At 59.9% G+C, this 57,671-nt stretch carries 43 protein-coding genes and 1 pseudogene (1 of these 44 running past the window's edge); 21 read left to right on the forward strand and 23 right to left on the reverse strand.

The features are described from left to right. The coding region (locus tag WCE35_RS12050) for a beta strand repeat-containing protein (RefSeq protein WP_424593568.1) at positions 1-4,093 on the forward strand (4,093 nt) is incomplete at its 5' end. Positions 4,094-4,169: 76 nt separating this feature from the next. Here the strand turns inward: WCE35_RS12050 and WCE35_RS12055 are convergent. From WCE35_RS12055 to WCE35_RS12070, 4 genes and pseudogenes are all read right to left on the reverse strand, one after another. Beyond that, complete coding sequence (locus WCE35_RS12055) at positions 4,170-5,774, reverse strand: methyltransferase domain-containing protein (protein ID WP_424593569.1); 1,605 nt, start codon at positions 5,772-5,774, stop codon at positions 4,170-4,172. A gap of 271 nt (positions 5,775-6,045) precedes the next feature. After that, positions 6,046-6,171 (reverse strand): annotated as a pseudogene (locus tag WCE35_RS12060) (IS630 family transposase); the annotation flags it as partial. Between the two features lie 103 nt (positions 6,172-6,274). Next, complete coding sequence (locus WCE35_RS12065) at positions 6,275-6,928, reverse strand: PIG-L deacetylase family protein (RefSeq protein WP_424593611.1); 654 nt, start codon at positions 6,926-6,928, stop codon at positions 6,275-6,277. After that, positions 6,925-7,722, reverse strand: a complete 798-nt coding sequence (locus WCE35_RS12070) for a sugar phosphate nucleotidyltransferase (RefSeq protein WP_424593570.1) — start codon at positions 7,720-7,722, stop codon at positions 6,925-6,927. Before WCE35_RS12070 ends, WCE35_RS12065 begins: the two co-directional genes overlap by 4 nt. 212 nt (positions 7,723-7,934) lie before the next feature. Here WCE35_RS12070 and rfbC point away from each other — a divergent pair, with 212 nt between their 5' ends. The 6 genes from rfbC to WCE35_RS12100 all read left to right on the forward strand — a co-directional run bounded on the left by rfbC (position 7,935) and on the right by WCE35_RS12100 (position 15,618). Next, positions 7,935-8,504 carry a dTDP-4-dehydrorhamnose 3,5-epimerase gene (rfbC, locus tag WCE35_RS12075; RefSeq protein WP_424593571.1) on the forward strand — a complete coding sequence of 190 codons (570 nt, stop codon included), beginning with the start codon at positions 7,935-7,937 and terminating at the stop codon, positions 8,502-8,504. A 66-nt stretch (positions 8,505-8,570) separates the two neighbouring features. Next, positions 8,571-9,896 carry an NAD(P)H-dependent oxidoreductase gene (locus tag WCE35_RS12080; protein WP_424593572.1) on the forward strand — a complete coding sequence of 442 codons (1,326 nt, stop codon included), beginning with the start codon at positions 8,571-8,573 and terminating at the stop codon, positions 9,894-9,896. A 397-nt stretch (positions 9,897-10,293) separates the two neighbouring features. Next, the gene (locus WCE35_RS12085; protein ID WP_424593573.1) at positions 10,294-11,397 is read left to right on the forward strand and encodes an NAD-dependent epimerase/dehydratase family protein; all 1,104 of its coding nucleotides are present in this window, start codon (positions 10,294-10,296) and stop codon (positions 11,395-11,397) included. A 20-nt stretch (positions 11,398-11,417) separates the two neighbouring features. Further along, positions 11,418-12,917: a lipopolysaccharide biosynthesis protein gene (locus WCE35_RS12090; protein ID WP_424593574.1), complete on the forward strand. Its 1,500-nt coding sequence runs from the start codon at positions 11,418-11,420 to the stop codon at positions 12,915-12,917. A gap of 311 nt (positions 12,918-13,228) precedes the next feature. Further along, on the forward strand, positions 13,229-14,137 hold the full coding sequence (locus tag WCE35_RS12095; RefSeq protein ID WP_424593575.1) for a CheR family methyltransferase: 909 nt from the start codon (positions 13,229-13,231) through the stop codon (positions 14,135-14,137). Positions 14,138-14,445: 308 nt separating this feature from the next. Then, positions 14,446-15,618 (forward strand): glycosyltransferase family 4 protein, encoded by a 1,173-nt coding sequence (locus WCE35_RS12100; protein WP_424593576.1) that lies wholly within the window; start codon positions 14,446-14,448, stop codon positions 15,616-15,618. A 64-nt stretch (positions 15,619-15,682) separates the two neighbouring features. On the opposite strand, the gene WCE35_RS12105 is transcribed toward WCE35_RS12100, so the two are convergent. Then, complete coding sequence (locus WCE35_RS12105) at positions 15,683-16,474, reverse strand: Hint domain-containing protein (protein ID WP_424593577.1); 792 nt, start codon at positions 16,472-16,474, stop codon at positions 15,683-15,685. A gap of 363 nt (positions 16,475-16,837) precedes the next feature. Here WCE35_RS12105 and WCE35_RS12110 point away from each other — a divergent pair, with 363 nt between their 5' ends. Further along, a complete protein-coding gene (locus WCE35_RS12110; RefSeq protein ID WP_424593578.1) occupies positions 16,838-17,746 on the forward strand; it encodes a DUF6492 family protein in 909 nt (302 codons plus the stop codon). 46 nt (positions 17,747-17,792) lie between these two features. Here the strand turns inward: WCE35_RS12110 and WCE35_RS12115 are convergent, their stop codons facing one another. Together WCE35_RS12115 and WCE35_RS12120 are read right to left on the reverse strand one after the other, a co-directional pair. Further along, positions 17,793-18,956: a glycosyltransferase family protein gene (locus WCE35_RS12115; protein ID WP_424593579.1), complete on the reverse strand. Its 1,164-nt coding sequence runs from the start codon at positions 18,954-18,956 to the stop codon at positions 17,793-17,795. Between the two features lie 162 nt (positions 18,957-19,118). Beyond that, the gene (locus WCE35_RS12120) at positions 19,119-20,159 is read right to left on the reverse strand and encodes a hypothetical protein (RefSeq protein ID WP_424593580.1); all 1,041 of its coding nucleotides are present in this window, start codon (positions 20,157-20,159) and stop codon (positions 19,119-19,121) included. Positions 20,160-20,706: 547 nt separating this feature from the next. Between WCE35_RS12120 and WCE35_RS12125 the strand changes: the two genes are divergently transcribed. Further along, the gene (locus tag WCE35_RS12125; protein ID WP_424593581.1) at positions 20,707-22,155 is read left to right on the forward strand and encodes an SDR family NAD(P)-dependent oxidoreductase; all 1,449 of its coding nucleotides are present in this window, start codon (positions 20,707-20,709) and stop codon (positions 22,153-22,155) included. A 186-nt stretch (positions 22,156-22,341) separates the two neighbouring features. On the opposite strand, the gene WCE35_RS12130 is transcribed toward WCE35_RS12125, so the two are convergent. Next, entirely contained in the window at positions 22,342-23,973 is a 1,632-nt protein-coding gene (locus tag WCE35_RS12130; protein ID WP_424593582.1) for an MBOAT family O-acyltransferase, read from the reverse strand. Between the two features lie 284 nt (positions 23,974-24,257). Further along, positions 24,258-25,538: a polysaccharide pyruvyl transferase family protein gene (locus WCE35_RS12135; RefSeq protein WP_424593583.1), complete on the reverse strand. Its 1,281-nt coding sequence runs from the start codon at positions 25,536-25,538 to the stop codon at positions 24,258-24,260. Positions 25,539-25,690: 152 nt separating this feature from the next. On the opposite strand from WCE35_RS12135, the gene WCE35_RS12140 reads away from it, so the two are divergent. The 5 genes from WCE35_RS12140 to WCE35_RS12160 all read left to right on the forward strand — a co-directional run bounded on the left by WCE35_RS12140 (position 25,691) and on the right by WCE35_RS12160 (position 33,083). Next, positions 25,691-27,808 (forward strand): PQQ-binding-like beta-propeller repeat protein, encoded by a 2,118-nt coding sequence (locus WCE35_RS12140; protein ID WP_424593584.1) that lies wholly within the window; start codon positions 25,691-25,693, stop codon positions 27,806-27,808. 23 nt (positions 27,809-27,831) lie between these two features. After that, entirely contained in the window at positions 27,832-28,824 is a 993-nt protein-coding gene (locus tag WCE35_RS12145) for a hypothetical protein (protein ID WP_424593585.1), read from the forward strand. Positions 28,825-28,865: 41 nt separating this feature from the next. Next, entirely contained in the window at positions 28,866-30,761 is a 1,896-nt protein-coding gene (locus WCE35_RS12150; RefSeq protein ID WP_424593586.1) for an HAD-IIIC family phosphatase, read from the forward strand. Continuing rightward, positions 30,758-31,000 (forward strand): acyl carrier protein, encoded by a 243-nt coding sequence (locus WCE35_RS12155; RefSeq protein WP_424593587.1) that lies wholly within the window; start codon positions 30,758-30,760, stop codon positions 30,998-31,000. The genes WCE35_RS12150 and WCE35_RS12155 overlap by 4 nt, the downstream gene beginning before the upstream one ends. A 142-nt stretch (positions 31,001-31,142) precedes the next feature. Next, a complete protein-coding gene (locus tag WCE35_RS12160) occupies positions 31,143-33,083 on the forward strand; it encodes a right-handed parallel beta-helix repeat-containing protein (RefSeq protein ID WP_424593588.1) in 1,941 nt (646 codons plus the stop codon). Positions 33,084-33,138: 55 nt separating this feature from the next. Here the strand turns inward: WCE35_RS12160 and WCE35_RS12165 are convergent, their stop codons facing one another. The 6 genes from WCE35_RS12165 to WCE35_RS12190 are packed head-to-tail and all read right to left on the reverse strand — an operon-like array spanning position 33,139 to position 39,342. Then, positions 33,139-34,821 carry an HAD-IIIC family phosphatase gene (locus tag WCE35_RS12165; RefSeq protein WP_424593589.1) on the reverse strand — a complete coding sequence of 561 codons (1,683 nt, stop codon included), beginning with the start codon at positions 34,819-34,821 and terminating at the stop codon, positions 33,139-33,141. Further along, entirely contained in the window at positions 34,818-35,042 is a 225-nt protein-coding gene (locus tag WCE35_RS12170) for an acyl carrier protein (protein ID WP_424593590.1), read from the reverse strand. Before WCE35_RS12170 ends, WCE35_RS12165 begins: the two co-directional genes overlap by 4 nt. A gap of 31 nt (positions 35,043-35,073) precedes the next feature. Further along, positions 35,074-35,946 (reverse strand): hypothetical protein, encoded by an 873-nt coding sequence (locus WCE35_RS12175; RefSeq protein WP_424593591.1) that lies wholly within the window; start codon positions 35,944-35,946, stop codon positions 35,074-35,076. 13 nt (positions 35,947-35,959) lie between these two features. Further along, entirely contained in the window at positions 35,960-36,700 is a 741-nt protein-coding gene (locus WCE35_RS12180; protein WP_424593592.1) for a PIG-L deacetylase family protein, read from the reverse strand. Positions 36,701-36,724: 24 nt separating this feature from the next. Continuing rightward, a complete protein-coding gene (locus tag WCE35_RS12185) occupies positions 36,725-38,074 on the reverse strand; it encodes an acyltransferase family protein (RefSeq protein WP_424593593.1) in 1,350 nt (449 codons plus the stop codon). Further along, a complete protein-coding gene (locus WCE35_RS12190; protein ID WP_424593594.1) occupies positions 38,029-39,342 on the reverse strand; it encodes an O-antigen ligase family protein in 1,314 nt (437 codons plus the stop codon). Before WCE35_RS12190 ends, WCE35_RS12185 begins: the two co-directional genes overlap by 46 nt. A gap of 333 nt (positions 39,343-39,675) precedes the next feature. Between WCE35_RS12190 and asnB the strand changes: the two genes are divergently transcribed. The 5 genes from asnB (at position 39,676) to WCE35_RS12215 (ending at position 45,530) form a co-directional block, all read left to right on the forward strand. Beyond that, positions 39,676-41,616 carry an asparagine synthase (glutamine-hydrolyzing) gene (gene asnB, locus WCE35_RS12195; protein ID WP_424593595.1) on the forward strand — a complete coding sequence of 647 codons (1,941 nt, stop codon included), beginning with the start codon at positions 39,676-39,678 and terminating at the stop codon, positions 41,614-41,616. 129 nt (positions 41,617-41,745) lie between these two features. Further along, a complete protein-coding gene (locus WCE35_RS12200) occupies positions 41,746-42,723 on the forward strand; it encodes a glycosyltransferase family 2 protein (protein ID WP_424593596.1) in 978 nt (325 codons plus the stop codon). A gap of 104 nt (positions 42,724-42,827) precedes the next feature. Continuing rightward, on the forward strand, positions 42,828-43,850 hold the full coding sequence (locus WCE35_RS12205) for a Gfo/Idh/MocA family protein (protein ID WP_424593597.1): 1,023 nt from the start codon (positions 42,828-42,830) through the stop codon (positions 43,848-43,850). Positions 43,851-43,859: 9 nt separating this feature from the next. Next, on the forward strand, positions 43,860-44,729 hold the full coding sequence (locus tag WCE35_RS12210) for a hypothetical protein (protein WP_424593598.1): 870 nt from the start codon (positions 43,860-43,862) through the stop codon (positions 44,727-44,729). A 39-nt stretch (positions 44,730-44,768) separates the two neighbouring features. Further along, positions 44,769-45,530, forward strand: a complete 762-nt coding sequence (locus WCE35_RS12215; RefSeq protein WP_424593599.1) for a WecB/TagA/CpsF family glycosyltransferase — start codon at positions 44,769-44,771, stop codon at positions 45,528-45,530. 79 nt (positions 45,531-45,609) lie between these two features. Here WCE35_RS12215 and WCE35_RS12220 read toward each other — a convergent pair whose 3' ends face one another. From WCE35_RS12220 to WCE35_RS12235, 4 genes are all read right to left on the reverse strand, one after another. Beyond that, a complete protein-coding gene (locus WCE35_RS12220; RefSeq protein WP_424593600.1) occupies positions 45,610-47,886 on the reverse strand; it encodes a polysaccharide biosynthesis tyrosine autokinase in 2,277 nt (758 codons plus the stop codon). 803 nt (positions 47,887-48,689) lie between these two features. Continuing rightward, a complete protein-coding gene (locus WCE35_RS12225) occupies positions 48,690-49,907 on the reverse strand; it encodes a polysaccharide biosynthesis/export family protein (RefSeq protein WP_424593601.1) in 1,218 nt (405 codons plus the stop codon). A gap of 542 nt (positions 49,908-50,449) precedes the next feature. Beyond that, positions 50,450-51,100, reverse strand: coding sequence for a hypothetical protein (locus WCE35_RS12230; protein ID WP_424593602.1), 651 nt, complete (start codon positions 51,098-51,100; stop codon positions 50,450-50,452). A gap of 440 nt (positions 51,101-51,540) precedes the next feature. After that, positions 51,541-52,023, reverse strand: a complete 483-nt coding sequence (locus WCE35_RS12235; RefSeq protein ID WP_424593603.1) for a hypothetical protein — start codon at positions 52,021-52,023, stop codon at positions 51,541-51,543. Positions 52,024-52,714: 691 nt separating this feature from the next. Between WCE35_RS12235 and dusA the strand changes: the two genes are divergently transcribed. After that, positions 52,715-53,674 (forward strand): tRNA dihydrouridine(20/20a) synthase DusA, encoded by a 960-nt coding sequence (dusA, locus tag WCE35_RS12240; protein WP_424593612.1) that lies wholly within the window; start codon positions 52,715-52,717, stop codon positions 53,672-53,674. Here dusA and WCE35_RS12245 read toward each other — a convergent pair. Genes WCE35_RS12245 through WCE35_RS12255 form a run of 3 tightly spaced genes read right to left on the reverse strand, consistent with a single transcriptional unit; the run spans position 53,636 to position 56,069 of the window. Then, positions 53,636-54,184, reverse strand: a complete 549-nt coding sequence (locus WCE35_RS12245; RefSeq protein ID WP_424593604.1) for a TIGR02281 family clan AA aspartic protease — start codon at positions 54,182-54,184, stop codon at positions 53,636-53,638. The genes dusA and WCE35_RS12245 overlap by 39 nt on opposite strands. Positions 54,185-54,215: 31 nt before the next feature. Next, complete coding sequence (locus tag WCE35_RS12250) at positions 54,216-54,419, reverse strand: DUF1289 domain-containing protein (protein ID WP_424593605.1); 204 nt, start codon at positions 54,417-54,419, stop codon at positions 54,216-54,218. A gap of 45 nt (positions 54,420-54,464) precedes the next feature. Continuing rightward, positions 54,465-56,069, reverse strand: coding sequence for a sensor histidine kinase (locus tag WCE35_RS12255; protein WP_424593606.1), 1,605 nt, complete (start codon positions 56,067-56,069; stop codon positions 54,465-54,467). Between the two features lie 623 nt (positions 56,070-56,692). On the opposite strand from WCE35_RS12255, the gene WCE35_RS12260 reads away from it, so the two are divergent. Continuing rightward, positions 56,693-57,154, forward strand: coding sequence for an SRPBCC family protein (locus WCE35_RS12260; protein ID WP_424593607.1), 462 nt, complete (start codon positions 56,693-56,695; stop codon positions 57,152-57,154). 170 nt (positions 57,155-57,324) lie between these two features. On the opposite strand, the gene WCE35_RS12265 is transcribed toward WCE35_RS12260, so the two are convergent. Then, positions 57,325-57,671, reverse strand: the 3' portion of a protein-coding gene (locus WCE35_RS12265) for an NAD(P)-dependent oxidoreductase (RefSeq protein WP_424593608.1). It continues 523 nt past the right edge of the window; the window shows 347 of its 870 coding nt (coding positions 524-870); the start codon falls outside the window, past its right edge; it ends in the stop codon at positions 57,325-57,327.

A 57,671-nucleotide genomic window follows, 5' to 3' on the forward strand; every position in this document is an offset into this window, starting at 1 on the left:
CGGCTTCACCAAGTTCGACGGCGGCCTCGGCTTCGACTGGGCCTCGTTCGAGATCGCGACCCAGGGCGTCAGCATCGACATGAACCGCAAGGAGTTCATCGCGGCGCTTGCGCCGGCCGGCGGCGACGGCATCCGCGATCTCTACCAGCTCACGGAAGCGGCAAGCGGCTCGGCATTCGACGACACCATCCTCGGCGATAACAAGGCGCGCGTGGTGATCGCCAAGAACTCGCTCGACAACCCGACGCTGATCAAGGGGCTGGCGGACGCGAGCAACGCTACGACGGTCATCGGCGCCGTAGCCGCGGCACCTGGAGTTCCGGGAGTGCCCGGGACCACCGAGGGCAACTTCTTCTTCCCCGGACAGGATACTGCGACCGTCTTTGGCGGTCCGGGGGCGACCGGCGGCTTCGGCGGCGGCAACATCCTGCTCGGCGGCGCCGGCAACGACATCATCACCGGCGGCAACGGCAACGACATCATCGACGGCGATGCCCGGCTGCATGTCGAGTTGCTGCCGAACGACCAGGGCGTCGTCGGCCTCGGCAGCCAGATCTTGCGCGAAATCCGCTATGACACCACGGCCGACAATGTCGACACCGCAACATTCACCGGGAACCTCGCCGAGTACAGCTTCACGGCTGCCGACGCCCTGGGCTTCATCACGGTTTCACACACTAATCCTCCGGGAGGAGGCGGGGGCGGAGGCGGAGGCGGTGGTGGTGGCGGCGGCGCTGTCCTCGGCGTCGACGGCACCGATCGCATCCGCAACATCGAGCGCGTGCAGTTCGCGGATGGCACCTTCACGATCGACAAGGCCGGCAATCTGTTCGACGGCAACGGCGCCCTCGTGCTGGGTGTCGGTGGTGGCGGTGGCGGTGGCGGAGGCCCTGGCCCCGGCGGCGGCGGCGGTGGCGGCCCGGTCTTCGTCGGCAATCATCTGCCAACGCTGAACGGCGCCCCAATCGTGCACGACGTCACTCTGACGGTCGCAACGCCAGGCGTATTCGTGCCAGGCACGCCGGAGGTCGGCAAAACGATCTCGGTCAGCGCGGCCGGCATTACGGACGTCGACGGCATCGCGCAAAAGAACGGCGCGCCCGACTTCCACTTCCAGTGGCAGTATCTCGACATCGCGCTCGGCGACTGGGTGCCGATCGCCGATCCCCACGACAGCAATCCGCTGCTCGCATCCAACGGTGCGACCAGCGCCAGCTTCACGCCGACCGAATTCTTCCTGGGCCAGCAGCTTCGGGCGATCGTGAGCTACAAGGACGGTCTCGGCTTCACGGAAAGCATCACCTCTGCGCCGACGCCGGGCCTGCTCGACATCACGCGGGACGCGGCGGGCAATCCGGTCGATGCCGCCGGCAATCCGACCAACTCATCACCCTTCGTCGAGCAGGCCAAGGAGCTGGTCGGCTTCGGCAACACGGCCGCGCAGCAGGACCATCCGATCAACGGCATGTTCCTGCCATTGCTCGAGGTCTTCAACGACCGCGAGACGGTTGCCAACAAGCTGACCTACAAGGCGGAGATCGTCGATGCGAGTGGCGTGGCGCATCTGATCACCGGCAACGATGCCGCGGGAAACCCGAATACCTTCATGGGCCTGCACTTCACGGTCGACACGGTCCCCGACCCGGCGGGGCCGGCCGGGGCGGTACTCGTCACCGACGGTCACATCACCGGCACGCCGCCCGCTGGCTTCTCCGGCGCCATCACCGTGCGGATCACGGCGACGGATGCGGGAACGCCTCTGGCTGCGGGCGGCTTCGCCGCCGGTACCAATCTCTCCGCCGTCAACGAATTCAACATCGATGTGCAGCCGGCCGCCAATCGCGCGCCGGTGTTCAATCCGGCGGTCTTCGCAGGCCAGGTGTTCGGCGGCGTTGTCAACAACGGGTTCAACGAGAACACCGCGACGCCCGCCTTGCCCGCCAATAACAACAACACGCCCGCCGGCACGCTGGTCGCCACGCTTTCGGCGATCGATGCGCTGACGCCGACTCAGGTTCTCGGCGGGATCGCGGCATCGCAGCTTGCGTGGTCGATCGCCAACACCGACGCCCTGACCCAGGGCCTGTTCGCGCTCGGCATCGCGACCAGTATATCCGACGCCACCGGCACCACCAGCACGGAGACGCTGAAGTTCCTAACCGCGCCGGACTTCGAGCAGATCAAGCTGCAACTCGCCGCCACGCCCAATCCCAACGTGACGATCAATGCTGCCGGCACCGAGATCACCTTCAACGTCCAGGTGCAGGTGAGCGACGGCGAGCTGACCGCGACCCAGACCGAGGTCGTCAGGATCGAGAACGTCGACGAGTCGCCCACCGGCGCGATTCACATTACCGGCGCCGCGGTGGCCGTGAACGCGGCACTACTGACCGCGCTCGACGCCATCGCGGATTCGGATCTCATCACCGCGGCGAACCTTACCGGCGCCCTCGCGGGCGTGAACCCGCCCGGCACCGCCACACCCTATCAGTGGCAGGGATGGGACGGCACCGCCTGGACCGACATCCCGGGCGAGACTTCGGCGACGTTCAGCATCGCCAACCGCACGGTTCGGGTCACGGCGAGCTACACCGGTCTGTTCGGGGCGCACAACCCCACCACCGACCCGACGCTGTTGATCTCGCCGGAGGTCTACATCATCGGCGACGACACCAACAACTTCTTCTCGGGCCTTATCCCGGCGGGCCTGTTCGCCAACGGGCACAACCGGACCTTCGTGGGTCTGGGCGGCAGCGATACGGTGAGCTACGCCGGCGACACCCTGGGGCTTACGATCAATCTCTTCAACCCAACCAAGAACACCGGCATCGCGCTCGGCGACAGTTACTTGTCGATCGAGAACTTCATTGGCGGTATCGGCAACGACACCTTCGTGGCAGCAGCCGACAACGCCGCCAATACGTTCGACGGCGGCCTCGGCATCAACACCTACGACCTGTCGAGCACGTCGGCGGGCGCCACGGTCAATATGGTGACGGGATTGGCAACGAGCGCGCAGATCGGCGTGGATACGTTGATCAACATCCAGAACATCGTCGGCAGCACGGCCAACGACACATTCATTGCCGCCGGCAACGGTATCGCCAACACGTTTGACGGCGGTCTCGGCGTCAACACCTACGACCTGTCGCTCACATCGGCGGCCGCGACGGTCAATATGGTCACCGGTGTGGCAACGAGCGCCCAGATCGGCACGGATACGTTGATCCACATCCAGAACATCGTCGGCAGCACGGTCAACGACACATTCGTCGCGGCGGCCGACAATGTGGTGAACCAGTTCGATGGCGGCATCGGTACCGATACGATCGACTTCTCGGGCCTGACATCGGCGCTGAACATTCAAGGGTTCAACAGCGTCAACAACAACTTCCAGACCGTGATCGGCTCCGGCGCTACCGCCGCCACGTCGGATCAGATCCGTCACATCGAGAACTTCATCGGCAGCCAGGGCGGCAACATCATCACCGTCAACGACAATGTCGCGCATCTTTTCACGGGCGGGGTCGGCATCGACCAGTTCACGTTCGGTGCAGGCAACGACACCGTGATCGCCACGGTCGACAATGTCCGCGACGTCTACAACGGCGGGAACGGCACCAACACAGCGGACTATTCCGCCTATGCGGCCAACCTGTCGGTCAACCTTGGCGGCGGTGGCGGTGGCTCCGTGGTCGGGGGCACCGGATCGACAGCCGCGAACTCCGATACCATCGTCAACTTCCAGAACTTCCGCGGCGGTATCGGCAACGACTCGATCACCGGCAGCGATGCCAACAACGCGTTGGAGGGCGATCGTGGCGACGACATCGTGACCGGCGGGCGCGGCGCCGATAGCTTCGTGTTCAATGCCAATTTCGGCCACGACCATATTACCGACTTCGTGGCGACCGGCACCGGCCACGATTTGATCGATCTCTCGACCGCACTCGGCGTCACCACCGCTGCTCAGGCGCTAGCGGCTGCTCACGATGTCGGGGGGCATGCGCAGTTTACGTTCGGCGTACATACGATCGACCTCGATGGTGTGCGTTCCAATCAATTGATTGCCGACGACTTCCGCTTCCACTGAAGTCTTCGGCGAACGGCCGGGCAAGACCCAAGGCAACTGCGACCGGACAAGACTCCGGTCGCGGTTGATCGGCTTGTCAGATCGCCGAGTTCTCTCCCTTTGATGTAGACGGCGGCGACAGCACTGCGCCCATGGCGAGGTGCTGAATCGTCTCTTCGACCTGCCCGCGGGCGACCGCGATCAGCGCCTCGTCCCCGGGGCGCTGCGTGTGGTCGGGAAGATTGACGACGCCGGCGGCGATGGCGCGCGCCATCCATTGCGTCAGGGCATCCCGATCGTGGGTGCCGTCTAGCCGTGCCATAAGCGCCGCCGCGGCCCTGGGCAATTCGACTGCGACGTGGCGCAGGCCCGTGACGAAGGGCCGGCCCAGGGCTGCCTCGGCCCGTGCGAAGGCCCAGGCGCGCGGCCGCGCGTCGGTGGCGCGACCGGCGGCAAGCGGGAGCGTCGATACGTTCGCCCGGCCTTCGCTCAGGAGCCGCAACAGCACCTTGGCGACCCGCATGCCGTTCGGCGCGTCGCCGACGAGAGCGTCGACCGGGGTCGTCGTCGGATAAGCCTCCGCCAGTTGCGTGAGCGCGCGTCCGATATGCGGGGTTCGGGTCGCGACCGGGCGGCCCCGCCCGTCGGTGAAGGCGATCGTTCGATCCTTTGTTCGCGCCGCGTCCGGAACAAGCCGGCTGGTGATGTAAAGCCCCTTCAGGCGCTCGGGCCTTGATGCGCCGAGCGATCGCGCAGCCCCGGCCTTGACCAGGAGGGAGCGTCTAAATGGCCGGCCACTGAAGAAGTCAAGCCGCTGCTCGGCGCCGTAGCGGTCCGCGTCGCCGATCCGCTCCAACTCCCGGCGGGCTTCCGGCATGATCAACTCATTGGCGTCCGCGTTGAGATCAGCTTCGCAGAGGAAGCGAAGGCCGTGGCCTTCCGCCGCTCCGACGAAATCGGCGAACCTGGCGGGCGCGTTGTGCTCGGCCAGAAACTCGCCGAGGATATAGGAAGCCGGCATCCGGCTCATGCGCCTGGCTTCGTCGCGGAGCACGTATCCGTAGGCATGCCGGCCGTTCGCCGCCGTCTCGATCTGCCGCAACATGTCCCGGGCCCGTGCGACGCGTTCGTGGGGCGTCCCTTGCGATCCGGCATGATGCAGGAGGATATCGCGCACCGGGCTGCGCAGGTGCCAGCCGGGCGTCACGTTATAGCTGATCGCCGCGATGCCGTTGGCGACGAGACAGGCGCTGGCGATGCGCAGGATGGCGTCCTGCACCCGCGGCGGCACCCAACTGAATACGCCGTGACAGATGACGTAGTCGAAACTGTCCGCCGGCAGCGCAAGGTCCGCCAGATCGGCCCGCTGCAGTTCGATGTTGGCGAGGCCGAGCGCGGCAACGCGTTTCCGGCCATCGGCGATCTGCCGGGCCGAAAGATCGACGCCAAGAAACCGGGCTTCGGGAAAACGCGCCGCAAGCGGGATCAGATTGCCGCCCGAGGCGCAGCCGAGCTCGAGAACCCGGGCCCGATCGGCCGCCGGGCTCGCTATCCCGAACAAGGCGGCGAGCCCGGCCAGATGGGCCGGCTGGGTGTAGGCGACCGGCATCGACAGATAGGGCAGCAGGTCGTAATCGGTGTCGGCGGCCTGGTCCGGCGGGGCGCCGGACAGGCGGGGCGTATCTGGCCCTTCGGTGTGCATTGAACTATTCTCCACCGGGCGGCGAGCAGGCTCCCAGCGGAGCGAGGCCGACAGGTCGGATTCGCCGCGAGCGGCCGAGGATATAAGCGGTTTCCCGCACAGGGTCCAGCCTGGACGGCTGGGTGGTCGCAGTGGATGACCGTCCTTCGAGACGGGTGCTGCGCACCCTCCACAGCACGAGGTCTGCGGGTGCGGTGGCGGGCGATAGACGCGGAGGCCGGTCGAGTTTGGCCGATTCACTCCATGCTGGCCGTGTCGTTCGGTCGTTCCTGATTTGCTCGGCCGGATTGAGTTCGGGCGAGTGTGGCGGAAGATGCAGCAAGCCGATGTTATCGGGGATTTTTAGCTTGCCGCTTGTCGGATGCCAGCCGGCGCCATCGAGCAGCACAACGGCATGGCTGCTTGCTCAAGCTTCGGCTTCAGGGCAGGGGGCGGTTCGCCCTCCGACGGATCCGCCGATCCCGGCGACACAAGGAACTACGGTCGTTGCTCCTTCGCGTTCACACGAGACTGAGCTTTCGTGCAAAGAACGCCTCTGCATAGAGTTCGGGAGCTCGGCACTCCATACCTCGGAGCCGTGCCAAGCCCAGAAAGGTCTCCCTATCGAACCACTGCTTGGAGCGCTGGCTCCCGAAGTGCGAAATCAACAGCTCGATCTTGCGCTGCAGCACATCCGCGGAAATGGGCATGTAAAGGTTGGGTTGCCCAAGGTCTCCATCCCACTTTGGGATTTCGTATTCGAGGACGCAATGATCGCGAAACGTGTTCCAGGTCAGACGACAGACTTGACGATGGTCCTGGTGAGCGTCGTTTCTGCAATGGGTGAGTATAAGATCGGGATCGACACGCTGTTTTAGCGTTTCGAACCAGGACTTAATGGCATCTCCCTGCTCCGGAAAAAACCCATCCCGGAACGACATCACCTCGATTTTCGCGCTGGCTGCGCCCGATAAAAAATCCGCCGCTGACGATTTGGCTTCTCGTTCGCGCTCGCCGGCTCCGCTCAGCACGCACCAGTGGACTTCGAGGCGAATGCCGCGATCCATCATGCACAGAAGTGTGGCGCCCGCGCCGATCTCGATGTCGTCAGAATGGGCTCCCAGACAGAGCACCGACAAACGTTCTCCGGGCGCGGCCAGTTGCAGCGCCCTCATGATGTCCCTTTGGCAAGAGATTGCGTGCTCAAGCGCCATGGCATCTCGCCCCGTTCCACCATATCCTCGAGCACCTGCCTATCTCTCAAAGTATCCATGGCTCTCCAGAACCCCTCATACTTGTAAGCCATGAGGTGGCCCCCGGCGATCAGACGCTCGAACGGTTGAAGGACCAGTTCCTCGCCCTCCTGGATGAAATCGAATATCTCGTTACGGAAAATGAAATAGCCCCCGTTGATCCAAATTTCGGATTCCTGGCTCGAACGCAACCGCCTTAATGAGTCCCGTTCGTCAAACTCCGCGAGGTGAAAGCTGATGGGCGGATGAATCGCGATGAAGCAGCCTAACTTGCCGCTCTTTTTGAAACACTTGATCATTTCCTCCAATGGAGCGTCGGTCAGTCCGTCGCTATAATTGGCGAGAAAGATCTCTTCATCCTCCACGAGATGCTTTACCGCCAGCAGTCGCTGGCCGATATTGCGCCAGGTTCCCGTGTCCACAAGGGAAATGCGCCAGTCCGGCGGCCGTTCACCCAGGATCTCAATCTTCTTGCCAAAATCCGAGACGACGCAGTCATTGCTTGCCGTCATCTTATAATTGAGAAAATAATCTTTGATAACGTTGGCCTTGTAGCCGAGGCAAAGAATAAAATCATGGTGACCGTACTGGCTATAGTATTGCATGACGTGCCATAAGATCGGCTGGTGGCCTATGGGCACCATCGGCTTCGGAACACTCTCCGAGTATTCGCGAATCCGCGTGCCAAGACCGCCGCAAAAAAGCACAACCTTCATTCCGGCACCCCTCAGGTCACCAATTTGTCCGGCCGCGGTGCATAACGCAGTATTCTATCGACGTTTCTCGCGTCGAAGGTATATACTTATTCTAGCGGTAAAATATACAATTGGTCACGAATTAAATTGTCAAACCGAACGGGATGGTTAAATGAAGCACGTCGGCCTGTCCCATCATTTCAAGGTGTTAAGCACACCCATCAGGTGCTGTCGTGATCTTCACTGAGACCAAGCTAAAAGGCGCGTTCGTCATCGATTTGGAGCGCAGAGAGGATAGTAGAGGCTTTTTCGCGCGAGCCTTTTGCCAGAATGAATTTGAGGCGCATGGACTAAAACCTGTCATCGCCCAGGCCAATATTGCGTCGACGCGTAAGAAAGGGACGCTGCGCGGCCTGCATTTCCAATATCCGCCTGCGGCTGAAACCAAATTGGTCCGCTGCACTCGCGGCGCAATTCTGGACATTATCGTGGACCTCCGTCCGGAGAGCGTCACGTATCTGCGGCACGTATCCGTCGAGTTGAATGAGGACAACCAGCGTGCGCTCTACGTTCCTGAACGTTTCGCGCACAGCTATTTGACGCTGCGCGATGACACCGATACCAGCTATCACGTGGGTGAGTTTTACACGCCTGAGGCAGAGGGGGGGCTGCTGTACAATGACCCTCGGCTCGGGCTAAAATGGCCGATGCCCATCACAACCATCTCCGAAAAAGACCAGAACTTCCCCTTACTTGATCAGATCGAAAGCGAACTGAAACGGAAAATGAGCGTGTCCAGCTAGCGGATTGAAGATTCCGGGTGCGTTCTCAGTTCTTCGAAAGAGCCTCAGGCCAAAGGAAAATGACGCATGATCCTGGTCGACACCGCACTTCAGGCGCGGGAAGCAGGGGGCAAGCCCATCCGTGTGGCGATTGTCGGGGCCGGTTTCATGAGCCAGGGCCTGGCAAACCAGATCGCGCGCAGCATTCCCGGGATGCGCTTGGTGGCGATCTCTAACCGCAACATCAAGCGAGCAATCGACGTCTTTCAGTATTGCGGCCATGAGAATGTTGTTGTCGCCGAGACGCAAAGTCGGCTCAACGATGCAATTCGCGCCAACAGACCCGCAGCCACTGAGGATGCTCTCCTGATGGCGCGCTCCGAATTCGTGGATGTGCTGGTGGATACGACCGGCTCGGTCGAGTTCGGCGCTCACCTTGTTCTGGAGGCATTCAAGCACCGAAAAGACGTCATTCTGATGAACGCCGAAATCGATGCAACGATCGGCCCGATTTTACAGGTGTATGCAAGGAAATACGGCGTCATCCTTTCCGCATGCGACGGCGATGAGCCGGGTGTGCAAATGAATTTATATCGTTGGGTCAGGGGGCTCGGCCTGATCCCACGGGTAATCGGCAACGTTAAAGGCTTGCAAGATCCTTATCGAAACCCCACCACCCAGAAGGAGTTTGCCGAGCGATGGGGGCAGAATCCAGCCATGGTCACCAGTTTCGCCGATGGCACCAAGATTAGTTGCGAGCAGGCGATTGTCGCCAATGCAACGGGTTTCAAGGTGAGGTCGCGTGGCATGTCGCGAGGCCTTGAATATCGTGGCGATGTCATGCAAATCGGCAAAATCTACGACATCGATGAACTACGACGGATTGGCGGCATCATCGACTATGTCGTCGGCACCCCGCTGACCAAGGTCTACGTCCTGGCCGAGCATCCCGATCCCAAACAACAGCATTATCTGAATTTGTATAAGATGGGAGAAGGACCGCTCTATTCCTTCTTTATTCCGTACCACCTCGTCCATTTTGAGGTGCCGAACGCGATTGCGCGGGTTGTGTTGTTCCGTGACTCGCTCGCCCCGCCTCTGGCCGGCCCAGTGGTCGAAGTTTGCGCTGTCGCCAAACGTGATTTGAGGGCCGGCGAAATTCTCGATGACTACGGCATGTACATGACGTACGGGGAGGCCGTAAACGCCGACGAAATGAGCAAACGTCAATACCTCCCCGAGGGATTGGTCGAAGGCTGCAAGCTCAGGCGCGACATCAAAAAGGACGCCGTCCTCACCTACAGTGACGTTGATTTGCCGTCCGGCCGCCTGGCCGACCGGCTACGGGCCGAACAGTACAAGCATTTCCGGGGCGAAAGCTGGCTTGAGGATCTGGTCAGCATTGCGGCGTAAACCCGAACCGGGAGGTGCCGGTCAGGCATGGAAAAACTGGGCTCAGGACCCATTAAATTTCTCACAGCTGGTCCGATCGGTTGATTCGATGACGGCGCGAGGAGGTGCCGTCATGAATGAGTTGTTCTTGCGTTCGGATGCGCAGATGCGCCGGATCGCACCATATCCTCGGTGACAAGGGTTATGATGCCGACTGGTTCCCGCAAGGCGCTCGCCGAGCGCTGCGCTACGGCATGTATCCCGTCAAACGCCTGAAATCCGAGCGATGTATCTTGTTGGTAGCCGTGTTAACCTGAATAACGCGTACCGCTCGCGCTTCGCAACCGTCGGGTGTTTAATACTGTGAACCTTCACCTTGGTAAAAATCATACAATGTAGTCTGGTTGAAAGTCAGAACATGAAGATATTAATCACTGGTAACATGGGCTATGTCGGGCCGGAGGTGGCAAAGTATCTGCGGGTTTCCCGACCTGACGCCATCTTGCACGGTCTTGATAATGCATATTTCGCTCATTGCCTGACTGGTGCCGCGGTCGTTCCTGAGCGTTATCTCGACGAGCAGTTCTACGGTGACGTTCGCGAGACCCTCCCCGATCTAAGGGGATACGATGCCATCGTTCAGCTGGCCGCGGTCTCTAACGACCCGATGGGAAATCAATTCCAAGCCGTAACATTGGATATCAACCAGAACACGACGGTCTCCATCGCGAAGGCGGCCGCTGCCGCGGGCGTGAAGAATTTTGTGTTCGCCTCAAGTTGCAGCGTCTACGGAATCGCCGAGGGAGGGCCTCGAAAGGAGACCGATCCGCTCAATCCGATTACCGCGTACGCCAAGTCCAAAATTGGAGCCGAGCGCGAGCTTGCAACCATTGAAACGCAGATGGTCGTGACGTCCCTCCGTTTTGCAACCGCCTGTGGCATGTCGGCCCGCCTGCGGCTTGACCTGGTACTTAACGATTTCGTCGCTTGCGCGCTCAGTCGAGGGCAGATTAGTGTCCTTTCTGATGGCACGCCGTGGCGGCCCTTGATCGACGTTGCCGACATGGCTCGCGCGATCGACTGGGCGATCGATCGGGACGCTGAAAATGGCGGTCGGTGTCTGGCAGTCAATGTCGGTTCCGACGACCGCAATTATCAGGTCAAGACTCTCGCTAACGCGGTCGCCGCCAAGATCCCGGGAACCGAGGTCTCCATCAACACGTCGGCGCCTGCGGACAGCCGCTCGTATCAGGTCGACTTTGGACTCTATCGGTTGCTTGCCCCTGATCATCAGCCCCTGGTGGATCTGGATCAATCAATCCAAAATTTGATTTCCGGCCTGCAGAGAATGAACTTTAGGGATGCGGATTTCCGTTCATCCGACCTGATGCGGCTGAAAGTATTGCAGGGTCACATTGACAGCCATCGACTGAACGCAGCCCTCGAATGGATCTATCGTGACGGGATCCAGGCAAACGCTGCCGCAGGAGATCGGTCTCGTAGAACCAAAGCATCCGCCTGAACGAAGGCAATTGACCGAGCATGGCCGAAGGCGCGGGAGCTTATTTCGAGGACCACAAGGAATCGGGGGACCTGGGGCGGCTGGCTTTGCGCGGCGGCATCGTATCGGTCGCGATGCAATATGGTAACGGCGCTCTCCAGATAGCCGCTGCGGTCGTCCTGGCACGGCTCTTGACGCCGGAGGATTTTGGCCTCGTCGCGATCGTCACCGTTCTGACGAGCTTTGCGCCATTGCTCATCGATTTTGGCCTTGGGGACGCAACAACACAAAGAAGCAAGATAACGCGAAGCCAGGTCAGCAGCCTTTTTTGGCTCAGTAGCGGGATTGGGTTGGCAATTGCGGTGGTTGTGGCTGCCTGCAGCCCGCTGATTGCAACGATATATCGCGACCCCAGGCTGGAGCCTATCGCACTGTATACTGCGATCACCTTCGTGCTGTGGGGAGTGTCAAATCAGCACCTGGCGCTTTTACGACGAACAATGCAATTTGGCAGAATTGCCAAAATACAGACTCTCGGCACTCTGGCAGGAATTGCCTTTGCCATCATTATCGCATTTTGCGGTTATGGTTACTGGGCGCTGGTGCTGCGTCCGATTGCGAACTCGCTTTGCGTTGCTTTCGGAGCGTGGCTCGCATGCCGATGGAGGCCTGGATTTCCCGCCTTTGACAATGAAGTGAAGTCAATGGTCCGTTTTGGGCTGCACGTGGTGGGTTTTTCGGTCACGTATACTGTGGCGAAAGCAGTGGACCGGATTGGGCTGGGCTTGTTCTACAGGCCCGAGCAGGTAGGCTATTATCAAAACGCAATAACGCTGTATGAGAACTCCATCTTCTCGGCACTCGCTCAGCTGCACACGGTCGGAAGCGCGGCCCTCAGCAAACTTCAATCTAATCCGGCTGCCCTTCGGCAAAAATACGAAGCGGCATTGTCTGCGGTAGCGTTCTTCGTCATGCCCATGGCGGCGATCTTGTCGGTGACGGCCGGAGACCTGACGGTCATATTGTTGGGGGAGAAGTGGCTGGCGGCCGGTTCACTGCTGAGTATTATTGCCTTGCGCGGTATTTTCCAGGTCGTTGAAGGCTCACAGGGCTGGCTGCATCTTTCCGTCGGAAGAGCGGACCGCTGGCGAAACTGGGGAATCGTTACGGCCGCTGTCCAGATCGTGGCGGTTCTCGGAGGTCTGCCCTTTGGCGCCAAGGGAGTCGCCATGGCGGTCGTCATGGCAAGCTTGCTCATTGCCGTACCCTCGATAATCTATGCGGGCCGCCCGATAGGCATTGGCACCGCACTCGTGATCCGGGCCGTGGGTCCGCAGCTGATCGGTGCAATCAGCACCGCGGCTGGAGGCTGGTGGCTGCAAACGACGACTCTCACCGATTTTTCCAGCTTCGTCCGTATCTGTTTGTCGGCCGGCTTCTGTATCTGCATTTACCTTGTTATAGTTGTGGGCCTGTTTCGGCTTACCGAGCCGATCAAGGTTGCCGGCTCGGTCGTGCAGGATCTGCTGAGGAAGCGATAGCAGCGGGTTCGAAGCAGGTGCGCGCAACGGTAGATTCGCTCGGCCATTTTTGCGGGAACCAAGCAGTCCTTATGTCGATCACATCAAATGGGTGTCAGGCTTGTCGGATGCGGATGTAGAGCTGGGTGCTTCATGGTTGCAATCGATTGTTGAGAATATCTGCGCTGGCGAGACAGCCGGTGGGCACATAAGCTGATGGTGATTTTTCCGATGGAGCATACCAGCGTGAAGAGATCGGCGATTCCGATTTGGCTCGTCAAGCATGAGAGAACTGTAAGGAGCGTCTTCTCGGTGAGGGTCGAGCGCACTCTATGGCAGGGATAGCAGCGTTCCTGATGCGGAGAAGATCTCCCGTCGGCCTGTATATACGGCTGAACGCGTCGCTATGGAAATGGCTTCCTTCCACGCTGCGAAATGCCGAACTGATGCGCGCGTACGGGACAATTTTGCATAAGCTTGTTTGTCGTCGTGCGGACCGCAGGCAGTTTACCGGTACCTTCTTTTACCGCAATCGTCCACAACTCGAGTTGATGCGTCGTTTGACCGGGCGGAAACCGGAGGGGGCGACGTTGAATATCGCGATTCTGGGCTGCAGCATCGGTGCGGAGATCTATTCCATCTTGTCGACTATTCGCGCGGCTCGGCCGGACCTTAACGTGCGCGTGTGCGCTGTCGACAATTCAGCCGAAGTACTGAACGTCGCCAAGGAGGCGGTTTACACCAGTCAACTTTGTGATCTCGTTGGTTCATCGATATTCGAGCGGATGACGGAAGGGGAATTTGAGGAAATGTTCGAGAGCGACGGCAGGGCGGCGAGGGTCAGATCGCGGATTCGGGAAGGAATCAGCTGGCATCTGGGCGATGCAGGTGATCCGGACCTGATGCGCGTTATCGGACGTCAGGACCTGGTGGTGGCGAGCAACTTCCTCTGCCACATGGAGCCCGCGGAGGCAGAAAATTGCTTGCGGAACATGGCTCGCATCGTGAAGCCGGGAGGGCATCTCTTTGTAACGGGTGTTGATCTCGATGTTCGAGCAAAGGTAGCGCACGACCTGGGCTGGCGGCCGGTTCTCGAGCTGATCGAGGAAATTCACGAAGGGGATCCATCCGTGCGGCGAGACTGGCCCTGCGCGTGGTGGGGCCTGGAGCCTCTCGACAAAAAACGAGCCGATTGGCAGATGCGGTATGCATCTGCTTTCCGGCTGAACGAGGATGATTGACCGAGCATGGCCGAAGGCGCAGGAGTGTATTTCGAGGACCACGAGGAATCGAGGGACCTTGGGCGTCTGGCTTTGCGCGGCGGCGTCACATCGTCGCGATGCCATAACGCTGCTCCCCGGACCGCCGCCGTGGTCATCTTGCTCAAATGTGTGGGGCTGGGTAGCCTCTGGACGCGCCCGCTACGACGCTCCGTGCTGGGCGGCCCGGAGCGGGATTCATGAGTCCACAGCGCCTCACTATCCTCTACGTTTCCCAGATGCCAGCCAGCCCGCCGCGCTTTGGCGCCCAGGCGCGGATGCATGGGCTAATGACCCAACTGGCGCGACGCCACGACCTGACGGCGGTGATGCTGGTTGATGATGAGTTCGACATCGAGGAGTGCCGCCGGGCCATGCAGGCCTACTGCCGCGACGTAGTTCTGATTCCCAACCTTCTTGGTCGGGACGGACTCTCCAAACGGCTGCTGCAACTCCGATCGCTGGCCTCCACCCGAAGCTTCGAGCGGCTGCGTGTCAGGGTGCCGGCGTTGCAGCAGGCCCTGGACCGGGTCCTGCGCTCCACGCCATTTGACATCGTTAATCTCGAGTTCTCGTTCCTTGGTGACCGCAATCTGCGCCAAGCTCCGCCCGGGGACAGACCGCCGGCGCTGGTCGTGGACTCTCACAACATCGACTACGACTTGGCCAGGCAGTACGCCCGCGCTGGCAGCCTCGCCCGTCGTTTGTACGCGGGGGCTAACTGGCGAAAGCTGCGGCGGGAGGAGCTGGGGACCTACCGTGACGCTGACGGAGTGTACCTGTGCAGCGTGGCGGACCAGCAGCGCCTGCTCGACCATGTCCCCGGAGTCCGCACGCTGGTGATCCCCAATGCCGCGGACGTCGAGTACTATCACCCGCGCGCGACCGACCCGCCGCCGGACGGCCGCACCGTGGTCTTCTTCGGGCTTCTTTCCTACTTCCCCAACGTCGACGCCGTGACCCACCTCGTCCAGGAGATCTGGCCGCGCATCGCTGAGCTGCACCCGAATGCACGCTTGAAGATTATCGGCGGCCAGGCACCCCGATCGCTCCTGGCGTTGGCCCAGCCGGGAGTCGAGTTTACCGGCTTTGTGCCGGATCTCCGGCCGCATCTCGCGGAGGCGGCAGCCGTGGTGGTGCCGCTGCGTCTGGGCGGCGGCACCCGCCTCAAGATCGTCGAGGCCATGGCCATGGGGAAGGCCATCGTGTCGACCACGCTGGGAGCCGAGGGGATCGAGGCCGTCCCGGGGCGCGACCTTCTCGTCGGGGACCAGCCGGCGGCCTTCGCGGACGCGGTGAACCGGCTGTTGGCCGAGCCCAACCTGGCGGCGCGCATCGGCCAGTCGGCAAGGCAGCTGGCGGTGCAACGCTATGCCTGGAGCGGGGCAGCCAGGGAACTCGAGAGCTTCTACCGCGAAATCCTGGACGGGTCGTCAAGGCAGATGCCGTCCCAGCCGGGATAGCGCGGAAACATGTCGGTTGCCTGAAGGCCCTCCCGCGCTCAGGCCTGCCCATGAGAAGATGGGTTTACATGACAACCAGTTCGGCTCTCGCCGCAATGCGATCGCGAGCCCTTTGGATGGGGTCGCGAATATCGATGACCGGCGATAGGGCCAATCGAAGCAACCGTTCCAGTTCGCCACGACCGCCCTTGTAAGTAAGAACTGGGGCAAACGACTTCATCGCAAGTCGTTCCTCACGGCCGTACAATCTTTCGTATTCTACGAAATTCGCGAAGTCCTCGCGGTCGCCGCCTATCAGCAATGTCTCCGAAGGCGCGCCCTCCGCAAACACAACTTCATGCGTATCCAACTCGATATGGAAGTATTCGATGACTTTACGGTCATCCATCGTGGCCAGCGCAATTGATCTGCCATTCACGAGCCATTCGACCGGAATGAGAAAGCCATCGATAAAAAGGCTGTGTTTAGGGGAAAGATACAAATCACGACGCGGATGCTGGTCGCTAAGCGCAAAGCGGGCGACACGAATCGGAGCTACACTCCAGTGCCAGGAAGGGCTATCCTTCCTGAACCTTTGATGTCCAATCCATCTGACGGGCAGCGGCCCGTTGAGGGTCTCAACGAGAGCACCGATTGTCACGTCTTCAACCGGAATGTCTCCGCTTGGAGTCAGAATGCGCGTCCCGCGAAGGAAGCAATGATAGTGATGACGTTCTCCGCCGTCGTCGCGGCCATCGGCCTTTGCTCGCTTGGATATCGAAGCAAGGATCGGCAGGCTGAGGGCCCCGCTGGCAGCAACTCTTCCTGCCAGACCAGCCGAAATTTCCAGAAAGCGTCTGCGGGAAGAATGCGTCACAATAATACCTCGACAATACCCGTTAGAAGCGAAATTATACCAAATGCTCCCGGCGATGGAAGATGTATTTTAAAATGAAACCCCGTGTCAGATTAGCGCAATGCTGGTTTAAATTTATTAAATGTGTATTTAATTGTTGCGGTGCATCATTCCGTCGTTCTTCGGTCGTGCCGAAAGACGCGCGCGCCGAAATCTATCTGGTGTTTTGGTTTTCGTCGGTGGTGGCTGCCGCGGGACCGGGCGCTCTGGCCGTGCGACGGTGCTGCAGCACGCTTTTTTGCCGCTTCAGCGTAGTCGACGGCATTCAAATCCGATGAGAAACTTCGGACGGACTGCTAGACTGGAATCCTTAGGAGGTGTGCCATGACGCGCATGGCTGTGATCACGAAAACGTTCGCACCTGACTTCGAGCTTTGCGCGGCGTTGAACCGGTCGGTGCTCGAGAACTCCCCGGAAACGATCCAGCATCACATCATTGCGCCGCGGTCGGACCTCAAGCTGTTCGGTCGGCTCGCCGGTCCACGTACGCATATTCGCTGCGAGGCTGACTTCCTGCCTCGCACGTTCGTACGCGTGCCATTCTGCAACATCATGGTCAACCTTGGCCGGCCGTTCCCGCCGGTGCGCGGCTGGATCCAGCAACAGGTGTTCAAACTGGCCGCGATCGCAGCGTCGGAGGACGACGCGGTCCTGGTCGTCGATTCCGACGTCGAGTTTGTTCGACCGTTCACGGCCGAGATGTTCGTCCGGGATGGCACTGTGCGGTTCTTCCGCAAGCCGGATCAGATCGACAAGCAGCTGTCACGCCATATGACCTGGCATCGGGTCGCCCGCGCACTTCTGGGATTGCCGCCTGCAGAGCCACCGTACCCGGACTACATCTCGTCGCCCCTGGCCTGGGACCCGGCGATCGTCAGGCGGATGTTGGCGCGGGTCGCGGCCACGACGGGGCGCCCGTGGCACACCGCGATTGCCGGGCAACTCGATTTCTCCGAATGCGTGCTCCATGGCGTGTTCGTTGATGAGGTGATCGGTGCGCCGGCCAACTCGTTCGTTTCGGACGACCCGCTTTGCCGGGCTTATTGGGAGCACACCCCGCTGAACGTGGATAGCGCGGCGCATTTCATCCGCGGTGTCCGGCCGACCGACATCGCGGTGGTGATTCAGTCGAAGTCCCGGACCCCACCGGCAGTTCGCGAGGCGATCTTCAGCGCCCTCCGGGCCCCGCACAATACGGGCCCGCGGTTACAAGAGCGGGCGGAAGGTCACTGAACCGCTCCGCGTTCACGCGACCCGGAGGCGCTGAGAGCTGGCCGGCTCAAGCCGTGGTAATATGCCCGTTGTCGACTTCTGCTCTTCGATCAAACCGTGAAGCGATCTGGTCGAGCTGTTGCGCGCGAGCGCGCATTCCGTCGGTGGGCGCCAGGCCGAGCACATCGAACACCACCTGAATTCGATGCAGCCAGTCGTGCCTGAGCGCGGCCTCCCGAGCATTGTTGCGCCGAACCGCTCGCAACCGCTCACGGTCGCCGTCCAGGTCCGCGAGAATACGGCCGATATCGGGAGAATCGAATGGCACGTGAATTACCGCGTCCGGCCAATCGAACTGCCGTTTGAATTCTTCGACGCGCGGTGCCTCGCCGATCATCACGGTACCGGCCGCGGCACCCTCGTAGAATCGCGCCGAGATCTCCTCACGACCCTCCGTGAACTCGGGTCTGTTGACATAGCTGCGATGGGCGATGAAATAGCGGCTGTGTTTGAGTATTGTCGCCAGCATGCGGCGATGTTCCTGCGGGCTGTCGACGCGAAACGTGCGGTGCTTCAGGTCGGTGCCACTCGCTGCCACGGTGTCGTAGTAGTAGAAACTCAGCTGCCGCTCTGCCTCCTTCAGCAGCGCCTGATGCGTTACCAGCGAGCGCCGGCCGATGTTGCAGACATCGATCGGGCGCGGCTGATCAGGCGATGCGGGCGTAAAGCGCGGCACGTCAACCGCGAGCGGCAGGTAGGTGCACGGTCGACCGGTGATGCGCGCCACCTCTTGGACGCTGTAACGGGACCCAAGAAAGACGTGGTCAAAGGCAGATAGGAGTTCGAGTAGATATTCCGGCAACATATCCGACCAGACTTCGGTGATATAGCAGGCCGCCTTGCGGCAGCGCTGGCGCCAGTTGGGGATCGTGGCAAGCGAATACAATTCGTAGATGTGACTGAACACCGGAAAAAACAGCTCGAAGTCGTTCTCCAAGACCACCTTGCTGCGTGGGTAAGGGGCAAGTCGGCGCGCAACGCCGGGCGAGCCGGATGCCAGGCGCGCGAGCTTGTAGGCGCGCCGGGAGAACTCCAGACCCGACAGATCGGTCGCGTCGATCCGCTGGGCATCGGTAACAGCTGCGAAAGTGTCCTCGAATTCGTAGGCGATGCAAAACGCGACGAGGTCAGCTATCCGGCGCTGCGATAATAGCAATACCTTGGCTTGCACGACTCTGCGCCTCCGATCAGTTCGACGCTCGCGGATACATCGACGCAATCAGACGAACATCAAGGCACGTTTCCACCACTGTGACAAGGCGCGGGCCGTACAGTTAACGAGCTCAATCGAGTGAAGTTTAGGAATGGCGCGCGCCTCGCTCCTGGCCCAAGCTCAAACGATATGGAAATCGGACGCGTGCAGGTTGGCGAGCTGCATATTGTGCAGCGTCACCACATCCAGCGCATCATATGTGATCACGACGTCTGAACCGACCTGCTGGGCATCACTAAGCACGGCTGCGGCGCTGGCGAACATTGACTGGCTGAATTGAAGCAGGTCCGCTCCCGGCGTGAAATTGTTGACCGTGTTCGATCCAAAGCCGGTCTTGAAGACGAATGTGTCGGCGGCGGCGCCGCCATTGAGAATATCGCTCGGTCCGCCGATGAGCGTCGTTGGACTGCTCCCAGCGGTGAGCGTCTGACCGCCCGAGCTTCCGTTCAGCACCAGACCGTTGTACCCGTCACCATTGAGATCCTGCTGGAAACCGGTCTCGAGCGATTGCAGCGCGGCGCTCGTTCCCGACACGGGGTCAAGAGCAACCGAGACGCCATTGCCGCTACTGTCGGTGTTCCACGCCTGATACAGATCGGCGCCTGTCTGCTTCCAGACCACCTGATATCCGCTCGCGGTCTGCTCCGCGGCAATCGGCGCCCATTGGCCAAATTGACCGGCTGCAACAGGCGCGCCGCCAAGGCGCAGCTCAACCGCCGACCCGCCATTCGGATGAAGAAAATAGAAGTTCCCGTCCTCAACCAGGCTGGTCGATCCAAATGCCTCGATCACCGTCCCGGAAGGCGGTGGAGCAGCCCCGATCGAACCGTCGCCGTTGAGGTCCTGATGGAAGCTGGTCTCGAGCGATTGCAGCGCGGCGCTCGTTCCCGACACGGGGTCAAGAGCACTTGAGACACCATTGCCGCCACTGTCGGTGTTCCACGCCTGATACAGATCGGCGCCTGTCTGCTTCCAGACCACCTGATATCCGCTCGCCGTCTGCTCCGCGGCAATCGGCGTCCATTGCCCAAATTGACCGGCTGCAACAGGCACGCCGCCAAGGCTCAGCTCAACCGCCGACCCGCCATTCGGATGAAGAAAATAGAAGTTCCCATCCTCGACCAGACTGGTCGATCCAAATGCCTCGATCGTGGTGCTCATTCAATCCTCAATCTCAAAAAGACGAAAAGAGATGAAAAATCAGATACTTGTAGCCGGGCGCCAGAGTTATAATTCCCCGATTAGGAATAACACCATCATAAATTACGCTTCCAAAACATTTCAAGCCTATTTACCCAGTTTAATATTGAAATTAAATGTTATTTTTTATAATCGAATTAATATGACAAAAAACGTGGCCAGCTCCAAGCTGCGACGAGCGACGGATTTGCGCTGAGATTCCGGTGAACCTTGCCTATGACTTGCGCAAATAGCGTGAGGCTTTGAGGTTCGGTGAGCCTCACTTGCTTCGGCGGCGACGGGATTGTCGCCGAGATCCGCGAGGCCGAGGGCAAGGCTTGCATTCGCTGATCCAGGTGACTGTTTCACCCAAAAAATTGCGCAGCCGCACAATGTTTGCCGAAGTCTTGGGCTCACAGTACGCGGACCAGGCTTCCATCAACCGCGCCGCTTCTCCAGCGCGTCACTCGGCCGGTATGCTTGTTCGGCCTTGTCACCAATGACGTGGGCTAGCTAAGCTGGGAATGTCATGAGCGAAAAAGCCATAGCGTCTCGCATCTTTAGCGCCACCGATCAAAAACGATTCGCTGACTGTTCTGGGGATGCCAATCCAATACACATGGACCCGATTGCCGCGCGCCGCACTCAGGCCGGCGTGTGCGTCGCGCACGGCGTACATGTGGCTCTATGGGCCATGGATGTGCTCGCTGGAATTGGCAAGATGTCCGCATCGATCGCAACTTTAAAGGTGCAGTTCAAAAATTTCGTTGCAGTCGACAGCGAAGTGACTTTGATGGTCGTTCGAGAGACCGGGACCAGCCTCCACTCGACGGTATCCATCGATGATGTTGCTGTGATGTCTCTCGCGATCGGTAGTGGATCGGTCGCAGCGGCTGACGCGGCACTGTTGTCAACGACGACCGCGTTGCTATCTGACGCGCCCAGATCAATCTCTTTTTCGGATATTCCGGGATGTGCAGGCTGGTTGCCTGGAACGGCCGGCAAGGAAATCGCCAACCTTTTTCCGCATGTTGCGAAGCTACTGGGTGCGGAACGCGTAGAGGCAATCGCCAGGCTATCCACGCTCGTCGGAATGATCTGTCCCGGGCTATATTCAATTTTCGCAGGCTTCGACATAATGATCACCGCCGAAGCGGACGGTGTCACCGGATTGAGTTTCAGAGTGCAAGACGTAGACGACCGCTTCCGGATGACAGATATTGCTGTCATCGGCCACGGCATCCGCGGGAAAGTGACCGCATTCGCACGGCCGCAACCTGTTGCACAGCATAGCCTGCAAAGCCTCGCGGGAAAAGTGGCCAAGGACGAATTCCGAGGCACGACCGCGCTGATCGTCGGGGGATCGCGCGGCCTCGGCGCGTTGACCGCCCGCATCATCGCTGCCGGCGGCGGCCGCGTCGTCATCACCTACGTCGTCGGTAAAGTGGAGGCGGAGGAGATCGCAGCCGAGATCGGGACCGAAGCGTGCCGCGTGCTGCGCTACGATGTGCGGGAGCAGCCGCTCGCACAACTTTCCGGGCTGGAAGATGATGTAAATCAACTCTACTATTTTTCGACGCCACATATCGCCCATCAAAAACAAACTCTCTTCACTCCGGAGTTCTTCGAGCGATTCTGCCAATTTTACGTCACTGGATTTTACTCACTCTGTATGGCGCTGCAGGCAGTGGAACGAAAAAAGCTGTCAGTGTTTTATCCCTCATCCGTGTATGTCGATAACCGGCCGCGAGGAATGCTCGAATACAGCATGGCCAAAGCCGCAGGCGAACAGCTGTGCGCAGAAATGAACCGTTTGGCGGGTGAGGTCCGCGTCGTTGTTCGCCGACTGCCGCGCGTATTGACCGACCAAACCGCAAGTGTCACCGCATTGCATAAAATCGATGCTTTCGAGATCCTGCTGCCCATCATCAGAGAAATGTCTGCCGGGACGCGCAGCGAACAGGGTTCAGGTCGGTGACATTACCCCGTTCGTGACGGCGCGCATTTTGGTGCGACGTTTGCCACCCGCCGGATTTGGCCGGCGCAACGGGGCCAAACGTGCCTTGCAGTAGATCTGGATGGCCGAAACCGGGGCTGCTGCCGAACTGGCGTTCCACGCCTTCATCGAGAGCTGCACGCCCAAATACGAGAAGGCGGCGGACCCTCAGAACTGCCAGTACAAAAACTCACTTGGGCCGCTTATGGACGCGATGGCAATCGCCGCAATGCCGGACATCACTATGGCCCAGGGAAGCGAGGCATCCCATTCAAGGATTCTCCCAATTCCCAGCTTGGCTGGCCGCGGCTTCACGCCCAATGCTGGTTCATACCGGGACAGGATTTGGAGGGTATTGGGACAGGCAAGGGCTACGAACATCAGGACGGAAATCCAAATCGCCAGCTGCGCAAAATCTCGAACAGTCCAGGATTGGGCGGCAATTACGCCGAGCCCATGCAACGCTGCGCCGAGGGGACCCGACTGGTCAAACAAAGCTTGTGGCAGTGCTACGCCGTTCAGCCCCATGAGGCCCTTCATGATATCGACGGCCGATGTAATCGTCGCAGATCGGAAGAAAACCATCGAGGCAGTGACTGCGACAAAAGTCAGGACCCAACCCACAGGTTTCATGACACGGACATAGCTCTTCCTGTCCGGCCAAAGCCGCGCTGCTACCACGCGCCATCCATGGTTGATGGTGAGATACAAACCGTGCAGCAAACCCCAAACAATAAATCCATAACCGGCACCGTGCCAAAATCCGGAGACGAACATCGTCAAGATCGTGGGAAACATCAGCAGCGAAACAAACGCCCCAACCTGGGTATTAGGCCCGCCAAATCCGCGTTGCCCCTTTGCCAGCCGACGCCTTGTCAACCAGAGCTGCAAAGGATTGTAAATGTATGCCGTCAGGAAACGCGTCAACGTCATATGCCATCGCAGCCAGAAATCGATAATGCTGGAAGCGCGGAGCGGCGAATCGAAGTTTTGTGGCAGCCGAATCCCGAAGAACCGCGCCAGGCCGAGCGCCATGTCTGTATAACCAGAAAAGTCGAAATAGAGCTGCAGTGTGAATCCGATCGCCGCCATCCACGCCATCAAAAAGGAAGTTCCGCCTTCCGTCGCAGCGTGCTGATAGAGCGGCGTAACAAGAAGTGCGATTTGATCGGCTAAAATTATCTTCTTGAACAAACCAAAAGACAATAACGTAAGCCCGACGGCAAAGTTCTCCTTGTCGAAGCGGCATGAGACATCATGAAACTGCGGCATCATTTCCCGATAATGTACAATGGGGCCGGCAATGAGCTGGGGAAAGAACAACACAAACGTGCAATAATCCTGGAAGGTAAATGATCTCACCTTCCCCGCCTGTACATCAACCAGGAATGCGATCTTTTGAAAGGTGATAAAAGATATCCCGAGAGGGAGAATGATGTGCCTCAGCACGAGATTCGCGCCGAATACATCATTGATCGCACCCGAAACAAAATCGGTATATTTAAAGACTCCCAAAAATATCACGTTGAACGAAATACCGAGCAGCAACACCGCTTTGGAGACGCTTGGCGAGCCGTTGCTGTCGTTCAGCCGCCGCAGGATCCTCGCTAAGACGTAGTTGATAATGATTGAGGGCGCGATAATCAGTACGTTGACCGGTCGCCACCACGCATAAAATAGGAGTGACAAGAGAATAAGCCAGCGGATCGCCGAGTTTCGGGAGACGGTGCCAAGCAAATAGAATCCGGCGAGAGTGACCGGCAGAAAGACGAAAAGAAATTCAGTCGAATTGAAGAGCATTGGCGACTGTCCTTTGGCCCTTGGCGTGCTGCATAAGAGGTGCCGTCCGGGAAGCGGTTGGAATTGGGCGTAGCGCGTTCTCCGGAAACATGAAGGTATCGTTTCAGGCGGCGAGGTCAATCGGCTGATCGACAGGTCTTGTGGCGAGCGTCGGCCAACCATCAACCGCTCGATCCACTTCTGGGCCGACGGCATCCACGTGCAGCCGCGCAAGCCGGAGCCGGCCCGCACCATGCGCTCGCTCACTGTGCGATCGACGTGATGTTTTCAGAGGGACGCGTGCATTACCGATTACCTGCTCGACGCCACGTATCGTTGAAAATAAGCCTGTACTGCTCATCCAAAGCTTCGCGGAATTCCCCGGCTTTCTCTCTGATTGAAGCTTTGATGCTGTCCGCATTCCGTTCCACTTCACAAAACTTTTCAATCAGCCTGTCTGTTTTCAGATCATTGATGTCCAGGCAGTAACTCGACAATCCCATTGCGCTCATCAGCGACGAGCACTTGTGATGAAATGAGATGGAGATAACCGGCTTCTCGCACAGTAATGCCAAAAGAACATTGTGAAACCGCGTTGCGACTACGATGTCGGTTGCTGCAATCTGCGACAACAGGTCATCAACGGAACGGATCGGCTCATCGATAATATGCGCTTCACCAGACACCGAGGGCCGCTTTCGCAGCAGACATTTGAACTCCTGTCTCGTGCTTACGTCTGCAAGATCCCCGATCAGCAATCGAACATCATTTTCTCGCGCTAGCAGCCACCCGGCCAGGTTCGCGAGAACTTCCAAATAAGCCAGATGGCTCGCATTGCTTTGTTCAGGGATGGTATTCTGTTCATCACCGGGGATCCTCTTATACTGTCCGGAATAGGCCATCAGGCCGAGACCAACGACGGTTCGCTGGCGCCTCTCAGGGTGCGCGTGAGATGCCACGGCAACGGGAAGACTGAACGTCAGATCTGGATAGACCCGGTCATTGTCCGTACAGAATCCAATACCATTGAGGCATTGCACACTCGAATTGTCTCGATAACTTCGAAAGTCCGCCAAGGAGAGCGCCGATTTAATGAGCCACTTACCGGCAGCGCTGGTGATGGGACCAGCTCCGACGCTTACAAAAAACAATTTGCAGCGGCAGATCTTTGCAATCAATGTCCATTTAAATAGGTTGTACGGACCCCAGTCTGTAAGACCGTAGGCATCCGTTAGCAGTCCCGTTCCTGCGACGATGAGAACGTCTGTACGTCCGAGCCTCGAAAAACCAGCAATCCACCGGTAAAGCTCGCTCGGTATTCCAACGACAACCCGTCGCATCAATCTGAGAAGGCGACCTCGGGGGCTCCAGGATTTAACGAAGTCCTCCGAAATCGGGATCGCTTCGATTTGATGGCTTGCAACGATAGTCTCCGGGCCCGTACTGATGCATGTCACTTCCGCATCCGGTTGGTGGCAACGAAGATGGTGAAGAATGGCCCGAAGAGTACTCTCATTACCTAGATTGGTCGCATCGAAATGCCCAAAAAAGGCAATCTTGGTGCGCTTTTTTTTGCGCTCTTTCATGTTGCGGTTTACTTCCGAAGCCGTGTCCTGTTGGCGGCCGTCACCCTGGCACACGCACAACGTTTTAGGGTAAATTGTTTATTTTTCTAGTTTGTTTATTTAGTTTTTTTCAAAAAATGGTATAGATTTATCTTGTTCTAGGTCGCCGGCATATGAAGATCAAAAAGCCAACATTCGTGATGGCCGCAGCTGTCATTCTCGTGGTTCTGTGCGCGACGACTTTGCAGCGGCAACTGGGTCGCTGGAATTCGGTTGAGGGGCCAGGGCTCGCGTTGAACGAGAAAACCTGGACCGCGATCTCATGCCGGGTGCACCTATACCTGCAAAAGGCACAGGGCAAAATCCCCAAGCTTTCATGGTCGGAGGTTTGGGGGCTGTCGCAACCCGGAAGCGGGTTAAGTTGCGCGGAAGGGCGCAGCTTGGAGGCTGCTCTCCAGTTTAGTTCGGTTGCCAGCGCCGGAGATCGCAGGGTGGGAGCCCGCATTTTTCACGAACGGTGCTCGGGATGCCATGGGAATGATGGATCAGGTGGTTCAGTTGGTCCATCGCTGGCCCGATCAGCATATAATCATGGCGATAGCGACCTGGCCATCTACCAAGTCGTGAGGGATGGTGTTCCTGGTACGGCCATGCCGCGGGCCGATCTATCGCTATCCGAGATCCTGCGGGTTACTGCCTACGTGAAAACGTTACAAGCCCATTTGCCCGAGGATCAAGAGCCGTCACGGCTGGTTATTGACGTTAGCGGCGAACGTTTGCGGACTGCCGGAAACAATACGGACGAATGGCTCACCTATTCCGGCTCCTATGATGGATGGCGTCACACATCGCTCGCCGAAATTACTCCTGCAAACGTCGCTCGGCTGCGGGCTCGATGGATCAAGCAATTCGACATCGGCCAACAGAATATCGAAGCCACGCCTCTCGTGGTCGATGGAATCATATTTATCGCCGCGGACGCCGGGCATGTCCTGGCGTTGAATGTGAGGACCGGCGATGTGATCTGGCAATACACGCGACCGATTCCGAGCGACGGGCCGCTGGGATTCGGACCGGTGAATCGAGGGCTTGCGGTAAGTGGCGGTACGCTCTTTTTCGGCACCCTGGACGGGTATTTGGTCGCTCTCAATGCGGCCGACGGGAAGGTTATTTGGGAAACGTCGGTGGCAAGCCCATCCAGCGGTTACTCAATCACCGGGGCGCCTCTCGCTGTAAATCGTCTCGTGATCGTGGGGATCGCAGGAGGCGAGTTCGGAATTCGCGGGTTCCTTGCTGCATATGATGCATCGAGCGGCCAGCAACAGTGGAAATTCTACACGACCCCGGGGCCTGGTGATCTCGGGCACGAGACGTGGGAGAACGATGCATGGCGAACGGGCGGCGGTGGGACATGGGTTACCGGAAGCTATGATCCATCGACCGATCTGCTCTATTGGGGTGTCGGCAATCCAAGCCCGAATTTTTTAGGCGACGTGCGACCTGGCGACAACCTGTTCACCAACAGCGTGATTGCGTTGCACGCGAGCACTGGCAAGCTTGCATGGTATTTTCAGTTTACCCCGCATGATGAACACGACTGGGATGCGGCCCAGACGCCGATTCTCGCAGACCTTTCGATCAAAGGTATGGTCCGCAAGGTGATCTGCTGGGCGAACAGGAACGGATTCTATTACGTGCTCGACCGAGTCACAGGAGAGTTCTTGACCGGGGTACCGTTCGTTGAAATTGATTGGGCGAGCGGACTTACCCCGGCAGGACGGCCGATCCTTGTGGAGGCTGCCAAGGTGTCGACAGCCGGTCGTCGCATAAGACCTGGCATTGGCGCGGCGAACTGGCAAAACCCGGCCTTCGATCAAGAACGAGGATCTATATTTATCCCCGCAACCGAGAGCAGCTCCGTGTTTTCAAAACGCTCCCCGAATGAAGCGGTGAGGGAGCCGCACGGATATGCTCTTGGCAGCAGCTGGAGCCAAGTCGAGCCGCCGACCCGCCTGGTCGTCGCGCTTGACGCCGCCACCGGCTCACGAAAATGGCAATACAGAGAATCGGTCCCCGGGCGCGATTACAGCGGCCTGCTGGCAACCAGAGGGGCACTGGTGTTTGGGGCGTCCGGAGGGAGCCTCTTCGCGCTTGATGCGGACAGCGGACGTGAAGTCTTCAAACAGTCGCTTGGCGGGTCTACCCTGTCCCCTCCAATCTCGTTCAGGATTGACGGAGAACAGGCAATTGCTGTGGCGGCAGGCCGCGCACTATTCGTGTTCGGGCTATGATGAAAAGCTTTTTCAGTTCGCCAATGACGTCCACAGGCCTGTTTGCAGCCCGGCCGGCGATCTATGCATGTGTTGTTTTGACGGCTGCTTGCGTTGCCTTCGGGTACCAGATCCGGACTCAGACCATATTCTCTTGCCCGGCCGACGGATACAGCGCCGATCGATACCTCGCCTATTGCCAGGGAGCGAGTTATGCCGACTATGAGCACGGAGCCTTCCAGTTTGACTTGGAGCCTGCCGCGCGAGACTTTGCCGGGAACGCGGACGTGCTGTTTCTTGGGAATAGCCGCCTTCAGCTCGCTTTCTCCGCAGCTGCGACGGTCGATTGGTTCTCGGCAGCTTCGGCCCGGTATTATCTCATGGGATTTTTATACTATGAGAATGTCATCTTCGCGGAGGAACTTCTGCGCACAATCCGCCCGCGAGCCCGAGTCTTCGTGATCAATGTTGACGACTTCTTCGATCGGTCGGAAAGCCCGCCCGTGAAGACGATCTTCCACGATCCGGAGGCACGACATAAGTACGAGGGCAAGCGTTTCTGGCAACGTATTCACCAGCCGATTTGCAAGGCATTGGCTCGGCTTTGCGGCACTAAATTTGCCATCTTTCGTTCACGTGAAACTGGGGCATATTACGCAGCGGGGGCCGCTCAACGGAAGATTACCCCGGTTTCATATGATCAGATCGTCAGTCAGAATGTTGTTGACAGCAACATAGCTGCCGCGATCGATTTCCTGTCGCACTTTGCCCAGGACAAATGTGTAATATTAACGACGGTTCCGTTTGTCGATACGAAAATCGGAAACGCAAACGCCATCGCAGTGGGCGTTGGTGCGAAGTTAGTGACACCTGGATTCCTGGAGGGGCTCCAGACCTACGACGGGATCCACCTGGATCAGCCGAGCGCAGAACGCTGGTCCAAAGCTTTTTTTCTGGCAGCGGGCTCCAGGATTCGGTCGTGTCTTGAAGAACAAGGCACGGCGCGTCCGTCGGCGCATCAACCCGTCTCGCAATGAATTCGGTCGTTACGATGAGCATCGCCTCTCGCTGTCCGACGATGAACTGGCTGCCGCTCGCCGCTAATTTCCGCGGCGAGCTCCGCGCGGCCCTGGAAACCGCCAAGCCAACAGCGTGCCTGGAGAAGTTGGCATCCTTGGCCGGTTATCGACTTGGATTCCTCGAAACAGTTCAGCTTGATCGCGCATTCGGCCGATTGGATCTAAAGGAAGCGCCCGGATTTTTGTCGATTCGGCTCGCCGTCCTTGCCTCCGCGACTGTCGATCAATTATCGCCTGCGATCCGGGTCGCCGGCTTGCGCCGAAGATTGCTGATTGACGTACATAGCGGGGCATATGGGCAATACCGGCAAGAGGTTCTCGATCCGAGTTCCTCTCTCCGTCAATTTGCGCCGCAGATTATGTTGTTCTCGCTCTCCGGCCGAGAGGTGATTTCCAGCGTTCCGTTGACAGCGACTCTTGAAGAAGTCGACAGGATCATTGCGGGATTCATCGGCGAGTTGCGGTCGCTTTGGCAAAAGGCGCGCGAGATCTACAATGCCACAATCATTCAACAAACCTTCATTGACGTGAGCGAAACGTTGTTTGGCAGCTACGATCGGCTCGTCCCCGGGGCGCCGACGCGGGTGGTGGCGCGGCTCAACGATCGACTATGCGAGGCTGCAATGTCGGATGGCGTATTGCTCCTCGATATAGCCCGTGTCAGCGAACGCGACGGGATTGACGCGTGGTTCGATGCAGGGCGCTGGCTTCAGGGCAAGCTGGAAATCGCCCCGCAGGCGGCGCCACTATACGGCGATCTTGTCGCTCGGATCCTGGCTGCTCAACGCGGGCTGTCGAAGAAATGCCTTGTCCTCGATCTTGACAACACCTTGTGGGGCGGCGTGATCGGGGACGACGGGCTGGAGGGCATCGTTATTGGCGAGGGGAGCGCGGCTGGCGAGGCACATCTGGCCCTGCAGCGCTATGCCAAGCAACTCAGGGAGCGTGGGGTTATTCTGGCCGTCTGCTCCAAGAACGAGGCAAAGACCGCCGAAGCGGTATTTCACGAGCATCCCGAAATGCTGCTTCGTCGCTCCGATATCGCTGCTTTCGTGGCTAATTGGGATGATAAGGCGGAAAACCTCAAGGCCATCGCGACCCGCCTCAACATCGGTATCGATAGTCTGGTCTTTGTCGATGACAACCCGGTCGAACGGGCGCGCATCCGGCAGAGCTTGCCGGCGGTCGCCGTGCCGGAATTGCCAGATGATGCTGCACACTACGTGCGCTGCCTGTCCGATGCGGGTTACTTCGAAGCAGTGGCCTTTACGTCCGAGGATCGGCACCGCACCGAGCTCTACGCGGCAAATGCCGAACGCGAGACCTTGCTCGGATCTGCGCAAAATATCGACGAGTTTCTTCGCGGCCTTGAAATGTCGGTTGTGTGCGGCCCTTTCACCGCCGTTGATCACACCCGCATCGTCCAGCTGTTCAACAAGACCAATCAATTTAACGCGACAACCCGGCGATACACCTCCGATGAGATAACCCATCTTGCTGGACTGCCCGGCGTTTTGACACTGCAATTCCGCCTTTTGGATCGTATCGGTGACAATGGTCTCGTCAGCGCGATGATTCTTCGCCCCACTGCTGATGAGGAAAACGTGCTTGAAATCGACAATTGGGTCATGAGCTGCCGCGTGTTCGGTCGACGGCTCGAGTTTGAAGCCATGAACGTTGCAGTCGAGGCGGCTCGTCGGCTTGGAATAAAGGGGTTTATCGCGGATTACATTGCCACGCCCAGGAACAACGTGATCAGTGCGCTTTATCCGAGCCTTGGCTTTGTTGCCGTTGGCGAGCGGGAAGCCAGCAGCGGAGCGACGCGCTGGTTCCTCAATCTTGCAGATTATGTCACCCATCAGAGTTGCATTGCGCGCGCTGGAGTTGGGGTATGACGGATCAAGAGGTCCTGACCAAATTTACCCGTATTCTTCGCGATCTGCTGCTGGACGACTCGATCGTGCTGACGATGGAAACTCAACGTGAGGAGGTTCCCAACTGGGATTCATTCAATTACATAAACTTCATCGTCGCAGTCGAAATCGAATTTGGCGTGAAATTCAAAGTAGCTGACATCGAGTCATTTGCGAACGTGGGCGCGATCGTCACGGAATTAAAGAACATGTCGACCTAGATGTCGACGCGGTCGTCTGGCGCCGATGACAAGGCATCCAGGGTTTGAGGCCTCAGGATGGCGACGTGATCGCTTGTCAGTAGTGCTTCCCAGGCAAGAACTGTTGTATAGATTCTCAACAGCCTGAAAGAGGAATTCATCCGTGCAATTGATCGCCGGTGTGCGTCGTACATTGCTCGTCGTGCTCGCCGCGCCGTTTGTTATTCCCGGCGCGCTTTTGGCCGTCACGGGCACGGTGGGTGAGACGAGCGGTTTCGCTGGAGACGATTCCGGGAACGGCAGCCGCGTTCTCGCGCAGGACACCACGCTCTCGCAGAGCGCAAACGCGACGACACCGATGGCGGAAATCATTCCGGCAGATCGAATGACGACGTGGAATCCGGGACTCAACGCCGTAGGCGGCATCCCGAATCGGACGACGATATATCAGACGCTCTCTCCGCGAGGAGGCTCTCTCGACGACACGGCGGCGATCCAGAGGGCTCTCGATACCTGTCCGCGCGATCAGGTGGTAAAGCTTGGTCCTGGTACCTTCCAAATCAACGGTGGCGGTCTGGGCTTCAGGAGTTCTGACTGCACATTGCGCGGCTCAGGCACCGGCGCGTTGGGATCGGGCAATGGAGGCACTCGACTCATCAAAGCCGATCGCGACACAAATCGCAGCTTCGCCATTCTCTATGCAGGAAATAATGCGGCCGAGTTTTCGTCCTCGATCAACCTTGCCGCAGATGCGGTAAAGGGCACAGACTCGCTTACGCTCGCGAGCAGTCCGAGAATCGCAGTTGGTGAGATCGTCCTCATCGATCAGGTAACAGACAATGATCCGCGGGTGTGGTGGGGACCACAACACAATCCGCCCGGCGGAGGGTCGCGGAGATGGTTCGCTCGCCAAGACCGTTCACTTGCACAGATGATGGAGGTGACCGCGGTGAGCGGCAACACCATTACGTTCTCAACGCCCTTCCATATAACATTCAAGACAGAGTACGCGGCCCAACTGTCGCGGTATGCGAACCCGGTCCTGCATCGTGTGGGCATCGAAGATCTTTACGTCTATGGCGGGATGGGCGGCGACGGGCATGGCAATATCGCCGTAGCCCTCTGCGCCTATTGCTGGGTCAAGAATGTCGAGGCGCACTGGTCCGTCGGCACCTCGATCGGCTTCTACGGAACATTCCGAAGCGTGCTTAGAGATTCGTATATCCACGAGACGCCGGACCCGAACCCAGGCGGTGGGGGATACCTGGTCGGCCTCAATTGGGGCGCATCCGACAATCTCGTCGAAAACAATGTCATGTGGTACGGCAACAAGAATATCGTGATGCGAGCTACCGGAGGCGGGAACGTCATCGCCTACAACTATATGGACGATGCGTTTGGCTCATACTATCCGAGTCAACCGGAGGCTGGACTTAACGCTGGCCATTACACCACCCCGCATATGGAATTGCTGGAAGGCAACTACAGCCACAACTACAAAGGCGACAGCTTTTGGGGCAACTCGATATACATCACTGTATTCCGCAATCACCTGTCTGGTCTTCGCGCCGCCCGCCCGCCCCTGGATACATACAAACATGACGCCTACCCCTACAAGGACCTCCAGGGACGCACCGCGGTGGACATACAGGCGCATGGCGACTACACGAACCTTGTCGGCAACGTGCTGGGGTTTCAAGGGCAATCGCTCTTGAGATACAACCAGCGCGGTTATTCCTACGCGCAAAACGCATGGTCGTACGAGCTGCTCGGGGGATTTCCGAGGGATGGCGAAGTGACCATGTGGTCCATCGGTTCACAGCAGGCTGGCGGGTGGACCTGGGTGCCGACGACCTATCGAACACAGCTTCGCGATGGGAACTGGGATTGGGTTACACGATCGCAACGGTGGCATGGCATCGGTGGAGCGGTTGGGTCCGGCCCGCCGCGAGTGATCCCGGACTCTCTTTACCTGACCGCGAAGCCAGCGTTCTTCGGTTCGAATCCCTGGCCCTGGGTGAATCCCTCGAATGGCACCACCAGCATCCTGCCGGCCAGAGCGTGCCTGGAGCAAGGCAAGATGCCGACATGCATGATCGAGTGAGGTCTCTGCGTGCCGCCGCTGTAGAAGCGGTAGCCGGTGACGCTCGGCGCGCGGGTCATGAGACAGTCTCGGCAAGGGGGAGTGGCTTCGTCAGCAGCTCGGCGTAGGCTGCTTTCGTCACCGGCGACGCGTTCGAGATGTCGAACTCCCATGTCTGCGCCCCGCTCTCGGCATCCGACTCCAGCCGGCCGCCCTGCAAGCGCTCGACGAAAGTGCGAGCCGGCGCGTTCTTCCCGGTTGGAACAAACCGTACGCGCAGCCTGGTGAAGCCGCCAGCGCGTAGTTCCTTTACCAGATGATCGAGGATCTGGTCCTCGATGAAGCGGCCCAGCACGCGGCAACTCATGAGAAAGGTATCCAGCTCGGCCGTACCAGGTGCTTCTCTGCGCACGATACTCACGAGCACTTTGCCGTTGTCGCCATACTTGTCCGCTACCGAGGCGATGAACACCGCTGCGCCTGGCGTCGTTTGCAGCGCGCGCAGCTCCTGCTCCGTATAGCGACGCGTCGTCAGGTTGAACTGGTTCGTCTTCTGCGTGAGCTGGGCGGCGCGGCCGAAATCCTCATCGCGCGCCCGTGTCAAAAAGATCCTGGTGCGCAACCCGGCCAGGAACTCCTCGATCGAGGGAGCGGCGGTGCGCTCGGCAGCGCGCCTGGCGTTGGTCAAGTACGTCTCGGTGCGCTTGCGATCCTCCTCGGTGGATTCGAGTGTGAAGAAGCACTCCTTGTACACCCGCTCGAAGAAAGCGGTGAGCTCACATGTGTCCGCCGGAAACTCGGGAACCGTGACCTCCGGCAGCGCAGTCCGGATAGCTTCGCGCTCCACGGGGTTGTCGTCGATGAAGACGATACTGTCCATGCCAATATCGAGATCTTGCGCAAGCTCGGCGATATTCTGGGCTTTTGCCGACCAGTTGATCTTCGTCGCTGCGAAGTCGCCTTTCCTGAGCACCATGTGCTCGTGCCCCTCCAAGACCTCGAAGGCATCGGCTTCATTGTTCTTCGAAACGATTCCCAGGATGACTCCCATCCTGCCGAGTTCCCGGATGCGGAGCTGAAAGTCCCTGTAACGTGCTCCCTCGCCGGTTTCTGACAACTGGATTCCCTTGACGCCGTCTTCACCGATGACGCCGCCCCACAAGGTGTTATCGAGGTCGAGCAGCAGGCATTTCTTCCGGGCGACGATTTGGGCGTCGAGGATGCGCTCGAGCTCTCTGGCGATAAGCTTCTCGCCGGCGGTCGAGAAGCGCAATCCACCCAGATACCAGCGCTTGTTGGAGTAAAGCAACGTGCGGCCGACTTGCTCTACCAGCCCTTTGAGATCGAAAATGTAGATGTTGGCGTGGCTGGCACTGGCACGAGCGATGCCTCTCTGCCAGTGCTGCTCCAGGCGCCGCTCCACGTGCTCTTCCTTCAGCGGCCGCAACGTCCGTGCAGGTACATCTACCGTCGAGACGAAGAACTTGATCCCCGGCGCAAGCTCGGCGGCCCGTTCGATCCATGCCAGGTGCTCATCAACCTCGGCAAGCCTTAGCTCCGGTCCTCGCTGGCCGCGCAACAGCTCTGCGCCGTCGATGATCAGGAAGACGCTGGATGGTCCGGAGCTGAATGTCTCGGAGGCAGGGTCGGCGAGTTCCTGCGTCCATACCCCGTATCCCTGCGCGATGTGCACCTCGTGGCGTTCCATCTGGCGGGCGATGGACTCGATGTTAACGTTTGAGAGCAGGGCGCATTTCATGGTGTGTTCTCGAGATAACGGAGAAAATCGCGGATGTGTCGAATCTCTGCTACCTGCTCAATGGGAATCGAAACTCCGAACTCCGCCTCGATCTCCGAGACGACGTTGATCTGGGCAAGCGAGTCCCACGCCTGCAGATCGCCCGGTCCGGTGTCCAGCGTGAGCGTCGACGTCGGCACCCGCAACGCTGCGGCGACGATCGCGATCAGTTTCTCAACCATGGTGTCCCTGTCCAGTTTTGGGGGCATGCCGTCAGTAGTTCAGAAGTACGGCTTCCGTGTAAAGGCCGTCGATGTCTTCCGCGGCGAGCCTCGTCGAGCGGAAGGCTGCCTTCCGTTCCCCGCCCGGTCGCATAAACGAGTGCCACGGCACCACACCATGCAGCATCCGGTCATCGACGGTCATCGCCACGACCTTGAGAGATGCGGCGACGCGCAGCACAAGCTTCTCCAGGTGCCGCACGAAGATGTCGGGTGCGCCGATGTGGTGGACCCGCGCGAACGGAAGCCGCAAGTTCCCGCGAATTGTCTTGAAGGAACGGTTCATCATCACATAGCAGTCGCCCGCGCGCGTGCGCAGCAGTATGTGGTGATGATGCGGCAACTGGTGATCCCAAAAGAACCGCAAGCGTTCGCCCTCGATAGCGCCCTCGACCGCGCCCGGCTCGGTGAGGATCTCGCAGCGATCCATGAAGCTTCGTCCAGTGACGACGGGGAGGATGATCCGTTCCGACTTGTCCATCAGCGTGAAGCCCAGCTTCTCGATGAGCTTGAGCACATGCGGGGTCGGGCTCAGGTTCGTGACGGCCACGCTCCTGTCAGCGATGACTCTCGCGTGCAGCGCCAGGCTGTATGCACGATACTCGTGCTTGACGATCCAGTTGGACAGGTTACAGAGGCGCACCGTCTCACCGCGAATCGTGCGCTCGCTGAAAATAGTGCTCACAAACCCCACCACATCGTCGCCGTCGACAAGCACCCAGCCGAAGTGGTCGTTCTGCAGTCCGCTGTGATCGACGAAGAGCTGTCGCCAGTGCTCCTTCTTCAGGTGCGGGTTTTTGAACTCGAGAAGGAGTGGATAGACCCGCTCGAAATCGTCGCCCCGTGCCTCTCGAATTATCGGCATAGCGCTCCTCCGATCACACGACCGCGAGCGTTCGGCAGACGCTGATGAACGTTCGCGGGTCGCAAGCGAAGAGAGCCTCTGCATAGTCGACGCCGAGCTTAAGGCCGCGAAAACGGTTCAGGCCGAGCGCCCCCTCGACGTAATCGACATAGGCGACCTGCGAGGCATAGCAGTTGATGGCCTCGCGCTTTACGGCGACGACCGATGAGATGTCAACGCCGATGTTGGGCCAAAGGCACGACCACAGCTCGTAGCACCACACTTCGCCCCGGTAGCTGGTCTTCTCCACAGCCGCTCCCGTGCACGCCGCCGTCGACTGATGGTCCCGGTGGTGATCTCCCGGGAAGGGGCAGTAGATCACCTCCGGGCGGAACGAGCGGATCGCCTCGGCGATCGCGCGGGCGACTGCCGGCTCGTGCAACGAGACCGAACCGTCGGGAAAGCCCAGGAAGCGGTGATCGAACCCCAGAAGGTGAGCGACACGCTCGGCCTCGCCCTGTCGGCCGACATCGGCGGCTGGCGCGTCCAGCGTGACGAACAGCGTGAGCACCTCGCTGCCAACACGCCGGTGCAGAGCGAGGTTGCCGCCGACTGCGATAACCTCGTCGTCGGGATGGGCGGCCACGACCAATACACGCTGCTTCTCAATCGCGCGAAGCTTGGCAGGCATTCGGTGCGTGATGCGGTGAATGCTGCGAAGAAAACGCGTTGCCGTGTGCTCGAGTATGCTGTCAAGGAATAGCGGTCGCTGCATGTTGGAACAGTCCTTGTGTCTGTCCTAGGGCTCGTTGAATCGCGCCGGTGTTGTTCCGGGCCCGGCGCCTTGCCCAACAGCGCGCCCTTTAAGGACGCCGGGTGCTGCCAGCCGCGATGGATGAGGCGCCAGCTCCTGGGCGGTCTCAAACAGGCGCTTCAGGCTGAGAAACCGTTTCTCGAACAACTCGTAGCTCAGATAGGCCAGGGCCACCGAGACCGACGCGCCCAGTGTCGCCTGCAGCGCCACCGCCAGCCCGTGAGAGCCGAGCCAGTGCGCCAGCTCCAGTTCGGTGCTGTGGGTGGTCAGGTAGTACGAGATGAAGTGATGGTAAACATACAGGCCGTAGCTGTAGGTGCCCAGGAAGACCATGCAGCGGCTGCAGAAGAAGCGCGAGATGGTTGACTGCTTCGCCGCGATCAGGGCCCATACCAGCAGACAGCCCAGCAGCATCTGGAACAGCGCTGCCCGAACCGACCCTACCAGCTCCCACCCCTGGCGCGACACCAGAACGGTCCAGACGAAGGTGACCACCACCAGCCCGCCGACCACGGTCGCGACCCGAGGCAGGGCCCGCACCAGCCAATCCAGCCCCCCGGGCTGACGCGCCATCACCGCCAGGAAGGCACCCAGCGCCAAGCCGTCAAGCTTGAAAGGGGTCAGGACGACGGTTGCCCACCAGCTCAACCCCATGAGAATTCCGATCATGCGGGCCAGCATGGCTCCCAGCGAGATCGCCAGGCTCACCGCAATGAGCGCCCGCGGCCGGCGCGCCAGCAGGAAAACCACCAGCGGCCAGAAGAGGTAAAAGTGCTCCTCGACGGAGAGCGACCAGAAGTGGTTGAGGTAGGAGAAGGACCACTCCTTGTGCCCGGCGAGGTAGATGTTGACGCCGTAGAGCCATGCCCAAGCCTGACGGTCCAGCAGGTAGTCGAGCGTCGGCCCCCGCAGCAGCGGGATCAGCGGGGCCACGATGAAGACGAGCGCCAGCACACCGTAATAGAGCGGAAAGATGCGCAGGAGGCGCCGCATATAGAAGTTGCGGAAGTAGTGCGGCTTGTTGCGGGCCTCGTAGAGGATGCCAGTGATGAGGAAACCGGACAGCACGAAGAACAGGTCGACGCCGAGAAGCCCGTACTTGGTCACGCCGACGATGGTGCGTTCGATCCAGTTGGTGGGCAGCATTTGTCCGACGAAGTGGAACACCAGGACCATCAGGACGGCCAAGCCCCGCACCCCGTCAAGCACCGGCAGGTGTCCACGCCGGTTAGCACTCGCCAAGGCCACGGCGCCCGACACGGCCGCTACACGTGGATTCGACGGCGCTGTCACGTGCGCCTGCGCGGAAATCGCGCCAGCCCATCGGCGGCCCACGCGCGCGCAAGGCCCGGGCGCCGTCCCGCGATGACGGGACCCCGAAGCGGCGGCTTGAACGCACCGGGATGGGAAGGCTGCCAGTATCGACCAGTTTCAGCAGCGACAATCACAAACATCAGCCACAACACATCCATGCCGTGCAGCCACGTGCTCTCAAGAAAATTCGTGAGGATAACAAAGAGAGCAAGTGAGAGCAGAAGCCACGCCCGGGCGGGCTGGCGGTCCGCCGAGCGCCCAATGGCGTGGAGGGTTGTGAAGATGAAGGCTATGAGGATTGCGACACCAAGATACCCCGTGTCCAACATCGTATCCAAATAGCCGTTGTGGGCAGATGGCATGGTCTTGATCCAACCTGGAGCGTCAGTGATGCTGGGCGCATCGAGTCCCGCGAGCCAAAAGGATTGGTATCCCCATCCGAAGAGCGGCTTGCGTGCGATCTCTGAATTCACGAAATCCCATATAATTGTACGACCCGACAAGGTATAATTATTAAATAATATATATGAGATCCGATTAATAATATTGCCAATTATGCTGGAGAACAGCGCGTAGCACAATGGTACGGGCAATAGAATGATGGCCGTGGAAATGCGCGTTACCCTTGTGATAATCAACACGAGTCCAGCCAGCAATGGAGCAAGAAGTGCAAGGCCAAGCGATCCTTTGGACTGGCTCACGATCATGAGGTAAATGGCGATCCCGGCAACGATGATACCCAACGCTCGGCGCCAGCGGGGATAGAGCATTTCGTGAAGTGACAGCAAAAAAGCGATCGCTGCACATTCTCCCAAAAGCCCCTTAAATGTAAAATACCCCGGATAACCTATGATCAGTGTCTCAAGGCCACCCCCTCGGTTCCATTCCTGCAACGTAATGGGGGCCTGCGCGAGTACGAAAGGGACATTCAGGATCACAGCGAATGCGAAGCATAGAAACAAACCGCGGATCATATCAGCTGTTCGAGCCGCCAGCAGGGTAGGCAGAACAATGGATGTAACGATCATCGCTTGCTGAACAAATCTGACGAATGAGACATCCGGTTTGAAAGCCCACAGAACGCTTGTTCCAGCCAACGCAAGATATGCGAAAAGCCACTTGATGTGGGGAGGCACAGCAAGTCTGGACCAATTTCGCGCGACCAAGACAAGGGTAATTGCAGCCAATATGGGCCAGAAGATCTTATTCTCCAGGCGAGGCGTCATGACGCTCTGCAGTTTCTCCGCAAGCGACACGCCAGTGGGAGGGCCGGTAGTGGTGTAAATCAACAATGGAGATGCTATCTCGGCGTAAACACACGCCAAGATTGGGATCATTGCGAATTTGTCAAAGATCGAAACGGAGGATTCAGGGCGGCCCGATTTGAAGGAATGCGTTGACGCTTGGGACATTCTAGCACTCTGTCGGAGGCCGAGTTGGATGCCTTCCTAATACGTTGGGCAAATTAAATCTTACGCTGCTGTCCGCTATTAATCAAACGTGTCGGGGTGTATTTCCGTCGGATACCGAATAATGATTAATCGGGATGGCCGGGCGTAGGACATCCGCCAACGATCCATGGCCGTTCCCTGCAGGAATTAACTTCTCGAAGGACCTGGTTGATGTGTGGCATTGCTGGGATCATCGGACGACTGGACGAGCCCAACCGCGCCGCCCTTCAGCGCATGAACCACGCCATGATCCACCGCGGCCCGGACGCCGGCGGCACGTGGATCTCCACGCCGGACGCCCGCGGCTGGGGCGCGCTGTTGGGGCACCGTCGGCTGTCCATCCTCGACCTTTCGCCCGCTGGTGCCCAGCCCATGGTCGACCCGGTGACCGGGCACGTAATCGTTTTCAACGGCGAGATCTACAATTTCCGCGAGTTGCGGCGGCGCCTGGTGGAGGAGGGGCAAGAGTTCCAGTCGAGCGGCGATACGGCCATCATGCTGCGCGCGCTCAGCCTGCACGGGCCGGCAGCGGTGAGCTGGCTGCGCGGCATGTTCGCCTTCGCCTGCTGGGACCCAAAGCAGCGCCGACTTCTGCTGGCCAGGGATCCGCTCGGCATCAAACCGCTTTACCTGGCACGGTCGCCAAATCCGGACTCGGGCTGGTCGGTGGCGTTCGCCTCGGAGCTTCGTGCCCTGCTGGCCTCCGGGCTGCTGGGCGCGCCTCACCTTGACCCGCAGGCGGTCGCCAGTGGCGTGTGGAACGGTTTCGTGGTTGGCCCTGGTACTGCAGTCAAGGGCGTCGACCTGCTCTGGCCGGGCCGCTTTCTCGAGTTCGACGGAGCCGGCAAGGAGGTGCGCCAGGAAGAATTCTGGTGCATTCCCGACCACGCCCCTGATCCGACCATGGGCGAGGACGACTTGGCCGTCATCCTGGAGGAGGGGGTCAGGCTTCACCTCGCAAGTGACGTGCCCCTGGCGGTCTTCCTCTCGGGCGGAGTGGACTCGTCGGTAACAGCCAACCTGGCCCAGCGCGCCGCCCAGAGCCCTATCCACACCTTCACTCTGGCCTTCGAGGAGCAGGAGTTTAACGAGGCCCCCATCGCGAGACGGATCGCCGCCGCCATCGGTACCCAGCACCATGAGGTGGTGCTGACCGAGGGGCACTTCGTCGAACAGCTGGAGGCCGCGCTCGACAGCCTGGACCAGCCGACCTTCGATGGGCTTAACGCCTACTGCATGTCGCACGCCATCCGCAGCGCCGGATTCACCGTGGCGCTGTCTGGCATGGGCGGCGATGAACTCTTCGGAGGCTACGCTTCTTACCGCGATCTGCCGGTGCTGCATAATTGGTCCCGGTGCGCCGCCTGGGTGCCGCGCGGCCTGCAGGTGGCTGCGGCCACGCTGGCGACCTGGCCGCTGCGCAGCTCTGGCGGGGCGGTGCCACCTCAGACCCGCTGGGCCAAGCTCCCCGAGATGGTCCGTCACGGCGACGATCTGCTGGCGCTCTACCAGATGGCCTACGCGCTCTTCCTTCCCGGATTCCAGCGTGAACTCCTGGCGCCGGACTTCGCCGAGGCGCTGGCCGACGGCCTGCCCCCGGCCATGCGCCAGCGGGTCATCGCCGAGACCCGAGCCCGCACGCCGCTCTCGGCCATCAGCGTCATGGAGCAGCGGCTCTTCCTGGGCGAGCGGCTGCTGCGCGACAACGACGTGGCCAGCATGGCCTCCTCGCTGGAGCAGCGGGTGCCACTGGTGGATCAAGTCCTCTACGAGAGCGTGGACCGGCTGCCGGATCGGGCGCGCTACCGGCCGCTGGGGCGGAAGACCATGCTGCGGCGCATCGGCCTGCGCGGCCTCGACCCGGCGCTGTTCGACCGGCCGAAGAGCGGGTTCGTGCTGCCGTTCGATCGCTGGATCCGGCGCGGCCTCAAGGCCGCCATGGATCAGACCCTGCGGGACCCGCAGGCCATCGCTCCAGTCGGCCTCGACCCCGCAGCGGTGGAGCGGCTCTGGCGAGCCTTCCTCGACGGGGCGCCCGGCATGTATTGGTCGCGGGTCTGGTCGGTATACGTGTTCGTCCGATGGTGCCACCGCAACCGCGTGTTCCGGTGAGACGGCCGTTCAGAGCGGGCAGGGCAGTCGGCGTGGCCGCTGCGGTCGCCGCCTTGGCCACCTTGCTGGTGGGCGCGGCTTGACGCATATGGTAGAGGCAGCACCATCAGTTCCTCCCAGAGCGCCTTGATGGCCGGACGTCAATACTGCCTGATTACTCCCTGCCGCGACGAGGCGAGCTACGGGCGTCGCACGCTCGAGTCAGTGCTGCGTCAGTCCATTCCTCCGGCGCTGTGGATCATCGTTGACGATGGGTCGAAGGACGCGACGCCGCGGATCCTGGCCGAGTACGCCGCACGCGTTCCGTTCATCCGTGTCCTCACCCGCGCCGACCGTGGCGACCGCAAGCTGGGCGGCGGCGTGATCGACGCCTTCTACACCGGGTACGACACCATTGATCCGGCCGATTTCACCTACGTGTGCAAGCTCGATTTGGACCTGGACCTCCCGCCCCGGTACTTCGAGACCTTGATCGAGCGGATGGAGGCCGAGCCGCGTATCGGAACCTGCTCTGGTAAACCCTATTTTCCGGCGCCGGGGAACGATGGGCCGGTCCAGTTCCCCCTCACCGACACGTCCCGCTTCATCTCGGAGAAGATCGGCGACGAGAATTCGGTGGGGATGACCAAGTTCTTCCGCACAGCCTGCTTTCGCCAAATCGGTGGGTTCACCCGCGAGCTGATGTGGGACGGCATCGACGGCCACCGGTGCCGGCAGCTCGGATGGATTGCAGTCTCCTGGGACGAGCCGGACCTGCGCTTCATCCACCTGCGCCCGATGGGCACCAGCCACAAGAACTGGTGGACCGGCCGCCAACGCCACGGCTTCGGGCAATACTTCATGGGGACCTCGCCCTGGTACATGCTCGCCAGCGCGGCGTACCGGATGACGCGGCCGCCGCGCGTCGTCGGCGGGCTGGCGATGCTCTACGGCTACTTCAAGAGCATGGTGCAGCGGAACCCCTGCTATGGCGACGCGGAGTTCCGGCGGTTCCTGCGCCGCTACCAGTGGGCATGCCTTTTCCGGGGCAAGGCCAGCGCCACCGCCCGCCTCAACGAACGCCAGCGGCAGTCCTGGGATCCACCGCGGTCCCCGATTGCAATCTGACCCGGGAGGCCAGCGACAAAGACCCGCCGCGCCCTTGAGCCGCAAGACGATTTCGGCCATCTTGCGCTCCGGTCGCACTTGTCCCTCGGGGAGCACACCAAAGCATGGGAATCCGAGTCGGCATCGTTGGTGCCGGAAAGATGGGGCTGTCACACTTCGCCATCACCAACGCGCTGCCGGACACGGCAGTGGTCGCGGTCTGCGACACCTCGCGCTACGTCGTTTCGCTCCTGAAGAAGTACGCTGGCGTTCAAACCTTCACCCGCTACCAGGAGATGATCGACGAGGCCCGCCCCGACGCGGTGATCGTCGCCACCCCGAGTTCCACCCATTTCGCATGCGCGCAGTACGCCCTGGAGCGGGACGTCCATCTCTTCGTCGAGAAGCCACTCACGCTCTCGCCGGCAGAGAGCCGTGCTCTGTCCGAGCTGGCCATCCAGCGGCGACGCATCAACCAGGTCGGCTTCCACAACCGCTTCATCGGGACCTTCCAGGAGGCGCAGCGTCTGGTACGCGCCGGCGCGCTGGGGAAGGTGTCGAACATTCACGGGAGCGCCTTCGGGCAGGTGGTGATCAAAGAGCAGAACCTGACGTGGCGGGCCAGCAAGTCAGAGGGCGGGGGCTGCCTCCACGACTACGCCAGCCACGTCATCGACCTGCTGAACTTCCTGGTAGGCCCTCCAGCCCGGGTTCAGGGCGCGAGTCTGCAGACCATCTTCTCCCAGAACGTGGATGACGCCGTCTCGGCGGTCTTCGCCTACCCGGGCGACGCGAGCGGGATCCTCGAGACCAACTGGAGCGACGACACCTACCGGAAGATGACTACTACCGTCACCATCCACGGCACGGGCGGCAAGCTGATCGTCGACCGCCAGGAGCTCAAGGTCTACCTGCGCGAGCCACGCGGCTTCGAGGACTACGTGGAGGGCTGGAACACACGCTACATCACCGGGCTCCAGAAGCCGGTCGGCTTCTACTTGCGGGGCGAGGAATATTCGGCGCAACTCGAGGCCTTTACCGAGGCGATCCGGACCGGCAACATGGCCCATGAGAATTCCTTCGCATCCGCCTACGAGACCGATCGCGTCGTCGACCTGATCCTGCAAGCGAACAAGGCCAAGGGCTGAGGCTCGACCATGGCGACCATCGACCGCATCCTGTTCGGGGACAACCAGTTCTTCGGCGTGAACCACATGTCCGAGGAGAAGGCCCGCCAGCAACTGGTGAAGTTCAAGGACACCTCCGCGATCATCGAGGTGCTGGACGACGCCTACGACATGGGCATCCGTACCTTCATGTGCACCACCCACGACCGGATCGGTGAGATCTGCGACCACATGCGCGCCCACCGCGACCGCTATAAGGACTTCGTCTACTTCCCCTGCATGCCCTACGCACACAAGTACGCCAACTCGGTGAGCCAGGTCGGGGTGATGGAAACTATCCAGCGGTTCGCGGCCGGCGGGGTGATGAACACCCTCATCCGGGGCGCGGTGGGGACCCTTACCCGCGACATCTACGCACTGATGAGACTGCTCGTCGACGCGGAGATGAAGCGGTTCGAGGGCCTGAACACGCCGGTGATCTTCGTGCAGAACGTGGTCACCGACATGCTCCTGGGGCTCAAGCTCTACCCGGTGTTCACCGAGTTCGATCGCTACGTCAAGGAGCGGTACGGCGCGGAGGCGGGATACATCACCATGAACCTGCCCCTGCTCCTCGATGCTCTGGCGCAGGCCGGTGTGGAGAATCCCATCGTCTGCGCGAACATCAACAAGATCGGCTTTCGCATGAGTGGCGGCGTCGATGCGTACCGGGACCTGCTCAGGACGCGGAAGTGCCGGGCCATCGCCATGTCGGTTCTCGCCTCGGGAGCCATCCCTCCCGAGGAGGCGATCGAGTGGGCGTGTGGCCTCGAAGGGCTGCAGTCGATCGTCTTCGGCGCCTCCTCGCGCGGCAACATCCGGCAGACCCAGGAGCTGATCCACGGCTTCTGGGGACGCTGACCGGCGATTCACAGGCGAGACCCCGGGAAGATTCCATCGATGGCGAAGAAAGTGCGGCTCCTCAACGTCGACGTCGACGACATCACCCTCGACGAGCTGGTCGACTCCTTCCAGGAGGGGTTACTCCTCACTCTCCACGTCGACATGATCATGAAGCTGCAGAAGGACCGCGAGTTCTACGAGCTCCTCCCGAACTTCTCGCCGGTCACCTGCGACAGCCAGATCCTGGTCGCGGCGGCGAAGGCCCTGGGGACGCCGCTGCGGGGCCGGGTATCAGGGTCAGACTTCTTCCCGCGCTACTACCTGAAGCACAAGGACGACCCGCGGGTCACCTTCTTCCTCTGCGGCGGAGGCCCGGGGATCGCCGAGATCGCCGCGCGGAACATCAACGCGAGGGTGGGAAGGAAGATGGTGGTCGGCGCTGACTCGCCGCCATTCGACTACGACCGGAGGCCGGGGGAGGTCGACCGGATGGTGGAACGGATTAACCAGTCCGGGGCGAGCGTGCTGGTGGTGGGGCTCGGTGCGGGGCGGCAAGAGAAGTTCATCGTCCGCCAACGCGAGCGGCTCCCGCTGGTGAAGACCTTCCTGCCGCTCGGCGGGACGATCGACTATGAGGCTCGTACCCTTGAGCGGCCGGCAAGTTGGGTCACCGACTATGGGCTGGAATGGCTCTACCGGCTGCTGAGCGAGCCGCGGCTGCGGTGGCGGCGCTATCTTCTCCATCAGCCGCCGGTCCTGTACTACCTGACCCTCCAGCGGCTCGGGCTCTACCGGAATCCGTTCGCGGCGCGCGAGTGAGTTCCGCGACGGGCGATGCCTCCTGGGTTACTTCCAGGCCGAAGCGCCCGTCGCCAACAGGCGCGCGTTTGTCGATCCTTCAGTCTGTATATCCGTAGCGACCGTATGCCTTGTTGCGATAATAGCCGGCACGATTTCCATCATAGAGCCTAAGCGCGTTCATATCCACTTTGTTGAGGATCGCGCCGACAACTCTTTCGTGGACGTGCGGTGCTCTGCTCAACGCATGTTGAACGATCGCAGCGGACGTCGCGCCCCATTCCACGACCAAGAGGTACGAGTCCACAAGATGAGTTGTCGCACGAACGTCCGCCAATGGCGCAAGCGGTGGCAAATCGACAATCACATAGTCGTAGCTGTGTCGAAGTCTCTCGAACAACCGTTTCATGGCGCTGGAACTCAGAAGCTCACTGGAATCCGCAATCCGCACCTTGGAATAGACGGGCAGGAATGCCATGCGCTGGTACGCCTCCTTGCTGAGAGCCTCGTCCAGAGCGACCTTGCCGGAAAGCACCTCAAGAATCCCCGCATTTGCGTTCGGCGTTATGGCCCGAGACAACGACGGATTGCGGAAGTCGCAGTCGACCAGGATGGCGCGCCCACCGACTTGCGCGATGCTCAACGCCAAAGCAGCTGCGATCGTGGATTTACCCTCGTCGGGAATCGCGGAGGTTATCCCGACAACCTTGTTGGCGGCGACGATTCCGTTCAAGTCCGCGACGAGCTTGATCGTACGAATGGCTTCGGCGAAGCCGGAGAACGGCTGCTCGACAACACTCGACGCAATGCCCAGCTTGTTCGAGATCAGATCAGGGCTCGGGCCTGTGATGCTCGGCGCGCGCTGACTCGCGGTTTTTTTCCCTTGTTTTCCTTGCAACGGGACCAAAGCGATACATGCCAGGCCGAGCGTCGCTTCGATTTGACTGCTCGTCCGGAATCCGCGATCGAAAAAGTCGAGCAGCGCGCCCAGTCCAATTCCAAGGACCAGTCCCATGAAGGGTGTCATCGCGACAATCAACAAGTTCTTGCGATAGGTACTTCTGATCGGGGGCACGGCCTTCGTGATCAGCCTGGCTTCCGTGTAAGGGAACGATTGCTGCTCGGTCGCTTCCCTATACCGTTTGACGAAATCGTCGTACAGAGTCTTATATGTCTCGGCAGAGGTTTCGAGATCGCCCAAGCTCACCTGAGCTTCATTCGATGTTTGAGATTCGGCGACCGCCTCCTGGAGCTGCTTTTCAATGAGCTTTTCAGCCTCACTGGCGACCTCGTAATCGCTCTTGTATGTCTCCCGAAGCCGCAGCAACTCGTCGCGAAGGGAAGCACGGATCCCGCGCATGTTGGTACGCACACCTACCACCGCGAGGTGATCGCGGCCGTACTTTTCCGACCACTCAGCTTCACGGGCGGCAAGGTCCAGATATTGGGTTCGCAACTTCATTATGAGTTGGTTGCCTACCTCACTGGCTGTTGCGTTGATGAGGCCCGTGTCGGCCGGATCATTGAGGGCTGCGCTAATACGATCCAGGCGGGCCCGCATCTCCGAGGTTTTGGCGCGCGCGACTGTAAGCTGATTATTCAGATCAGTCAGCCGCTGTTCCGTTACCAGACGGCCATTTCCGGCATCGACCATCTTGTACTCTGCCTTGTAGTCGATGACTGCCCTCTGTGCAGCGGAGACTTGATCACGCAATTCCTTGATCCGACCCTCAAGCCATTTAGTGCCTTTCCGCGTGACTTCATATTTCGCATCCAACTGCTCCGTGATGTAGGCTTGGGCGATGGCGTTGGCGATTTGGGCAGAACGCTCCGCGTTCGCTGATTCGAAACTGATTCCGATCAGAGATACACCCTGCCGCTCGACTGCATAATGCTTCTCGAAAATTCGCAGGGCATTTCGTAGGCGCCAAGTCTCCGATTCCGGCCTTCGGTTTTCAATCAAGTTCGAAATGATCGGAATTGCCGCGGCCCGGCCGAATTCGGCATCATCCGCCAGATGAAGCTCGGTGATAACCTTCAGAGCAAGGTTTTCGGATTTTAGCGCCTCCAGATGGCTTTCTACTTCATCGATTGTTTGATCCCCAAGGCTCAATGGCTGCTGGAAAAGCTGGAATTTCCGGGTATCGATCTTGAGAACTGCCACTCCGGTGTAGGGAGCCGGCACGACCATAAAATAAGTGAATCCGATCCCGCACATCAACAACATGGAAAACAGGATGACCCAGATTCGGCGCCGGGCGAAGTCAAGGATGAACCCCAGGTTGATCCCGCCGGAAACGAGTTGCGGTCCCGGAGCGTCGTGCGCGGGATAGGCGACAACTTGATTATTGCTCTGATAGCTTTCATCAACGTTCAACAAACGCCCCTATCGCAGTCTTCCGCCGTTCCGCATATTCACGGACCAAAAGCAGAAGGAGCCCACTGGTTCACTCTCTCCAAAATAACCTTTCACAGGAAATTTTTAATACCATAATCAACGAAGTTTTTGTGCTCAATCGATAAATAAATCCGCTGCCAAAAACTCGTTCAGCAGTGTTAATCCCAACGGCGGCAGGCGCCGTTTCGGGTGGCGCTGCAGTTTTTGTGCTTTTTCGAGACGGCAGGCCTGGTTTTGCCGCTTTTGGTTAACGCTCAGGGGGCAATCCTTTTGCCTGTCTTCAGTCGGTCACCCGCCGCAGAAGCCAGTATCCGGAACTCGTGATTAAATTGAAGGGTGCCGAGCCAGCCGAGCGACGGCAAAAGCGAGCATCAATTGTCGAAATCAATCGGGCGACATGGCCCGCGCTGGCCCGCGAATGGCATCTCAGATAAACCCGATCTCATCGCTTTCCAGGGCAAGACAGGTCAGTCGTCCTGTCGCGCAGGCACCCGTATCGATGTTGATACGGTTGGGCCGAACATCCGGGAGTGTGCCCATGCACGACAACTTTGCCCAAGTGGTCCTCGCATAAGAGGAAATCCTCTCGAATCCGGAGGAAGTCGTCTTCATTGTCCGATCGGCGCACGACAGCGAAACGCAAAGCCGCAATCGATACGACAGTTCCATCCTTCAACCGGAGTTCCACCGACTCAGGTGCTCGCCCCGTTCACAGCTGATCTGTGCGGCACACGCGATCTGGATCGCCCGCTGGCGGCTGATCCTCAGTCACAGACGACGAATCAGCGCGTAGCAATCGGCGTGGGCGTGGTGATCGTCGTTATGGTGCCGGTTCCGCGTATTGCTGCCTTCAGGCCATAGAAATTGGTGGCGTAAATGATCGGGTCGTTCACAGTCGCCATAATGGTACGCAGGTAAGTCAAGACCTTCGTCACCTGGACTGACGCCGTATTCGATACATAAATGACATCCTTGTTGCGGATTTCAAACGCCCTAGCCAAAAAATAGGCCGCCGGATCTCTAAAATTTATGTTGTAGATGACCGGAATGATCGGTCCCTCAAACTTTGAGCAGTCGATTCCAAGGCGCTGAGCAACTTCGCGGGGCTCCCCTCGATAAAGAAATACAGCTGCTGGATCGGCAAGCGAATCGTTAAGGCCTCCGGCCTTGGCGACGGCCTCGGCAAGCGAAATTCGCCATGCATCAAACTTGAGTTGCGTTCCGGCGGCGCCAGCACCGGCAGCAGCGCTAGCGGCACCAGTGGTACCAGACGCCGTCGCGCCAAATGCCAAAAAGGTCTGTGGTTCGGTGTAGACGTAGATGGTATCGCCGGCGTGCACGTAGATGTTGTTCGATGGCTGATACACGAGAGTGCCAAAGGGGACGGTTGCTCGGCGTCCCTCCCGCTCGAGCGTGACAAATGAGTCGAAACCGGGGGCCTTGGGTCCGCCGGCGCGCGTGAGTGCATCAAGAATGCGCTCTCCGGCCATGCTGGCGGGAAATCGATCCGGCTTGTTCACCTCGCCCAGCACGCTGATGAGCGATGTTCTCTGCTCGACCAGGGTCACGACGACCTGCGGCTCAATGGCCCGGTTCTTGAGGGCATCAATGATGGCCTGTTGGACCTCGACTTGCGTTCGTCCCTTTGCTCGCACGATGCCTGCATAGGGCACCGAAATGTTGCCCTTGTCGTCCACAGCCTGATTGGGGAGGGTGACGAAGTTGCCTGGACGAACGCTGGCTTCTGCCGGAATGAAAAGGCCGCCCGCCGTGGCCTCAAAAATCGTTACGCTGACGATATCGCCGATACCAAAATGGAAGGCCAGGGGAGGGCGGCGGTCGGTGAAGGAATTCGAAAATCTCGGCTCGTGTTGGCCGAGGCTTTCGACGACTTCGGGGGTGAGCTTGACCAGGGCGTACGGGAGACTTTCGGCGGCACCGGGCACAACATCGGTGCTTGCCGACACAACGTCGGTGCCTGCCGGGCCGCTGGCGGGCATAAGCGCGCAGCTACCGAGAAGAAGGGCTGAGGCAGCTATAAAGCTTCTTCGGAAGTATTGCACCAGCCTACCACCAACTCACTCGCCCGATCGCATCTCCGACAATCTTCGGCTAGCATGGCTGGGCCACGCCCAACAAGGGAGGGGTGTCAAGGTAGCTGGAAACTGTTGCCTAATTGTTACTACCTGGTAATTGCCTGCAGCCCGCGTCCGGAACGAGCCAGCAAGGCCCTAACCTGCGGTCGTGTCTCCACTGGACGTCGCGCAGAAATGGACGCCGATCAACACGATCCCGATGCTCAAGCGTCAGTTTCTCGATCGAAACTGGAGATGATCCGATGCGCGGATTGATATTTAAACATTGAATGTTAATTTAATGCTGAATTTAAATGTTAATTTAATGCTGAATGGAGGCCGTCGCCATGGCAGCCCAACTGCTGGACGAGATCACCTGGGATGGCCAAGCCCTTGTGCCGCCACAGCCGTCTTACCAGGCGTAGGCGCCGCCGGAGACCGGGCATCCCTAAGTTAAAGGCTCGATGTCAAAATGACATTGGGTGCAGCACGACGTCGAGCAAGAGTTTCTGGAGCTCGACGATTTCTGTCCGGACGCCGGCGCGAGTTTCCCACCACCGGTCGGGGTCAAAACTCGAGTAGCGCGCGGGTTGGACCGTGACGCGTGTCGGATGGCCTTTCATGACTCGGTCGAGCACTCGCCGCAATCGTCGCGAGTGATCCTTGGTGGCCACCAACACAATGGATCGGAGTTGATGCTCGTCGCACCATGGCGGAAGCGCCTGACCTTCACTTTCCGTTCCATCGACTCTGGAGATTTGCACGACATCAGTCACACCAAGCGACCTCAGTTGGCGAATTTGCCTTGCCCCCGCATCCTCGTAAGGGAGTCCCCGGCGGATGAACTCATGGTCTTCTCCACTCGGAGGGTCCATAAAGACCGCAACTCGCTTTGAGATGCCGCTTTGCACGAGGTCCGCCGCTTCGAGCGCCCCGGCGCCACCGGAATCGAGCGATAGGACGATGATGTCGGCGGACGCGACCGGTTCGTTTACGACAAGCGCCCATCCTGCGGCTCTCAGAGCTGGCTCCCGAAGGGGACGAACAGCAGCGATCGCAAACGCGGCCAGTGCGACCACCACCAGGATCGGAGCCCGCCGCGGCCGCCGGGAGATCATACTCGGACTCATCGGGTTGCTACACGAAAGGGTCACCTGCTGGCGAGCATCGGCCATGCCCGGCTGAGATGTCTAGCCCGAATATCTCACAGCAGATAAGCGCATCGAGGCGCCGAATCATCGAAAGCTGGTTTGCGAGTAACGCCTTCCAGTTAGTTCGAGGAGCGCCCCGTTGCAGACGCAGCACAACGCAGAACGGTGTGATTTTGGACTGGTCGGGCGCCGCGAAGTTGTCGGTAGCTTTGATCGGGAGCGATCACGTCGGACGCCGGAGCCCTGCTGCCGGGGACGACGGATCGCGTGATCGGACTGGTTGATCGGTTCGCCGAGTGTTTCGACGATTATCGTGGCTTTTCGAGCCATCGTGCTCATGAAACCGCCGTGCAGGCGAACAGGTCGCCGATGGCTTTGGGACACGCCGTCTGAGGGCGGCTCGGGTTTCACCTCTTTTTTGGCTTTAGCCTGTCTATCGTGACCGGAACGGCGATCTTTTTCTTCAGTTCGGTGCAGGTCTCGCGGACCTCCGCCATCACCAGCGAACAGTTCTCAATCTCAAGGAAAACCCGCTTGGCCTCCTCGCGGTAGCGCTCCGCGGTTTCCTTCAACTCCTCGGTCACGGCGAGCGCATCATGGGTCATCGTCTCGCATTGCTTGACGCGCTCGATTAGCTCAGCGCCCATCGCCTCGATCTCTTTCGCTGCTGCTTCGTATTCGCGGACAACAGCTTCCGCCGACAGCTTGCCGATCTCTGTGGCCCCGTCGCGATGCGTGACATAGTCCGGCATCGCCAGAGCCGGCGCGCCCACCCTTGGCGGCGCGACATTGACAGGACGCGGCGCGTGTACCGGCGGCCTGTTTCGAACCTCGGTCTCGATTTCGCGCTCCATATCAGTCAGGACTCGTCCTATCGTTGACTGCACCATCACAAGTACTCCCTTCGTTGAGAAAGCAGGGAAACTGCCCAATGCTAAATCGTCAGTCGCTTGGGACGATCGCGCAACAAAACTCGTTGGTTAAGCTTTTTGGTTAAGCTTTATGTCCGCGCTGCGGGTTAACTCTGGAACCGCCAGAATCACATTTCGCGTGTGGAAAACATGCAGTACCGTTCGCAGTACCGATGCCGCTGATGAGCTCTGCGAGAGAATGATTTCGGGCGTTCGCCCTCGTGGATCGCTGTCGCAGTTCACGGTAGCGCCACTTCACCCCCGAGGGAGCGATCTCAGAAGTGTCGAGTTAGCCAAGATCGATCGCTGTGCGCAGACAGGATCCACGATGAGTGCGTGCCTGATCTTGAAAAGGAGATTGCGTCTTACCGTCCGTGGACGAACGAGGAAAGTGATGAGGTGTAGTCGGTAGCAACGTTGACCAAGAGCAGACCGCCGCGCATGGCTAGAACACTTTGTCGAGGAGTGGTACTTGCGCGGGCATTCTGGTCCTGCCGTGCAGTACCGGGAAGGGTGAAACAAGTGAAAATAATCGAGTGGTTGAAAAGAAAGGAAAATGCTTTAGCTCTGCCGCTTCAGATTGTCCGCCGGACCAAAATCGATTGGACCGGCCAGGATGATTAAATACAGTGAAAACAATATGTTAAATCACCGCTTTGCCATCGCCCCGATGATGGATTGGACCGACCGGCATTGCCGGTTCTTCCACCGCCTCATGAGCCGGCGTGCGCGGCTGTATACGGAGATGCTGACATCCGGCGCCGTCATCCATGGCGATCGCGATCGGCTGCTCGGATTCGATGCCAGCGAGCATCCGGTGGCGCTGCAGCTCGGCGGCTCGGATGCGCGCGATCTCGCGACCGCGGCCAGGATCGGCGAGGATTTCGGCTACGACGAAATCAATCTCAATGTCGGCTGCCCGTCCGACCGGGTCAGGGACGGCCGCTTCGGCGCCTGCCTGATGGCGGAGCCCGAGCTGGTCGCCGACGGCGTCACGGCGATGAAGCGCGCGGTGAAAATTCCCGTCACGGTGAAATGCCGGATCGGCATCGACGACCAGGATCCGGAACTCGCGCTCGACGCGCTGGCGCGCGGCGTGATCGCGGCCGGCGCGGATGCGCTGATCGTGCACGCGCGAAAGGCCTGGCTCAACGGATTGTCGCCGAAGGAAAACCGCGACATCCCGCCGCTCGACTATGGCAGGGTCTATCGGCTGAAGGCCGCGCTGCCCGATGTGCCCGTCATCATCAATGGCGGGATCGCGAGCCTCGCCGAGGCAAGCGGGCATCTCGATCGCGTCGATGGGGTGATGCTGGGCCGGGCGGCCTATCAGGAGCCGTGGCGGCTATTGACCGTCGATCCCGAACTGTTCGGCGAGGCGTCGCCGCACGCAACGATGCAGGATGTTTTCGAGGCGATGATGCCCTACATCGAAGCCCGGCTCGCGCAGGGCACGCGGCTGCATGCGATCACGCGGCATTTCGTCGGCGCGTTCCACGGCGTGCCCGGCGCGCGCGCGTTCCGCCGTCATCTCGCCGAAAACGCGGTGCGGCCGGGCGCGGGTGCAAATGTTCTGCGCGATGCGATCGCGCTAGTCGAACGCGGTGCGGTCGCGTCGATTGCGGCCTGAGAAATCGGGGTAGCCGTGCAGCATCAGTTTGTCGGCGTGCACTCCCCAGCTTTCAAGCCGGTCGAGAAAACTCATGCCGAGCAGATTGGTCTTCATCTGCCCGCGCGGCACAACCAGCGCCGGAACTGATTTCTCGACGAGTTGGCCGACGGCGAGCCGATCGAGCGTCAGCCGTGCCGCCTTGGTGTGGCCGCCGGCGGTCTCGACATCGACGTCATATTTGAGCATTTCCAGCGGCAATCCGATCGCCTTCGCGCTTTCCCAGGTCAGCACCACCGAGGTTGCGCCGGTGTCGATTACCATCGGTGTGCTGACGCCGTTGATCCTGGCGCGAAGCGCGAACTCGCCGGCCTGACCGCGCGCGATCTGCACGGCGGGCGCCGGCGACTGGCTCCGCCGGCGCAGCATCTGCGAGACCGAGTCGCTGGCGCGCGCGATCTGTTCCGGATCGCCATAGGCAACCACGGCGCCGGCTGCCAGCATGATGACAACGAGCAGGATGCGGCTCATGGCGCGCCTCCGCCGCCAATCCGGATGGCACTCAACCGCTGGTTTGAGCTGCCGCCATCGGCGCCATTCCGGCCTCCGCCATGCGCGCGGGCAGCCGCGCCATCACGGCGAGCCGCTCCGCGCCTTCCATGCGGTGCCAGCGCGCGATCTCCGGAAGCGTTCGCCCGCAACCGAAGCAGAGTTTGGTCCCGGGATCGATCATACAGACTGCGATACACGGCGTTTCTTTGCTCATCCTGGAAGTGTGAAACGGTTTCGGTCGCTTGTGCAAGTACCCGCGCTACAATCCGGTGCCGGCACTCATGATCGGCTTGTTGCGCGTCCGCCGCTTGTCGTCGGCGGAAGCGGTGGTTGCGGTCTCCGGTTGCAGCGGCGGCGCCTCCTCGGCCAGCGGCGCCAGCGCCGACATCACCCGCTCTGGCGGGAAGGTGACGATGACCTCGGTGCCGATCCGCAGCTTCGATTTCAGCGTGAAGGTGCCGCCATGCATGTCGATCAGGCTCTTGGCGATCGGCAGGCCGAGGCCCGCGCCCTGTTCGGCCGACTTGATCGAATTGGAGCCCTGGCCGAACGACGCCAGCACGATCGGGATCTCGTCTTCCGCGATGCCGGAGCCGGTATCCTTGACGCTCAGATATTGTCCGCCGGAAGCGGTCCAGCCCACCTTCAGCCAGATCTCGCCGCCTTGCGGAGTGAATTTGATGGAATTGGACAACAGGTTGAGCACGATCTGGCGCGTCGCGCGCTCGTCGCCCCAGATCCGCGGCATGCCCTGCTCGAACATCTCGTGAATGGTGATGCCGCGGCTGGTCGCGCGCAGCTTGAGCAGATGATGGCAGTCGGCGACGACATGGACGAGCGACACCGCTTCCTCGTTCAGCTCGTATCGACCGGCTTCGATCCGCGACAGGTCGAGGATCTCATTGATCAGGTTGAGCAGGTGCACGCCCGAACTGTGAATGTCGGCCGAATATTCCTTGTACACCGGCATCGCGTGTTCGCCGAAGATCTCGCTCTTCATCACTTCGGAGAATCCGAGGATCGCGTTCAGCGGCGTGCGCAATTCGTGGCTCATCTGCGCCAGGAACCGCGACTTGGCGACGTTGGCGGATTCGGCGCGGTGCCGCGCCTCGTCGGAGATCGCCTTGGCCTGTTCGAGCTCGCCGATCAGCGCGTCCTTCTCGGCCCGCGCCTCCAGCGTCGCCAGCGTGGTCGAATGCAGGCGATGGGCGAGCAGGGCAAAATAACCCTCGGCGGCGAGCGCGAGCAAGGCCAGCACGTAATTGTCGAAGGTGCCGCTCAGCACGAAGTTGAGCGCGATCGCCGCGGTGACTGGCGCAGTCGCCGCGAGCGCGGCGATCGGCAGGCTGGCGGCCAGCATGCTCGACACCGCGATCACCAGCAGCATCAAAAACATCATCAGCGTGTTCGAGGCGACGTCGAGGCCCGCCGGATGGATCAGGATCACGGTCCAGCACAGGCCGTAGAGCAGGTCGAGCAGAACGAACCGCGTGCGCCATTTGCGGGTCGCGGCAAGGGAAGGGGATTGGGCGAGGAACCTGCCGCAATTGCGGATGATGGCGGCATGGATGCAGAGTATGCCGCAGGTCCAGGCCGCCGCCGATACCGGCTGCATCCAGACACCGAACAATGCGCCGGTCGCAACCACCAGCAGCATGACGACATAGGAGGCCGACATCCGGGTCTGGGCGTATTGCCGCAGCAGCTCGGTGTCGAAGGCCGGGCGGGTTCCGCTGGTCGACGTTAACCGATCGCGCGCCTCGCGGACCCGCTGCGCGGCGGCGCGCCGGGTGTTGACCGGCGCTGCGACCTGGGGTTCGGCCGGAAGCTGGGCAACTTCAGGATTTTCGGCGGCTTTACTCATTAAACAACACAAACCCCGCCCGCGAACGGCGCGGGCTTTTTGCATTGCCTATCTCTGGGGCCAAATCGTTAAGAGCTGCCTAAATAGCTAAAGAATTCCGTTAACAGGTGGTTAAAATCAGCCACCGGCATCGCGCGGTGGAGGTCAGCTTCCGCCGAGCGAGGAGGTCGGAAGTATCCCGGCCCCAGTCGCGCAGGGGGGCCATTTCGCGCGCCAGGAGCTGGTCGATGAAACGCCGCCGAGGAACGACTTTATTCGGGGTTGACCCATTTCGGACATCGGCACTCAGTCGAAGCTCTACGCGAACTGGACAAGTCAGACGCTGGGGGTTTCGTATGTCCTCTCCCGGTTCGGGCGCATGAAGGAGAGCCCGTTATTGACCGTTTCGATATCAAGACCCGAGATTGGCGCACAATCCAACCAGGGTTTGACAAGTGCCGAAGGCCCCACAGGTTCGGTTAAATTTGCAATCTCTATTGGATTACCGATAGGCCGCGAGCCGAGACCTGTTCAAGGTCGCTCGGAGCACGCGGGGGCGCGGGACGTGTCAGGTTTAGGTGTGTAAGATCGCCCGACCGATCCTATCGTTTCCACAATAAACACAACAGAGGAGGAGCAATGTGATGCGTTATACGACTCTTGCCGCGATTGCGGCCCTCATCGGTTCGACCGCTTCCGCACTCGCGCTGGACTCAAACGTGACCATGCTGTCATCCATGTCGCCGGACGCGCTTTGGAAAAAGGTCGGGAATTTTTGCGGGATCAGCTCATGGCATCCGGCGATTGAGAAATGTGTCCTCAGTGCGGATGGCAAACAGCGCACACTCTCGCTAAAAGGCGGCGGAACGATCGTCGAGGCGCTGGAGAACTGGGACGACGCCAATCGCAGCTACAGGTACACCATCCTGTCAGGTCCGCTGCCGGTCGCAAATTATCACTCGACAATCAGCGTGACCGGAGATGCAAAGGGCTCCGCGTTGAAATGGATGGGCAGCTATGACGCAAAAGGAGCGTCGGACGCCGATGCCAAGAAAACCATCGATGGCGTTTACGAGGCCGGCGCCAAGGCGCTGACCGGTAGCTGATTTTCCGCCGCGAGCCGCGGATGCACCCTGTCAGGAAGGGCCTCGGAGCGACCCGAGGCCCTTGCGGCGCATCGGCCATGCCACATAGGTTCCGGCAATCACAACAGGCGCTGAAAAGGTCCCCCGTCGCGCGGCGCGGTCCCGCTGATCGAGATGCCGGAGTCTTGCGGTCAGCGCTCCAGCCGGGCCAAAAGGCTGGACGTGTCCCAGCGCTTGCCGCCGATTTTTTCCACTTCGGCGTAGAACGCATCGACCAGCGCGGTGACCGGCAGGCTCGCGCCGTTGCGCCTGGCCTCGGCGAGGCAAATCGCCAGATCCTTGCGCATCCATTCGACCGCGAAGCCGAAATCGAACTTGCCATCGTTCATGGTCTTGTAGCGGTTTTCCATCTGCCAGGATTGGGCAGCGCCCTTGGAAATGGTCTCGATCACGGCGTGGACGTCGAGGCCCGACTTCTTGGCGAAATGAATGCCTTCCGACAGGCCTTCGACGAGGCCCGCGATGCAGATCTGGTTGA

It is taken from the genome of Bradyrhizobium sp., assembly GCF_049691595.1.
Taxonomy (GTDB): Bacteria; Pseudomonadota; Alphaproteobacteria; order Rhizobiales; family Xanthobacteraceae; genus Bradyrhizobium.

What these genes read in the sequence shown, in the direction of transcription:
- WCE35_RS12055 (WP_424593569.1), bottom strand. Translation starts at nt 5,774, where the DNA reads ATGCACACCGAAGGGCCAGATACGCCCCGCCTGTCCGGCGCCCCGCCG.
- WCE35_RS12065 (WP_424593611.1), bottom strand. Translation starts at nt 6,928, where the DNA reads ATGAGGGCGCTGCAACTGGCCGCGCCCGGAGAACGTTTGTCGGTGCTC.
- WCE35_RS12070 (WP_424593570.1), bottom strand. Translation starts at nt 7,722, where the DNA reads ATGAAGGTTGTGCTTTTTTGCGGCGGTCTTGGCACGCGGATTCGCGAA.
- WCE35_RS12080 (WP_424593572.1), top strand. Translation starts at nt 8,571, where the DNA reads ATGATCCTGGTCGACACCGCACTTCAGGCGCGGGAAGCAGGGGGCAAG.
- WCE35_RS12085 (WP_424593573.1), top strand. Translation starts at nt 10,294, where the DNA reads ATGAAGATATTAATCACTGGTAACATGGGCTATGTCGGGCCGGAGGTG.
- WCE35_RS12090 (WP_424593574.1), top strand. Translation starts at nt 11,418, where the DNA reads ATGGCCGAAGGCGCGGGAGCTTATTTCGAGGACCACAAGGAATCGGGG.
- WCE35_RS12095 (WP_424593575.1), top strand. Translation starts at nt 13,229, where the DNA reads ATGGCAGGGATAGCAGCGTTCCTGATGCGGAGAAGATCTCCCGTCGGC.
- WCE35_RS12100 (WP_424593576.1), top strand. Translation starts at nt 14,446, where the DNA reads ATGACCCAACTGGCGCGACGCCACGACCTGACGGCGGTGATGCTGGTT.
- WCE35_RS12110 (WP_424593578.1), top strand. Translation starts at nt 16,838, where the DNA reads ATGACGCGCATGGCTGTGATCACGAAAACGTTCGCACCTGACTTCGAG.
- WCE35_RS12120 (WP_424593580.1), bottom strand. Translation starts at nt 20,159, where the DNA reads ATGAGCACCACGATCGAGGCATTTGGATCGACCAGTCTGGTCGAGGAT.
- WCE35_RS12125 (WP_424593581.1), top strand. Translation starts at nt 20,707, where the DNA reads ATGAGCGAAAAAGCCATAGCGTCTCGCATCTTTAGCGCCACCGATCAA.
- WCE35_RS12130 (WP_424593582.1), bottom strand. Translation starts at nt 23,973, where the DNA reads ATGCTCTTCAATTCGACTGAATTTCTTTTCGTCTTTCTGCCGGTCACT.
- WCE35_RS12135 (WP_424593583.1), bottom strand. Translation starts at nt 25,538, where the DNA reads ATGAAAGAGCGCAAAAAAAAGCGCACCAAGATTGCCTTTTTTGGGCAT.
- WCE35_RS12140 (WP_424593584.1), top strand. Translation starts at nt 25,691, where the DNA reads ATGAAGATCAAAAAGCCAACATTCGTGATGGCCGCAGCTGTCATTCTC.
- WCE35_RS12145 (WP_424593585.1), top strand. Translation starts at nt 27,832, where the DNA reads ATGACGTCCACAGGCCTGTTTGCAGCCCGGCCGGCGATCTATGCATGT.
- WCE35_RS12150 (WP_424593586.1), top strand. Translation starts at nt 28,866, where the DNA reads ATGAACTGGCTGCCGCTCGCCGCTAATTTCCGCGGCGAGCTCCGCGCG.
- WCE35_RS12155 (WP_424593587.1), top strand. Translation starts at nt 30,758, where the DNA reads ATGACGGATCAAGAGGTCCTGACCAAATTTACCCGTATTCTTCGCGAT.
- WCE35_RS12165 (WP_424593589.1), bottom strand. Translation starts at nt 34,821, where the DNA reads ATGAAATGCGCCCTGCTCTCAAACGTTAACATCGAGTCCATCGCCCGC.
- WCE35_RS12170 (WP_424593590.1), bottom strand. Translation starts at nt 35,042, where the DNA reads ATGGTTGAGAAACTGATCGCGATCGTCGCCGCAGCGTTGCGGGTGCCG.
- WCE35_RS12175 (WP_424593591.1), bottom strand. Translation starts at nt 35,946, where the DNA reads ATGCCGATAATTCGAGAGGCACGGGGCGACGATTTCGAGCGGGTCTAT.
- WCE35_RS12180 (WP_424593592.1), bottom strand. Translation starts at nt 36,700, where the DNA reads ATGCAGCGACCGCTATTCCTTGACAGCATACTCGAGCACACGGCAACG.
- asnB (WP_424593595.1), top strand. Translation starts at nt 39,676, where the DNA reads ATGTGTGGCATTGCTGGGATCATCGGACGACTGGACGAGCCCAACCGC.
- WCE35_RS12200 (WP_424593596.1), top strand. Translation starts at nt 41,746, where the DNA reads ATGGCCGGACGTCAATACTGCCTGATTACTCCCTGCCGCGACGAGGCG.
- WCE35_RS12205 (WP_424593597.1), top strand. Translation starts at nt 42,828, where the DNA reads ATGGGAATCCGAGTCGGCATCGTTGGTGCCGGAAAGATGGGGCTGTCA.
- WCE35_RS12210 (WP_424593598.1), top strand. Translation starts at nt 43,860, where the DNA reads ATGGCGACCATCGACCGCATCCTGTTCGGGGACAACCAGTTCTTCGGC.
- WCE35_RS12215 (WP_424593599.1), top strand. Translation starts at nt 44,769, where the DNA reads ATGGCGAAGAAAGTGCGGCTCCTCAACGTCGACGTCGACGACATCACC.
- WCE35_RS12225 (WP_424593601.1), bottom strand. Translation starts at nt 49,907, where the DNA reads ATGCCCGCCAGCGGCCCGGCAGGCACCGACGTTGTGTCGGCAAGCACC.
- WCE35_RS12230 (WP_424593602.1), bottom strand. Translation starts at nt 51,100, where the DNA reads ATGATCTCCCGGCGGCCGCGGCGGGCTCCGATCCTGGTGGTGGTCGCA.
- WCE35_RS12235 (WP_424593603.1), bottom strand. Translation starts at nt 52,023, where the DNA reads ATGGTGCAGTCAACGATAGGACGAGTCCTGACTGATATGGAGCGCGAA.
- dusA (WP_424593612.1), top strand. Translation starts at nt 52,715, where the DNA reads ATGATGGATTGGACCGACCGGCATTGCCGGTTCTTCCACCGCCTCATG.
- WCE35_RS12245 (WP_424593604.1), bottom strand. Translation starts at nt 54,184, where the DNA reads ATGAGCCGCATCCTGCTCGTTGTCATCATGCTGGCAGCCGGCGCCGTG.
- WCE35_RS12250 (WP_424593605.1), bottom strand. Translation starts at nt 54,419, where the DNA reads ATGAGCAAAGAAACGCCGTGTATCGCAGTCTGTATGATCGATCCCGGG.
- WCE35_RS12255 (WP_424593606.1), bottom strand. Translation starts at nt 56,069, where the DNA reads ATGAGTAAAGCCGCCGAAAATCCTGAAGTTGCCCAGCTTCCGGCCGAA.
- WCE35_RS12260 (WP_424593607.1), top strand. Translation starts at nt 56,693, where the DNA reads ATGCGTTATACGACTCTTGCCGCGATTGCGGCCCTCATCGGTTCGACC.